This is a genomic window from Streptomyces coeruleofuscus (assembly GCF_039532725.1).
Lineage (GTDB): Bacteria > Actinomycetota > Actinomycetes > Streptomycetales > Streptomycetaceae > Streptomyces > Streptomyces coeruleofuscus.
Genome location: NZ_BAAASE010000016.1, coordinates 56,074 through 113,744 on the forward strand (window position 1 = coordinate 56,074; position 57,671 = coordinate 113,744).

Sequence of the window (57,671 nt, forward strand, 5' to 3'; positions counted from 1 at the left end):
CGTCCCTGAAGAACTTCGACACGGCGATCAGCACCCAGGGTGGCTCGCTGCTCACCAGCTTCGTCGTCGCACTCGGCGCCGTCGTCGTCTGCCTCGCGCTCGCCGCGCCCGCCGCGTACGGGCTTGCCCAGTTCGGACTCCGCGGCGGGCAGGGCATCGTCTTCGCGACGCTCATCACGCAGATGGTTCCGGGCATCGTCATCGCCAACGCCCTCTACAGCGCCTACGCGCAGCTCGACCTCGTCAACTCCTACCTGGGGCTGATCCTGGCGGACGCCTCGCTCGGACTGCCGTTCGCGGTCGTGCTGCTGCGGGCGTTCATGGTGTCGATCCCGAGCGAGGTCGTCGAGGCCGCGATGGTGGACGGCGCGAACCGCTTCACCGCGTTCGTGCGGATCGTGCTGCCCATGAGCCGCAACGCCCTGATCACCGCCGGGCTGTTCACCTTCCTCTTCGCCTGGTCGGACTTCATGTTCGCGCTCACCCTCAACACCACGGACGACGTCAAGCCGATCACGCTCGGCATTTACCAGTTCGTCGGCGCACATGTCAGCGACTGGGGCGCGGTCATGGCAACCGCGGTGCTCTCCGCCGTACCGGCCGCCATCCTGCTCGTCGTCGCCCAGAAGTACATCGCCGCCGGGATCACCGGCGGGTCGGTCAAGTAGGCAGGTGCCTTTTCCGTGAGTTCCTCAGAGTTCCCCGAGTTCCCCGCCGGCTTCTTCTTCGGTGCCGCCACGGCCAGTTACCAGATCGAGGGCGCGTACGACGAGGACGGCAGGGGCCCGTCCATCTGGGACACGTTCTGCCGTGAGCCCGGGCGCGTCGCGGACGGCGCCACCGGTGACGTCGCCTGCGACCACTACCACCGCTACCGCGAGGACGTCGCGCTGCTGCGCGAGCTGGGCGTGGACAGCTACCGCTTCTCCATCGCCTGGCCGCGCATCCAGCCGGCCGGCTCCGACCCCGTCAACGCTGCCGGGCTCGACTTCTACGACCGGCTAGTCGACGAGCTGCTGGCCTCCGGCATCTCCCCCGCCGCCACCCTCTACCACTGGGACCTCCCCCAGGCTCTGGAGGAACGGGGCGGCTGGCGGGTACGCGAGACGGCGGAGCGGTTCGCCGAGTACGCCGGGGTGGTCGCCGCCCGGCTCGGCGACCGGGTGGACCGCTGGATCACGCTCAACGAGCCCTTCTGCAGCGCCTTCGTCGGCTACGCGGCGGGCGCCCACGCGCCGGGCGCCAGGGAGGGCCGCGGCGCGCTCGCCGCCGCACACCATCTGCTCGTCGGCCACGGGCTGGCCGTGCGCGCGCTGCGCGCTGCGGGGGCACGGGAGGTCGGGATCACGCTCAACCCCGACCGGCTGCTGCCGGCCACGGACTCTCCCGCCGACCTGGCCGCCGTACGCCGGGTCGGGACGCTCCACAACGACGTGTGGTTCGAGCCGCTGTTCGCCGGGCGCTACCCGGAGCACGAAGCCGAGACCTGGGGCGAGCTGCTGCCCAGTGGCGACGGCTCGTACCGCCTCGACGGCGACCTCGATCTCATCGGCGCGCCCCTCGACTTCGTCGGCATCAACTACTACCGGCCGATCACCGTCGCCGACGCCCCGTACCGCGACGCCGACCCGGCCACCCGCACCGCGGTCGACGTCCGGGCCCAAGAGACCTGGCGCGACGACGTCCGCCACACCACCATGGGCTGGCCCGTCGTCCCGCACACCTTCACGGATCTGCTGGTGGACCTGGCCGAGCGCTACCCCGCGCTGCCACCGCTCCTGATCACTGAGAACGGCTCGGCGGAGGCGGACACCGTCGACTCCGACGGCCGGGTCCGCGACGTGGAGCGGGTCGACTACCTCCACAGCCATCTGGACGCGCTCGCCGCCGCCCTGCGCGCGGGCGTCGACGTGCGCGGCTACTACGTGTGGTCGCTGCTGGACAACTTCGAGTGGGCCCGCGGCTACGGTCAGCGCTTCGGCATCGTCCGGGTCGACTACGACACGCAAGTACGCACACCCAAGGACAGCTACCGCTGGTACCAGCGGCTGATCGCCGCCCACCGCGCCCGCACCACCCCTGGCGAGGCCCCCCGATGAAGTTCACCGACGGCTACTGGATGATGCGCGAAGGCGTCCAGGCGTCGTACGCCGCCGAGGTCGCCGACGTCCGCGTCGACGAGGACCGTTTCACGCTCCACGCGCCCGTGCGGCACGTCACGCGCCGCGGTCACACCCTCAACAGCCCGCTGCTGACCGTCGAGTGCTGGTCCCCCGCCGAGGGCGTGATCGGTATCCGCTCCACCCACCACGCGGGCGCTGCCGAGCGCGGTCCGGAGTTCGCGCTGCACACCGAGCCCGGCTACGCGGCAAGGGTCACCCGGGAGGGCTCGCTGCTGGAACTCAGGGCCGGGAAGCTGTCCTTGCGCGTGGACACCGCGGCCCCGTGGCGGCTGGACTTCACCGAGAACGGTCGCGTCCTCACCTCGGCGAAGGCGCGCGGCACCGGCTTCGCGGTCACGGACGGCGGCCGCCACTACTCACTGGCGCAACTGGCACTCGACGTCGGAGAGTTGGTGTACGGGCTCGGTGAACGGTTCACGCCGTTCGTGAAGAACGGCCAGAGCGTCGACATCTGGCAGGCCGACGGCGGCACCGCGAGCGAGCAGGCGTACAAGAACGTCCCCTTCCACCTCACCAACCGCGGCTACGGCGTCTTCGTCAACCACCCCGGCAAGGTGAGCTACGAGGTCGACTCGGAGGCCGTCGGGCAGGTGCAGTTCAGCGTCGAGGACCAGTCGCTGGAGTACTTCGTGGTGTACGGTCCGACGCCCAAGGACGTCCTGGACCGCTACACGGCGCTGACCGGCCGCCCGGCGCTGCCGCCGGCCTGGTCGTTCGGGCTGTGGCTGTCGACGTCGTTCACGACCTCGTACGACGAGGAGACGGTGAACCGGTTCGTGCGCGGGATGGCCGACCGCGACATCCCGCTGGGCGTCTTCCACTTCGACTGCTTCTGGATGCGCGAGTACCAGTGGTGCGACTTCACCTGGGACCCGGAGGTCTTCCCGGACCCGGAGGGCATGCTGCGGCGGCTGAAGGAGGAGCACGACCTGCGCGTGTCGGTGTGGATCAACCCGTACATCGCACAGAAGTCCGCGCTGTTCGCGGAGGCCAAGCGGCACGGCTATCTGGTCCGCAAGGCCAACGGCGACGTGTGGCAGTGGGACCTGTGGCAGGCCGGCATGGCCCTGGTCGACTTCACCGACCCGGACGCGCGCCGGTGGTACGCCAGCAAGCTGCGGGCTCTCACCGCGCAGGGCGTCGACTGCTTCAAGACCGACTTCGGCGAGCGGATCCCGACCGATGTGGTCTGGCACGACGGCTCCGACCCGGAGCGCATGCACAACTACTACACGCAGCTCTACAACGAGACGGTCTTCGAGGTGCTGAGCGAGGCCAGGGGCGCCGGTGAGGCCGTGCTCTTCGCCCGCTCGGCGACGGCGGGCGGACAGCGGTTCCCGGTGCACTGGGGAGGCGACTGCGAGTCGCACTTCGGCGCGATGGCCGAGTCGCTGCGCGGCGGGCTGTCCCTCGGCCTGTCCGGGTTCGGCTTCTGGAGCCATGACATCGGCGGCTTCGAGGGCACGCCGACGCCCGAGGTGTTCAAGCGGTGGGTGCAGTTCGGGCTGCTGTCGTCGCACAGCCGGCTGCACGGCAGCAAGTCGTACCGGGTGCCGTGGGACTACGACGAGGAGGCGGTCGAGGTCAGCCGCGACTTCACCCGCCTCAAGCACCGGCTCATGCCCTACCTGTTCCGAGCTGCACAACAGGCCGCCGAGCGCGGCACGCCGATGATGCGGGCGATGGTCCTGGAGTTCCCCGACGACCCGGCCTGCCACACCCTCGACCGGCAGTACATGCTCGGCGACGACCTGCTCGTCGCCCCCGTGTTCTCGGCCGACGGCGTCGTCGACTACTACGTCCCGGACGGCATCTGGACGCATCTGCTGTCGGGCGAACAGATCCATGGACCGGGCTGGCGGCGCGAACGGTACGGCTACGACAGCCTTCCCCTGCTCGCCCGGCCCGGCTCGGTCATCCCGTACGGCGCGAGCGACGACGCGGCGGAGTACGACTGGGCGCACGGGGTGACACTGCGGGTGCACGCACCCGTCGACGGTGCGACGGTCGTGACGCGGATCCCGGCCCCGGGCGCCCGGGGCGGCTCGTCGGCCGTCTTCCGGACGACTCGCGACGGCGACACGGTCACGGTCGAGGCGGAGGGGGCACCGGGGCCGTGGCAGGTGCTGCTGGTCGGAGCGCTGGCGGAACCCGGCGGCATGGGATCGTCGGCGTCGGCGTCGGCCGAGCGGACCGCGCTGGGCACTCTTCTCGCCGTATCCGCGGGCACGGCCCGCCTCACGGCGCTCCTCACCGGGAGCTGATACAGCTCTCGCAGAGAACGCAGTCAGGATGCCCCGCCTCGCCCTGTGTGGGCGAGGCTGGGCATTCCACCGGACCGCACACCGTCACCGCCGTATGCCGCGGGCGGGGCCGCTGTGTGGTGGCGGGCTCGGTCGGCATGGGCGCCAGGGTCCGCTTGCGCGCTGGTCCGCGCGCCTGCCGCTCTGGAGTCCATCGTCGCCAACGGCGCTGCGCTGCGGGCGGTTGCGGTGTTTGCACGGCCTGTCTGCCGATCGGGGAAGGAAGCTGCTCCGGGACGGTCCGGTCGGCGACCGGCCGCATCATGCCGCGGTGCGCGCGGCGTGAAGTGCGCTGTCCAGTTGCTCGAAGAGCTCGTTGCCGGAGGCCGTGAACGTACTGATGCCCTCGTCCTCCAGCACACGCACCACGTCCTCATAGGACACTCCGACAGCCTCCAGGTCATCGAGTACCTGCTGGGCTTCCCCGTAAGCGCCATGGATCGTGTCGCCCTGGATGCGGCCGTGATCCGCTACTGCGCGCAGGGTCCGTTCCGGCATGGTGTTGACCACGCCGGGAGCCACCAGTTCGTCGACGTAGCGGGTGTCGTGGTAGGCGGGGTCCTTCACCCCGGTGGATGCCCACAGCGGGCGTTGCGGGCGCATCCCGGCCGCCGCCAGGGCCCTCCATCGGTCCCCTGCGCACGCCTGCTCGAAGTGCCGGTAGGCCAGGCGTGCGTTGACGATGGCTGCCCGACCGCGCAGGTCCCGTGCCTCCGGCGTGCCGATCTTGTCCAGTCGGCTGTCGACCTCGGTGTCCACCCGGCTGACGAAGAAAGAGGCCACCGACGCGATGGACGTCAGGTCGTGGCCCGCCGCATGCGCCCTGCCCATGCCGTCCAGGAAGGCGCGGAGCACCTGGTCGTAGCGGTCCAGAGAGAAGATCAGGGTCACGTTGATGCTGATGCCCTCGCCGAGCGCCGTGCTGATCGCCTCCAGGCCCTCCTGCGTGGCGGGGATCTTCACGAACATGTTCGGTCGGTCCACCAACCACCACAGAGCCCGTGCCTCGGCGACCGTCGCCGCAGTGTCGTGGGCGACGCGCGGATCCACCTCGAGCGACACTCGCCCGTCGACACCGCCGCTTGCCTCGTACACCGGGCGCAGTACGTCGCAGGCCCAGCGCACGTCGAACGCCGTCAGCAGCCTGACGGCCTCCTCGACCCGAACCCCGCGCCGGGCGAGACCCTTTACCTGCTCGTCGTAGCGGGCACCCGAGCGGATCGCCTTGGCGAAGATCGTCGGGTTGCTGGTGATGCCGACCACCCGCTGTTCCTCCACCAGGTCGGTCAGCCGGCCCCCCGCGAGCCGCTCCCGGCTCAGATCGTCCAGCCAGACCGCTACGCCTTCGGCGCCCAGCCGGTCCAGGTTCTCACTCATGATCTTCCTCTGCCGTCAGGGAGACTCCGGCATGCTGTGGCAGCGCTGCGGACGGCATGACACCCATCCCTCTATAGACAATCCTCACTAACAATAGAATCGCGGAAACCTTCTTTAGTCAATCAGTATTGGTTTTACACTGGTGTCCGTGGACCACCGGAAGGAAGCACCCCGCACCAGCCTCTCGCCCGTCGCCGCCTTGGACGAGCGGTCCCGCAGGAGGCTCCACGAGCACGTCGTGCCCGGCCGGGACCGGTCAGCCGCGACGAAGCCGCCGAGGCTCCAGCATGCCGGCCACCGTCAGCCTGCCCGAGCAGCACTACGAGCCGGCCGGGCGGCTCCTCGCCCAGGCGCTGGAGGAATCCGAGCCACCGGCGAACCGGTCCGCTCGATACAGCACCGAATGGCCCACGAGCCAGGCACACAGCTACCCGCCCCCGCAGTTCCACATCTCACGAGGAGTACGTCATGGACACCACGGCGCCGATCACGGCCTCATCACCGGAAAGGGCTGGTGTGCCCACCCGTTTCGCCGACATCCCCGGACCCCAGACGGCGATGCCGTCCATCACCCCGCTGCGCGTCGTCCACGACACCGGCGGCATAGACCTGCCCGGCGCCGAACGCGCCGCCGCCCAGTTCCTCGAAGCGCTCGGCATCCAGACCGACACCGAGAGCCTGAACGGCACCCCCGGCCGCATGGCCCGCGCCTATGCCGAACTGTTCAGCCCGCGCCCCTTCGACCTGACGACCTTCCCCAACGACGAGGGCTACGACGAGCTGGTGCTGGCGCGCAGAATCCCCGTCCGGTCTATCTGCGAGCACCACATGCTGCCCGTCATCGGCACCGCACACGTCGGCTACCTGCCCGGCAGCCGCATCCTCGGCCTGTCGAAACTGGCCCGGGTCGTCGAACACTTCGCCTTCCGCCCTCAGGTTCAGGAACGCCTGACCAAGCAGGTCGCCGACTGGCTGCATACCCACCTGGAGCCCAAGGGCGTCGGGGTCGTGATCGAAGCCGAACACACCTGCATGACCTTGCGCGGAGTCCAGGCCACCGGCTCCAGCACCCTCACCTCCACCCTCCTCGGCACACTCCGCCACGACGCCCGGTCACGCGCCGAATTCCTCTCCCTCACCGGCATGCCCACCTGAACTCCACCGGGTTCCGGCCTTGCACGCGCCCTGACATCCCCGAGGGGGCATGGCGTCGACACCGAGGCCGATATGACGGCTCGTGCTCTGAGGGACAGATCCTGCATGAGGACATCGGCACGCCCCCTCTAGCAACCGGCCTGAGGGGACGTCAGGCCGGGCGGACCGCGCCCTTGATCGCGGACTGGCCGGCGAAGAACACCGACTCCTCACGGATGAGCGCTCCCGGCCCCGGGGCGTGAATGACCATGCCGTCGCCGCTCCAGATGCCGACGTGGCCGAGGTCGTCATGGAAGAAGACCAGGTCTCCGACCTGAACGTCACCGAGGGAGACCTGAACTCCCGCTCCCCACTGGGCCTGGGTGGTCCTGGGAAGCGTGACGCCGACAGCCTTCCACGCGGCCTGGGTGAGACCGGGGGCGTCGTACGATCCCGGCCCGACCGCACCCCATACGCAGGGCCGACCGATCTGCGCCCGGGCGAAGGCGACCACCCGCTCGACCTGGGTGCTGTGGCCGGCGTCCGGCGACGGCCAGGGTCTACCGTCAACACCGGGTGTGAAGGTGGTGAAGGGAGTTTCGCGTGCCGTGAAGGTCATCGATTCCGTCGGACCGGCAGCCCCTGTCAGTTCAGCGGAGGCGGGTGCGGTGATCGGCTCCGCGGGCACTGCCGCAACAGGGGCCGCCAGGGCAGAAGCGGGGATGCTTGGCAGACCGGCGCCATAGCTCGTGGTGGTCACGTCGGCCGGTGGACCGGAGGTGTAGTACGCGGTGGGATCGGCTGACAGAGCCGTGGCATACGGTGCTGTCGCGGCGGTCGCGCCGATCGCCGGACCGGCACCGTACGTTTCCGTCCCGCCTGTTGGAAGATCCGCATCGTGAGTACCCGCGGTGGGGTGCGGGATGGTGGGCAGCGCCGTGGCGGTCTGCGGGCTGGGCAATGGGCTGAACTCCGGAGCGGGCAGCGGACTGAACTCCGGGGCGGACGCTGGTGCGGGCTCGTGTAGCGGCCGCGCCTTCACGTCGCCGAGGACCGGCTGTGCACCGGTGCGCCAGGCGCTCTCGTCCCATCGGGACTCGCCTGCCACAGCCGGTGCGACACGCTGGTCGGAGAGCTCCGGGAGGAATCCAGTGGTCGATGCCTGAGCTGATCCGCCTGTCAGCTCCCGAAAAAAACCGGTGGGTGCTTGGGGCGCTTCGAGAGCGCGGGGTTCCGCGGGACGTTCCGCCGGGCGCTCGGGTCGTGCTGCCTGAGGCGCGCGGTCGGGACGGACCGGCAACCTCCTGTCCGGCTGCGACGCCGGCACGATCGGCCCCAGCTTGGCACGGGCGACGTCGAACCACTGCCGGGCAAGGTTTCCGACCGTGGGCTCCGCGTCCCCCCGGGACCGGCTGCCGGCTGCCTCGCCCCGCTGGCGCGGGATCGCGGCGGCACGGGTCGCGTTGAAGGTACCCGTGTCGCTCTCGGCCCGGTCGTAGAGGCTGTCGATCCACCGCCGGACCTCGTCAGGGCTCGGGCTCTCGCTCTCATTCACCAACGCGGGAACCACCAAACCGCGAAAGCCGGGCCTCGACAGTGAAGCCCTTCGGGACAAGGGAGTTGGCCAGGCCCGCGACGTCGCTCACTTCAGGGCGCGAGGTTCGATCCGACTCCATGAAAAGGGGCCCTCCTTCTGTCCGAGAGCGCACGAAACCACCTGCCTATCGGTGGAAGTCGTGCATGCAGTGGTCAACTTAGCCAACTTGTGAGCCTTCCGTGAAGATCGAAGTCCGAAAAGCCCGAAATGCACCTGTGATCTTCCCCGCTCCATTCGCGGCGGGGGGCGACGCCCGGTTCCGCAATTCACGTTGCGTGCAACGCGATTCGCCCACAGCGATCACCCGTCGCCCGACAGGCCCGTCGTCGCACCCCGCACCAACACCCGCCAAGCGCGGCCGGCGCACGCCTGGATTGCACCGGTCGGTGATCGGCGGCCCCGGGGAGGTCATGGCCGGTCCGCCGCTCGTCCACGGAGGGCGGGACAGTCCGGCTACAGCTGAGGTCACCGAACTCCCGGACCTGGTCCCGGTCAAGGCCGCGCTCGGCTTTCTGCTGTCGGTGGGTGCCGCCTTCGGTGTCCTCGTGGCCGTCTTCCAGTGGGGTGGGCGGCGGACCTGGTCGGCATCGAGCAGGCCGGACCGGTCATGTCGTTGATGCCGATTCTCATCATCGTCATCGGAATGGTCTCGGCCTCGCCATGGATGACGAGGTCTTCCTCCTCACCCGGATGCGGGAGGCCTACGTCCATGGCGCGTCCCCCGACGAGGCGATCGTCAGCGGTTTCCGGCACAGCGGACGTGTGGTGGCCGCGGCGGCGATCATCATGATCAGCGTGTTCGCCGGATTCATCGCGATGAACAGCCCGACCATCCAGACGATGGGCGTCGGTCTGGCCGCCGCCGTCGCCTTCGACGCCTTCGTCGTCCGGATGGCGATCGCACCCGCGGTCCTGGCTCTGCTCGGCCACCGGGCACGGGCATGGAGGCTGCCTCGTATCCTGAGCCGTGTGCTGCCGAATATCGACATCGAGGGTGAGGCACTGAGCAGGCGGGTCCCGGCCTCCGCGACCGGACCGGAAGCAGCGGTGCGGCGGCTCCCCGTCGGCCGGGATTGAGTCGGCCGTGACGAAGACGGGGGGCGGTGGGCCGCGACCACGCGACGCGTGGTGGCGTGAGGCGGCGGTCACGGCGACGGCGTTCGCGTTCTGTCTGCTCGGCGGGGTGATGCAGGTCGACGACACGCTGTCAGCGCCGCGTGCCACCGCCTACGTCATCGCCGTGGTGTCCTGTGCCGTGCTGCCGGTACGGCATCGTGCACCCCTCGCCGCCCTGGCGGCCACGACCGCGGTCGGCGTGCTGGTGCCGCCCTTGGGCCTCCTGCTCACCCCGCTCATCGTGGCCCCCGCCGTGATCACCGCTTACTCGTACTCGCTCGCCGCGCGCACCGAACGGCGCGCGGCGGGCGCGGTGTTGCTCACTTCCGCGGTGCTGGTCGCCTCCATCCCTTTGTTCGGGGACTTCTCGTGGAAGGACGCGAGCAGGATGGGAGTGGTCGCGGCGTTCCCGCTGGTGGCCGGCGTCCTCGGTCACTCGGTGCGCAACCGACGGGCCTACCTGGCGGCCGTGGAGGAGCGGGCCCGGCGGGCAGAGGAGAGCCGGGACAGCGAGGCGCGCCGGAGAGTGGCCGAGGAACGGCTGCGCATAGCCCGGGAACTGCACGATCTGGTGGCCCATCAGATCACCCTGGCCAACGCGCAGGCCACGGTCGCCGCCCACCTCTTCGACGCGCGCCCGGAGCAGACCCGCAAGAGCCTCGAGGAACTCGTCGGGACCACCGCCGACGCGCTCGACGACCTGCGGGCCACGGTCGGTCTGCTGCGTCAGGCCGGAGACGCGCCCGCGTCCGCCGAACCGGCGCCCGGGTTGTCCCGGCTTCCCACGCTCCTCGATTCCTTCCGCCGCGCGGGCCTGGAGGTGTCGGTGCACCAGGAGGGCACGGCCAGGCCGCTGCCTTCGGGGGTGGACCTCACCGCCTACCGCATCGTCCAGGAGGCCCTGACCAACGTGACCAAGCACGCCGGCGCCGGTAGCGCCCGGGTGCGCCTCGCCTGGAACCGCGATCGCGTGACCATCACCGTCGCCGACGACGGAGGGGACGCTCGTACGGCGCCGACCGCGTCCCCGGGACCGAGTGCGTCCACGGGACCGAGTGCCTCCACGATGCGGGAGCGTCAGCCCGGTTACGGTCTGATCGGGATGCGTGAACGTGCCACCGCGGTCGGGGGGCACCTCTTCGCGGGCAGGCGCCCGGAGGGCGGCTTCCTCGTCTCGACCCAGCTGCCCCTCCCGCCCGCCAAGGACACGGCACGAAGCACTGACGGAGCGACACCCACCGATGGGGGACGGATGGCCGACGGAGTGACAGGCGACGGACGGACGGGCGACGGTGAGGCCGGGGAGACAGCGTGACGCTCAGGGTGCTCCTCGCCGACGATCAGGCCCTGCTGCGCGGTGCCTTCCGCATGCTTCTCGACAGCGCCGACGACATCACCGTGGTCGGCGAGGCCGGCGACGGCAGGGAGGCGGTGAGACTCACGCGGGAGCTGCGCCCGGACGTGGTGGTCATGGACATCCGTATGCCCGAGGTGGACGGTCTCACCGCCACGTCGGAGATCTGCGCGGACCCGGAACTGCGCGCCAGCCGCATCCTGATCCTCACCACGTACGAGACCGACGAGTACGTCGCTCAGGCCCTGCGCGCGGGGGCCGGCGGCTTCATCGGCAAGGGCATCGGGGCCGAGGACCTGGCGGACGCCGTCCGTACGATCGCCGACGGTGACACGCTGCTGTCCCCCGCCGCGACCCGCTCCTTGGTCGCCCGTTTCCTTGCCACACCGGACAGCGCCCCGCCGCACCACGCCGAAGAACTCGCCGTGCTCACCCCGCGCGAACGCGAGATGGTGGCCCTGGTCGCGACCGGCCTGTCCAACCAGGAGATCGCCGAGCGAATGTTCCTCAGCCCTTTCACCGTCCGCGCCCACGTACAGCGCGCCATGACGAAACTGGAGGCCCGCGACCGGGCTCAACTCGTCGTCATCGCCTACCGGACGGGCCTGGCCCACGCCGCCCCCGACGGCGGCACGGACCGCTTGTCGTAGCCCGGTACCCGGGAGCCCCTTCGGTACCCTGCGAATTCAGGTAGCTCAAGGGCTGAGTGGGCCGGTCGTGCTGTGGCAGGGGGCATGGTGACGAGTTCACGCAGCGTGGTGTTGCGTTGCTCCAGGGCCCGCGCTGTGGTGGGAAAGAGCGTGGCCGCACCGCTGTCGACCAGTGCCTGATTCATGGCTACGAATTCGCGAACGTCGCGTTCGTAGGCGGCGAACGCGGCAGTGTGGTCCCCGTTCGCGGCCAGGGCGTTGGCGAGCACGTAGGCACCGACCAGGGCAAGGCTTGAGCCTTGTCCGGTGAGGAACGAGGGTGCGTACGCGGCGTCACCGACGAGCACGACGCGGCCGCTGGACCAGTGGGGCATGCGGATCTGACCGGCCGTGTCGAAGAACAGGTCTTCCGCGTCGCGCATGGCGTTGACCATGCCAGGGACCTCCCACCCCGCTCCTGCGAAGATCGTGGCGACCAGGTCCCGCTGGGCGTCGGGGTTCCGCAGGGCATCCAACGGCGGTTCTGGTTGGTGGAAGTTCAGGAAGGCGTGCACCTCGTCGTTGTCGTGGCCCCCGACGGCGTAGAGGGCCGCGGCTTTCCCCGGGGTGTTCCACACCATGACCTCGCGGGAGAGCCCGAGGGTGTTCGGCATGGTGAAGATGGCGAAGCAGTAGCCGAGATAGCGGTGGAACCGGGCTTCGGGCCCGAACAGGTACTCCCGGGTAGGTGAGTGCATACCGTCGGCGCCTACCACGAGGTCGAACGTGCGCCGTTGGCCACTGCGGAAGGTGACGTCGACCCCTTGAACGGACTGGTCGAAGGTGTCGATGGAGTCTCCGAACAGGAATTCCACGTCATCGCGAACCATCGCGTAGAGGATCGCGGCCAGATCCCCCCGGCGCACCTCGATGTCATGCCCCTCGGCACCGCCCGCAACGGCGCTCGGGGTGAGCGAGGCGACTTCACTGCCGTCGGCGTTGAGGAAAGTGCAGCGACGCAAGTCGATATGCGCGTCCTGTAATTGCGGCAGTATCCCCATCCGCCGGACCACCTCTATCGCGGTCCCGCGGACGTCGATCGGGTAACCACCTTCGCGCAGTGCGCCTGCCTTCTCCACCACGGTGACCGCGAATCCGGACCGGTGCAGCCAGTACGCCAGCGCGGGTCCGGAGATACTGGCCCCGGAGATCAGAACTTTGCGCTTCGCCGTAGTGCTCACGTCCATCGACAGACCGGTCGGTGTCATGCCTGTGCTCCTCTTTTCGTGATGCGGACAACGAGCAGTGACAACGCGGCGACGAGGCCGGCAACCGCGAACCCTGTGACGAAGGCCGATTCAGTCGGCTGACCCGTCCTCAGGTCGGCGCCGGCGTCGAGGATCGCGCCGGCGACCTGGGCGCCCAGGGCGACGCCGATCACGCGAGTGACCACGAGCAGGCTGGTGGCGATGCCGATGTCCTTGGTCTCGATGGCGGTGGCGGTGCCGGCAAGCAACGCCGTGGTACCGACGCCCGCGGCGAACGCGGTCAGCACCTTCGCGACGACGAGCTGCCATTCCGCGGTGTGCAGCGACGCCAGGGCGATCATCGTGGACGCCGTGACGACGGTGCCCACGATGACCACGGCACGCGGACCGAAACGCCGCGCCGCGATCCCGCCCACCGAATCGCTCACCGCACCGGCGATGGCGCCGGGCAGCAGGAACAGTCCGATGTCGGTGGTGCCGGCTCCAAAGCCGTATCCGTCGGCCGATACCCCGAACAGTTGCGGAAGCAGAAAGGCCACCATCCCGAAACTGGTGGTGATGACGAAGGTGAGCACGCACGCATTCCACATCGCGGGCTTCGCCAGCATGCGCAGGTCGACCATCGGCGAGGTCGCCCGGCGCTCGACGACGACCCATCCGGTCGCGAGGGTGGCCACGACCACCGCGATGGCACCGACCGCGAGTGGCGGCACGCCGCCGTCCCTCGTCACCGTCACGAGCCCGAGCATGAACGCGAGCAACGTGCCACTCAGCAGAACCGTGCCAGGCCAGTCGATCCTGTCGTCTGACGGGATCGGCGGATCGTGCGGCATCAGCCGCGCCACGGCCAACGTCGTCGCGATGATCGCGATCGTCGGCAGCGCGAACATCCACTGCCAGGACAGTCCTTCCGCGATCGGACCGGCGAACAGCGTTCCCACCGTGCTGCCGCCCGTGAACAGCGCGACGACCAGCCCGATCGCCGCCTGTGACGCTCCTGTCGGGAGATGTTTGCGCACCAGGATGAAGGAGAGGGGCAGCGCGCCCACCATGACGCCCTGCAACACCTGGCCGAGCAACAGCACCGGCAGGTTCGGCGCCAGGCCGGCCATCAGACCACCGGCCGAGACCACGGCCATCAGCCGGACCAGCACCCGCTTCCCACCGTAGCGGTCGCCGAGTTTGCCCGCGACGGGGGTGATGACCGCGCCGGTGATGAGTAATGCGTTGCCGATCAAAGCCCCTTCGGCGGGACTGACCCCCAACTCACGTTGCAGCAGCGGGAGAGCGGGCTCCACCACTGACTGCAGGGTGCCGAGGGCAAGCGCCAAGATGCCGAGGGCGCCGATCGACAGCCACCCGTTGCGGACCGGGGAGACCACGGCTTCGGATATCGACGTCGTTTTCACTGGCGCTCGTCCAGCACCAGGGCACCCAGCCACAGAACACCCACGAACCGGCGCTGCCGGAAGGCCCACCGTCCGATCCGGTAAGGAAAAGTCGCCACCTGCTGATCACTCCAGACACCGCTGGACAACGGGGAATGCGCGAAATCTCGCGCATTCCCACACTGCCCTTCGGTGTCTTCGCGGGCATCGTCCCCCGCAGCCGTTCTGGCCTGGTGCACCCGGACCAGCCACTCACCCGTCCTGGTGCCTACGCACTACAAACCGACTTGGGCGTTTGCAGGAGTGCGTCTGACCCCGAGGGGCCTCTCAGCGCAGCCGGCGCACGCGCAGCACCAGGTCGTCGGTATGGTGCGCGCCGCCGCCACCGTCGGGTGCCACGCGTGGCCGTTGTTCGTCCACCTCTACCGCCCAGTCGTCGTCGAGTGCGTCGACGACCATCGAGGGCCAGACGTAGTCAGCCGGATCAAAGCCGCTCTCGTCCGCCTGTTGGGTGTCGATCCCCGCGTGGTGTACGACCAGCAGCACGCCGCCGGGGGCGACGGCCGCGAGCAGCGCTCGCTCGGCCGCGGCGTCGGAGGTGCGCAGCAAGGCCGGGTACTGCGCGGAGACCAGGTCGAAGGAGGCCGCCGGGAGCGCCGCCTCGGTGAGTTCGGCGTGTACCCAGTGAACGGCGACGCCGGCGTCCCGCGCGTGCCCGGCCGCCCGCTCCAGCGCCACGCCCGAGACCTCGAGCGCGGTCACGTCCCAGCCGCGGCGCGCGAGCCACACGGCGTCCGCGCCCTCGCCGCAGCCGACGTCGAGTACCCGCCCGGGTGTGAGCCCGGCGGCCTCCGCCACGAGCGCACCGTTGGGCCGGCCGCTCCACAACTGTTGTCGGTCGGCGTACCGGTTGTCCCACTCCGCCCGCACCGCGGGGTCTCCGACATATCCGTCGGCGGGCGAGGGGATATCGGACGCGGGCGATGTTGCTGCGATGTTGTCGGTCACGGGCCCACCGTCACCCACTGGGTCACGGGTCTGCCACTCCTGTTGCCGGTCCGGCAAACTGGCGTCCAAAGAACGTCGGAGTCATGCCTCCGCCGTCGGCGCATTGCGGGCGAGGACCGGTCGCCGCAGTGACCGATCCGCGCACCCGGGCGACTGCCTACTGCGGCTTGGTCGCGATCTGGATCAGGTTGCCGCAGGTGTCGTCGAAGACGGCGGTGGTGACGGGACCCATCTCCAGGGGCTCCTGGGTGAAGCGGACTCCGAGGCCGTGCAGGCGCTGGTACTCCGCCTTCACGTCGTCGACGGCGAACTGGGCGAGTGGGATGCCCTCTTGGACGAGTGCGTCACGGAAGGTCTTGACGGCCGGGTGACCCGCGGGCTCCAGAAGGAGTTCGGTGCCCTCGGGCTCCTCGGGCGAGACGACGGTCAGCCACCGGTCCTTCTCGCCCACCGGGACGTCGTGCTTCTTCACGAAGCCGAGGATCTCGGTGTAGAAGTGCTCGGCCTTGGCCTGGTCGTCGACGAAAACGCTGGTCAGATGGATCTTCATGGAGTGCTCTTCTCTGGTCCGGACGTATCGGCCACCAGCCATCGCTCGGCGATCTGCCGCAGCGGGCCTGTGTTCAGCTCGTGGAACTTGTAGCGGCCCTCCCGCCGTGTCTCGACGAGCCCGGCAGCCTCCAGCACGGCGAGGTGTTGGGAGACCGCTTGGCGCGAGATGCCGAGCTGGTGCTTCATGCTCAGTCGGGAGCAGATCTCGAACAGCGTCTGTCCGGACTTCTCCGCGAGTTCATCGAGGATGGTGCGGCGGGTGGGGTCGGCCAAAGCTTTGAAAAGGTCATCGGCCACGACTCCACAATAGGCAACTGTTCACTTGCATATCAAGTCGACGGGCACCCCCAACCGTCAGACGACGTTCACGGCGTCGAGGAAGCGGGCGGCGAGCTCGGTGTCGCCGGTGACAGCGTGGTGGCTCGCCGGCTGGCGCGCCGGTACTCGGCCATCACATCGGCACGGCTCCGGTCCCGCCGTCGACCGACGGGGCCTTCATTCACCTGTTCGAGGCTGGCGGCGAAGCTCGTGCGCAGCCCGGCGGGTATGTAGAAGCTGCGCGCCGTCGCACCGATGTGGGCGACGACGTCGGCGATGCGCATCCGGCTGCGGCGCTGGGCGCGGTTCATTGGTCGTCGGTGAGACTGCCGGTGAAGTTTCAGCATCTCGGCGCGTTCGGCGCGCAGGGCGGCGACCATGTTCGGCAGGTCCGCCGCGGGCAGGCGATTGCTCACGTCGTCTTCTTCTCTGACTGTGAGGCGGGACGACGGATCGCCTCCACGGCCGCATCGTAAAGGTCGAACTGGTCGGCCTGTCCGCCCAGGCGCATCCACTCTTCTGTTGCTGCCTGGAGGCAGGTGATCGCCGCTGCCGCGATCGCGCGCGCCTGGAGGGTGCGGCGGTCGGAGTCGGGCAGTCGCGGCTCGATCAGCGGTGCGAACAGGTCCTGCCAGCGAGCCTGCTTCTCGGCGTGGCCGGGGCGCAGGGATTCATTGCCGAACAGCAGCGTGGTCATCTCGAGCCGGCGCTCGGCCGTGAGGTCGATCTCCTCGAGCACCTGGAACGCCGCGCGCAGTGACGTCCACGGGTCCTCGTCGGCCGGGCGCTCGGCGAGCCGCGCGGCGATCAATTCCCCCTGCTCGGACAGGCCGTTGAGCGCGAGGTCTTCCTTGTTGCGGAAGTAGTTGAACAGGGTCCGCTTGGAGACACCCGCCGCGGCGGCGATCTCTTCGAGCGTCGTGTCGTCGTACCCCTTGGCGACGAACAGTTCGAGGGCGGTGCGGGCGAGTAGCGAGCGAACCACCGAGCGGGTCTGCTCCCGAAGCGGTGCCGGTTTCTGAGCCATGCACCAATGGTACATCTCTACATGCGACGCACTGACTTGCACTCAGTGCAAAGCAGTGCGTAGAGTGCACGACATGAGCAAAGTCGACTATCGCCGCCAGACCGTCATCGTCACCGGAGCCAGCTCCGGGCTCGGCGCGGAGTTCGCGCGCCAGTTGGCCCGTCGCGGCTCCGATCTCGTACTCGTCGCCCGCCGGGCGGACCGGCTCAAGGACCTGGCCGACGAACTCACACGGGCCCACGGCGTCACAGTCACCGTCATCGCCCGCGACCTCGGCCTGCCCGACGCCGGCCGCACGCTGCGCGCCGAACTCGAATCCCGTGGCATCCACGCCACCGGACTGGTCAACAACGCCGGCTTCGGCACTCACGACGCCCTCGTCGACGAGGATCCGGACCGCCTGCAGAGCATGATCGCGCTGAACGTCAGCGCGCTGGTCGACCTCAGCCGCGCCTACATCGGCCCACTGACCTCCGCCGGCACCGGCGTCCTGATCAACGTCGCCAGCCTCCTGGGCTTCCAGCCGACCCCGTACCTGAGCGTCTACGGCGCCACCAAGGCCTTCGTCCTCAGCTTCACCGAATCGCTCTGGGAAGAGAGCCGCGATACCGGCCTGCGGGTCCTCGCCGTGTGCCCCGGTGCCACGAAGACCGAGTTCTTCGACGCCGCCGGCAGCCAGTCCGCCGACTACGGCACGAAGCGGGCCGCACCCGCTGACGTCGTCAGGACGGCCCTCGACACGCTCGACCGCCGCTCCGCGCCTCCGTCGGTGATCACCAACGGCCGCCCGCTCGCCCTCGCCGGCAAGATCCTGCCGCGCCGCCTGATCGTCCGGTTCATGGGCCGGATGGCCCGCCGTTAGCCGGCCCTGCTCCTCCGTCGCTCACCCCAGCAGCAGTCGCCCTCACCAGCAGCAAAGGAACAACACCATGAGTGGAGCGTGCCGCCGGGGGCGCCGTCCGGTTCGCGGAAGTCGCTCGTCCCGATCGTCTTCTCGGCCGGGGGACTCTCCGCTCCAGCTCGGCGACGATGACGTCCTTGCCCTGTGCCTGGGGTGCGCTCGCGTCGGTGTGCTGCCAGCAGAACCACAACGCGTCGATCTGCGGCCCGGCTGGTCGCGGAACCGGCAGTGGGACGGGTTCCGGACACTGGTCTCCGTCACTGCCGGGCAACTGATGGGCCGAAGAAGGAATTGGGCCGCGCAGCCGTCGGTGCGGCAGAGCTAATCTGCGCGAATGAAGCGGATTCAGCGGGCCGCTGGCGCGGTCGTCGGCTCAGCGGTGGGTGACGCCCTGGGCGGCCCCTTCGAGTTCGGTCCCCAGGGAGCGTTCTCCGCGCGGTTTCCCGCGCCCGGTACGCCCGGTGCCGGCGGCGAAATGTGTGGAGGCGGTGGCTGGGAGCCTGGGGAGGCCACTGACGACACGCAGATGGCCGTCCTGGTCGCAGAGTCGCTGCTGGAGCGGGGCGGACTGGACCTGCCGGACATCTTCACCCGCTTCCAGCGGTGGGCAGCATCAGAACCGAAGGACATCGGCTTGCAGACCGAAGACGTCCTGACCAACGGCATGCCCTGGGACCTCGCCGCCGCGATCCATTTCCAGGTCAACCAACGGGCGGCGGGAAACGGCTCCTTGATGCGGGCGTCGACCTCCGCGGTCCACTTCGCAGCCGCCGGCCAGGAAGCCACCATGGACGCGGCCCGGCGCATCGCTGCCCTCACCCACGGCGACCGCGCGGCCTGGGAAGGCACCGCGATCTTCCACGAACTCATCCGCGTCACGTTCGAGGACACCGACCCCCTCACCGCGCTTCCGGACATCCTGGCTCTCGTCCACCCGGACCACCGCGGCCGCTACGCCACCGTCCTCGCACCCGACTGGCACCCCGATCTGGCAACCGAGTTCAACGGTGCCGTCTGGCCCTGCCTGGGATCTGCCGTCTGGGCCCTGCGCACCACCACCAGCTTCGAAGGCGCGATACGCGCGGCGATCGACCTCGGCGGTGACACGGACACCGTCGCCGCGGTGACCGGGGGCCTCGCGGGGGCGTACTACGGGCTGGATGCAATCCCGGCCCACTGGACCCAGCCGCTCCATGTCCCCCTGCCCGGATTCGACGGACGGGTACTGCACCTGGCAGATCTGCTCCTTGCACAGCGCCTCGCAACCACTCACGCCGGTGATCCGCCGACCGATAGCCGCTGTTGAGGCGGCGAAGGCCACAGTACGAACTCGGCTTCGCCCGCCGACGTCCGGCTTCGCACTACACAGCGCAGGTGCCGTTGTAGCAGGCGTCTTAAGGGGGTTTCCGTGGTCGTTCGTGTTCTGGCCGGGCTGTCGCGCTCACGCCTTCCAGCGGCCGGCGCCACTGTCTGCCCTGGAAAGGCGTGGGGCTTCACAGGTTAGGTTTCCGTGTGGGTGTGCCAGAGATGACTGGGGGGTCTCGACACGCGGGGTGCGTTCCTCGATCGGTCCGCGGGCAGCCCGTGTCAACTGCGGAAGTGGCGGCCCCCGGATTCGTCCGGTCTCGGCCCGTCGGCATCAGGTGAGCCTGACGTTTGACCTTCGCGTTCCAGCTGGTCCTCCGGTGAGGGACAACATCGGCTGTTACCTCGACAGCTCGTTGTCGTCACGGTTCGGCGGCGCACCAGCGTGTAGGCGTGCTCGCGCCAGAGGCCGTGCCCATGGCGAGAAGACCACAAGTCCAGACCGGCACCACCGGCGGTTGCTTATTCAACGGGTGCATTGTCCTGTGTGTCCTTTTGCTCGTGACCGTCGTAAGCGCCTGGATCTGGCTGACAACCCAACCAGAGCGCGATGAGGCCAAGGCCCGTGCAAATCTGCGTGCCAACGTAGAAAGAAACCAGCAGCGCCTCAGCCGAGTCGCAGCTGACGGGATCTTGCAAGACGCAGAGATCGCCCAGCTTTTCCCTCCCGCGAAGCCGGCCAAGGGATTGGTCGACATCAAAAGGCAAGCGGAATCGACCACCGTCATCGCGGAAATGCTCGGCTTGGGGGCTTCCGACTTGGTGTCGCCCTGGACGCGACGTCCTTTCATCCGCTCGGGCTCGGCCCGCCGACCTCGCTACCCATGTGCCCACGCAATATCGAACGGCCTGCCGCCAACAGGCATGTCAACAGGTGGGAGGGCTATTTATTTCGACCGTCAGACGGCCAGGGGAGGCTTCAATTACAGGACCAGGCATTCACATTGCAAGGATGTGTGCCGACTGTATTCGTCCTTCCGTCGAATACTGGTCCACGCGCTGTGCCGAGGAGCCGGCTAGCCACCTCGGCGATCCGCTCGAACGAGCGGATCAGGTTGCGCGGCGCACAAGCAAGACGACGCATATGAACGCCGACTCGACCATTCCTCGCAGATGTGCAGGTGTCACCCATGACCCTTTACGCCCGCAGCGCCAGCAGAAGCCCCTTTTATATAGGGACGGCGCAGCCTCCTCAATATTTCGGAATCCGGCCATCAAGCCCGTCAAGCACGACCACGCCACCCTTCTGACGGCGTGATGCATCAATATCCCTCATCCACGTTCTCGTCTCGTCCGCTGTCGAAGCGATTGAAAGCACGCAGCATTTCGGCCACTCGCCGTACCAACTCGATTTGTTCATCAAGTAACGTGGGCGGTTTCGAGGGGCGTTCGTAAGGAGACTCCTTCATCCGGACCTGCTCGAAAGACCTTCTGTTCATGAGATCGTATCCTTCCGGACGATTTCGACGATTCTGTCCATCACGGCGTCGAGGGCATCTCGCCTCGCCCGCCACTCCGGCTCGCCATCTTTGCTGGCTCGGACGAACTCCCGAAGCCGGTGGCGCAGGTCTTCCACGTCCGAGACAACACTCGGGCTCCCAACTAAGTCTAAATGCGCCATCGCGGAGTTGACCTCGGAAAAATCGAAGTGGAGAGCGTCGCCGCCGGGACACACTCCCCCTGTTGGGCGGGAGTATTGGACCCGCACCCGCGAGACGGCGAGTTTCAAATTGATCGCGGAACGCACGCGCTCCTCTCGCAGCCACTTTTCATGATCGCCGTGGGCGGTCATCTTAGCGACAAGGACAACGGCGATCAAAGACAGCACTGCGCTGACTCCCGAAACAACGGCCGCCACCCACTCCATCAGAGAATCCCTAAGGTGTCTTCGCCCGAATCCTGCTGAGCGTCCGCTGGCGGCTCCTCATGCACGGTCTCGTCGTCGGGCGCGTTGCTGCTGCCTACGTCGTTCTCCCTGCCACCCAGGAGCGCGCTGCCCGTGAACGTACTGGCCGACTCTTTTTGGTCTTGTAGGAACGCTTCGGCTTTCCTCAATACCTCGAAGGGATCCTGGGGAGAGGGCGTTGGCGGCTCTCCGTCGAGGTCACTCGCATTGGACTCGGCCTCCTCGACCCTCACTATCTCCGGGACGCGAACCTCTGCGGCCGCTCGCTCAAGAGCCTGGTCGGCCTGAGCCAGCGCGACTGCCTCAGCAACGGCGCCAGGACGCTCTCCGGAATTGCTCATGTGCGCTGTAAAGGGGTCAAGGCGCTCGCCGTTGACAGTAAGGGCCACCACCCCCTGGTACTTGGCGATTCGGGACAGCTCGTCGGCAGTCAGCCCCACTTCCGGGGCCAGTCGTTCGGCGTCGCGCCATCCGACACCATGGATGATGATATTGCCAACGTTTCCCAGGATGGTCTGGGCCAGGGCTTCATTCGGAAAGCCCTCATGCAGGGAGAAGGTAGAGAGCTGACCCAGTGTCTGGTGAGCCAGTGTGATACCGAGGTTGAACTTCCGTGCCTCGGGGATCAGGGTGGCGAACGACGTGCCCACGAAGTTCTGGAACTCGTCAACGATCAACATCGCGGGAGTCTCGCTGCCGCGGAAGGCGCCATTCATCGTGGCGCGCATAACGCGCTTCACTATGAACGAACCCAGAAACTTGCTCGACGCGGCACCCAGCGCGATCTGCGGAACCTTGACCAGCACGGCCGCCGCACGGCGCAACATGCTGTCCAGGTTGACACTTGGCTTCCCACTGGTCGAGGAGGACAGCACTCCGGGGCGGCGGAAGTCTCCGAACTTTGAGATGAACCACTGCTCCAGCTCAGCCCGTTCGGACTCTCCCATTCTATCGTGCAGACTCCATTGTCGTACGAGGTCGGTGCGCCCGAGGCGTTTGAGCCGACCTACGACCCGGTCACGGTAATCCAAGTCCTCGACAAGCGTTGGCACGTCACCGATCCTCGCCCACTCGCCGTTGTCCTCATCCGCAGCCGCCACCAGCGAATGCAGGCACATACGCATGAGGTCGTCGAACCGCGGGCCCGACCACTGGTAGTACTGGGCGGCGACCATCATTTCGATAAGATCTTCGATATTAGCGAGGACTTCCTCCTCGTCGATCGCGTCGAGGTAAATCGGGTTGAGGCTCGGCACGCGATCTTTAGTGAAGTCGAGGGTGATCAGCGGATCACGGAGGGTGGCGTGGCGCACCGCGTAGTCGAAGAGGTCGCCGTGCGGATCCACGATGATGACGGGCCCGCCACCACCGAGATCATGTCGGACGATGTTCTTGAGCGTGTTGGTCTTCCCCACGCCGGTGCGGCCGACGAGGTAGGTGTGCAGCAGCCGGCTCCCGTCAGGAACGCACACCTCCTGCTGGTCGTCCACAAAGGGGCGGGCTGCACTGGCGGTCCCGATCTTGGCGCCTTCACCCAGAACGGCGAAGTCGTTCATGGCGAGGAAGAGAGGGCGCCGTCGGCCCAGACCGCGACCTTGGATGCGGCCGTGTGGCGGGTGCAGGATGCGGTGCGCAACCTCGACCGAATAATTGACGCCAGCCGTCATGTTCGTGTCATCTGCGTCGGTGACCTTGTAGTCCCCGCCAAACAGAGCTGCCCCCACCAGATTGGCCAGCGGTGCGTTTGGCTCGGGCGTGGTCAGCACCACTTGGACACCCAGCTTGACGTCTCCGGAGGGTTGGGCGGCGAACCAGCGCACGCCTTCGCCGCTGCCCAACTCGACGGTCGCCTCCGTCTGTTTCTCCACGGTCGGCCCGATGTCCTGTTCGCTTTCTTCCGCCCACAGGCCGCTGATTTCCAGAGCGCAGCCGCCGCCGATGGCCCGCATCACGTCGACCAGGAAGCCGTTGTCCTCACGGATCTTTGGCAGCACGGACTGCTCAGGCGTGATTACCACGCGATGCCCTGCGATGGTGGTGTACTTGGAGGTGTAGGCCTCCCAGCCGCCGAGGAACACCGATCGGGTGATCCGTTGCAGGGATTCGAAGTAGGCCCTGCTGCCCTCGTCGGAGGGGCCAAAGAAATTGACCGAGTAGCGTCCTGCGACGTTGCCGGTGGTTGGGTCCTCCTCGGTCTCCAGACGATAGGTGATCCGTGAACCGGGCGGCGCCGACCGAGCGAACGTGAGGAGCAGGTCTTGCTGGTCGGAGAGGGTCGAGACTGCGTTGTCCGAGTCGTACATGCCGAGTCCGATGGAGAAATGCCAGCGGAGCTCACCATCCGCGTCATCGCCGTCGGCCAGTACGGACCGCGGGCTTGCGTTCCCGGACTCGACGTAGTACTTCCCCGCCGCCTTGACCAGCAGTTGATACGTCTCCGGAGCGCGGTCGGTGTCTGGCGACAGCAACCTCTGGACTTGCTGCGAGATTGTTGACAGTGCACGATGCCGGTATTCGGAAACGGAGTGTGTCTCCGGTGAGAGCAAGTGCCGTGCAAGTTGCTTCGCCATGTCGGGTGTCAACAGGTCGTCGTCATTCGCTTGCTGATAGAGCTCCAGCGCGTCAGCGATCAGCGTAAGCCGCGGCTTTCCCCTGAGGTAGTCCAACCATCGCTGCTCCTCCTCGCCGCCGTCCGCGGCGGAGGCGGTGCCCTGCGCCAGCTCCTGGAACGCGCGGACGACGTCGGCGGCGCGTCCGTCGGTGCGCGACACCATGGCGCTGCGCAAGGACACACGATTCGGCTTCTTCAGCAGCGGCGTCGGCCTCTCGGACGGACCGTGCCATTCGACGGCGAGGATTCCCTCTGCTGCCGCAGGAATCGGTGTGGGTATACCATCTCTCACGAAGAGGTCCTGGCACCCCGAGGCGTGGACGGTGGAGCCCCCGAATCTGCTGTGGTTGGCGAGAATGCGTGGGAAGTCACGGGGAGCATCGGGTTTAAACGCTTGCAGGTTGCCGGTGAAGGCGGGAATGGCCAGTACGTCGGGCTTCTGCCCGTGACCTCCCAAGCTGGGCCCGGCAACTAAGTAGTCCTTGCATATTGCAACGCCCAACTGGATGACCTCGCCGCCTTTCGTGATCTCTATCACTCGCGGGCCGGAGCCCTGCTCAAGGTCCTCGTCCTCGGCTGCGTGCCGCTTGGCCACCAAGTGGCAGTTGGTGCCGTCGAATACCGCTGCCACGTTGGCGCTTTGCGGGACGTTGTCATCGGTGTAATTTGCGAGGGCTGCGAGACCGGTACTCCGGGGCACACCCAGTCCGGCGACGATGGTGAGGCGTGGCGCAAATCCCGCGAAGATGCGCAAAGTTGTGGGGTCGGTGATGAATGCGTATTCGGGGAAGACGCATAGGTCGACCGACTGCGCTTCCAGGAAAGAGAGAATCTGTTCGAGGCGGCGGTTCTGGAAGTCGATCAGACCGGACTCCATCTTCGTTCGCGTTGACTTGAACGCGCCGATGGACTTTCCGAGGTTGGCGAGGGACACCTCGGGGTCCATGAGCTCCAGGCCCCAGGCCAGCGGCTCCGCGGGGGTCCATAATTTGTGGCCGGGAATCACGGCACTCGGAACAAAGTCCATCTGGACAGCAGCCATGCTGAGCACTGGCTCTCCCCCCTCGCATGAGCACTCTCAGCAACCATAGCGGACTTACTGTGACGGCGAGAAGCCTTCCGGCTGGGTTGTGGGCCTTCCGTACCGCCCCTCCGAGAGGAGCAGCGGCGCTCCTCTGGACCAGGTCTCATCATTGATCTTGTCCTGCGCGCGGTGAGCTGACCGACGCGGCGTATGCGCGGATGGCGCTGTGCTGGCAAGTGCTGGCGGGCCATGGCGCGACCACCGGCAGGGAGCAGCGGGGGCCACGGTGAAAGCGGCCACACCCGAGACCATAGAGCAGCAGTTCGCCCAGGTTGGCGACTCAAAGGGCTCAGAATGTGCCGACTTCGCAAGCTAAGGGCTCTGAGGCGGTCGCAATGGGGCAGCCATCATGGTGCTGAACGGTGGAAAGATCTGCCGTGGCGAGCTCCCATAGGTCCGGTCGCGTCTGAGGGCGCAATTCCGCAACGACCGCAGGAGATATCGCGTTGGTGGGGGGTAGCGGGCATCGTGGCGTCAATCGTTGGCGCCGGAGAGGGGGCAGAGGTAGCCGCTCGCTTGACCGGCCGGTACGAGTCAAGAAGCCAGCATGCCCACTGGCGACGCCAAGTGCGCCGGGACGCCTACGCGGCCTTTCTGCTCTATTTCCCGGTCACGAGCTGAGACGTTGATTCTCACCAGATGGAAACTGAAGGCAGAGACCTAGTCTTGGCCTACAACAGTGCCATCAGGGACGCAACAGCAGTTGATCGTCAACTACTCCTTTATCGAAGGTGTTCCACCATAGGTTGACCTTGTCTCGGAGGCCGCCACGCACGTCCATCTTCGTGTACGAGACCACGGTGGAGGTCTGTTATGCCTTCCATATTCCCCCACCTGAACGCGGAGCCCCGCGCGTTTCCGTGCGGCAACTCCCCGACGAGACATGCACAGCCAGCACAGTCAGCACCCCTCCGAGCGCACTCAGCCGGTGACGCGCCTCGGTGCGGTGCCTCTCTCTGGTGATGGGAGAGCCGACTGTATGCCTCCCCGGTGGCGACGCGGCCCACGTCTTGGCGGATCGCCGTGCGACGATTCTTCGGTCCCGCTGGCCGTCGGTTGATTTCTTGAGAGCAGAGGGCGCGTATGGACATTCGGCAGCTGGAGTACTTCCTTGCGATTGTTGATCGCGGGGGGTTCAACCGTGCGGCCTCGGCTCTGTACGTGTCGCAGCCGTCGCTGTCGCAGGCCGTGCGGGCACTGGAGCGTGATCTCGGCTCCGAGCTGTTCCATCGGATCGGGCGTAGGGCAGTCCTGACGGAGGCCGGAAGGGCCCTGATCGAGCCTGCCCGGGAGGCCGTGCGGAGTCTGGAGACGGCGCGGGCGAGTGTCGCGGCGGTGCATGAGCTGCGTGAGGGACGCCTGGATGTGGCGTCGATGCCGTCGCAGGCGGTGGAGCCGCTGCCTTGGTGAGTGCCTTCAGCCACCGGTATCCCGGCGTCTCTGTGGCCATCAATGCGGCGTTCACCTCGCGTGATGTGATCGACATGGTGCGTACGGGTGCCGTGGAGTTGGGGCTCCTGGCGTCCGCCGGTCCGGTCTCCGACAAGGAGGTCATCTCACATGCGCTGGGGCGGCAGCGTTTTGTGCTGGTGGTGCCGGCCGACGGCCCGTTCGTTGATCGGACGGCGGTGGAGTGCCGGGAGCTTGCGTGACAGCGGCTGATCGTCGGGCAGCCGGGTACCGGGATGCGCGCCTACGTCGACGCGGTGCGGGAGCAGGGCATCGAGTTCACCGTCGCCGCCGAGACCGAGCACCGCGTGTCGCTCATGCCCCTGGTGCTGGCCGGAGTCGGGCTCGCGGTGGTCACGGATTCCTGGCGCGACGTCGCCCGGCGACTGGGCTCCCGCGTCCTGGACATCGAGCCGGAGACCACCTTGGACATCGCCCTCGTCAGCCGCCGCGGCAGCCTGTCGCCCGCAGCCGCCGCGTTCGTCTCGAGCGCGATCTCGGCCGCCGACGGCTGATAGGCACCGCTTATAAGGGAGATCCGCTTTGGGTCTTGGACGTCCCACGGACCACCTTGCTGCAATGGGCGGCATGACGACGAACCACCGCGCCCTGATCCCCGGTGACGGCATCGGCGCCGAGGTACTGCCCCCAGCACGCAGGTGCTCGATGTTCACGCGCGCCGCCACGGCTTCAGCCTGTCCTACACGTCGTACGACGACTGGTCGTGCGAGCGGTACCTGCGGGAGGGCGCCATGATGCCCGCCGACGGGATCGACCAGCTGCGTGACAAGGACGCGATCCTCCTGGGCGCGGTGGGATACCCGGGAGTGCCCGACCATGTCTCGCTGTGGGGGCTGCTGATCCCGATCCGGCGCAGCTTCCGCCAGTACGTCAACCTCCGGCCCATCCGTGTCTTCGACGGCATCGACAGTCCGGTGCGCGGCGCGCGGCCGGGCGAGGTCGATTTCGTCGTCGTGCGCGAGAACATGGAAGGCGAGTACAGCGAGGTCGGCGGCCGACTCAACAGAGGCTTCCCGGACGAGATCGCCGTGCAGGAGGGCGTGTTCACCCGGGCCGGTGTCTCACGCGTGCTGGACTACGCCTTCACGCTCGCCTCCCAGCGCGGCGGCCGTCTGACCTCCGCGACCAAGTCGAACGGCATCGTGCACACCATGCCGTTCTGGGACCAGCTCGTCACCGAGCGGGCCGCCTCGTTCCCGCAGGTCGCCTGGGACCAGGAGCACATCGACGCGCTCGCGGCCAAGTTCGTCTTCGAACCGGCCCGCTTCGACGTCGTCGTCGCCTCCAACCTCTTCGGCGACATCCTCAGCGACCTCGCGGCCGCGGTCGCCGGATCCATCGGCATCGCCCCGGCGGCCAACCTCAACCCCGAGCGGGACTTCCCCTCCATGTTCGAGCCGGTGCACGGCTCCGCGCCCGACATCGCGGGCCAGGGCACCGGCCAGCAGGTGCCAGTCCACTCGGGTCGCAATGCGGCTCCTGGATCACGTCGTGCGCTCTCAGCCGCTTGACTACCAGCTCGCTCTGATCGGCATGTTGGACAGGACATGGCTCAACGAGATCGCATCTGACCGCATACTCCCCAGGAGTCCCTCACCACCACCGATTCCCGGATGTCCTGCTCTGGCAGGCTCTATGGTGAGCCCGTGGAGATGGAGATGAGGGCCAAGAAGGCTGTCGCCCGCATATGTGAGACCTCCGATGGCTTCCGTCAACTACTGGGCGATTCCGCGCCGCTTGACGCCGTCCTTGATGTTCTGCGTTCCGGCGCCGGTGAAACCGCCGTGTTGACCGGCCTGCTCGACGGCCTGGACAGCGCCTTGCTGCAAGCCGGTGATGAGCTCGGCCTGTACGGCGAAGGCGGCAGGGGCCCGCTCACGGTGCCCTCCAACGGATTCGGGCCTGCACGTCGTACGGAGATCGTCTTCCACTGCCCTGAAGGACGCTGCGCCCGGATGGTGCGGCCTGAGGCAACCGTGGCGGCGCGTCCGCGCTGCGCGGTTTTCGATGAGGATCTTGCCTGGACAGCATCTTGACCGGCCTGCTCGCCGAGGTCGGCAAGAAGTTCGCCGAGCGCTGGCTGACACTGCTGGTGCTGCCCGGTGTGCTGTACGTGTGCGCTGTGGTTGCTGCCCATTACCTCGACGGTTTCGCTTTCGGGTCGCTGACCGGACGAGTTGAGGCGCTTGCACCACGAAACAACGCCTCCGCGCTCATGTACATGCTTGTGCTCGGGGTGGTTGCGGCCGCCGTTGGGCTCGCCGCTTCGGCTGTTGGCTCGCTGGTCGAGCGGCTGTGGCTCGCGGAGAGCTGGCAGTCCTGGCCGCGGCCCCTGCGGGGTCTGGCCCTGCGGAGGGTGTCGGCCCGGCAGCGCCGCTGGGATGCCTCCCATGAGGTCGAGTCCGCACTCAGGGAGCGGTACCTCAGCGGTCGGATCCCCGGCAGCCCGGCTTCTGGTGTCAGTGATCTGGACCTGGACCTGGCGTTGAGCAGAGTCCTGGCGACCGCTCAGGAACGTCCCCTCCGTCCGACGTGGATGGGGGACCGGATGCAGGCCGTCGTGATCCGCTACCGGCGGGAGTGCGATCTGGACCTGCCCAGTGTCTGGCCCTGTCTGTGGCTCATGCTGCCGGACCAGGCACGCGTGGAGATCAAGGAGGCCCGGGAGCGGATCACCAAGGCGACGACGCTGGCCGGCTGGGCCGTGCTCTATGTGGCGGTCGCCGTCCTCTGGTGGCCCGCCTCTGTTGTGGTCGTCGGCCTGTTCATGACGGCACGGCAGCGAGGTCGCCGGGCGGTGGAGACGTATGCCGTGCTCGTGGAGGCGGCGACCCGGTTGCACGCCCCCGAACTGGCCCGTGGCCTGGGCTTGGACCACGATGGTCCACTCGATGCCCGGACCGGCCAGGCGATGACGCTCCTCGTGCAGGGCCAGGGCCGTTTGATCCCCTTGACGGTCGGATGGCCGCAGCCCAGGCCGCCGGACTGACCGCGCGATGGCGCTCAACTCCTCGCGATAAATGGTGCTTCAGGGTTTCACAATCGGGGGTGGACACCGGTGGGACTAGACGTGCTGGCATCCATGGAAGCGCGGCTGCGGTCGTTCCACGCGGACGGCGATCCAGGGCATCTACTCGGCGAGAAGGCACAGGCCGAAGCGAGAGCGCTGGCCGCTGTGCTCGATTCCGACAGCGATCTCAGGTGCCATGTCACGCTTGGCTTGTTTCACTGGTACCGCAGTCGCGTTCTCTCCGGGCACGACACTTCGGAGGAGGGCGAGAAGGCTCAGGATCTCCTGCTGCCGTGCTATGTCGCCGGGTCGGCCCTACCTGCTCCCCTGGTGCCGATCCTGGCCGAGCGCTCTTTGCGGTTGTTCACCGAGCGGCTGGACGAGACGTTCGCCGGTTCGGCAGGCCCCCCGCCCAGCGTGTTGGTGTCCGCCTGGGCGCGCAGTCTGCGGGAAGCACCCAGCGGTCCTCGTGACGAGATCGTCGCCAGGGTGCTTCCCACCGGTGGCACCTATACGCCGGAGCAGGTCGACCTCCTGGTCGACGTGGGCCGGGCCATCGTCGCCGCGACCCCTCCCGACCACGGTGACCGAGCCCGCCGCCTGGACGCGTTGGCCAATGCCCTGTTCGGACGCTTCCTTTCCGAGGACGCCGAGGCCGACCTCAAAGCAGCCTATGAAGCGGGCCGCATCGCCCAGGAGATCACTGCGTCCGACGTTCCGCCCGCTCCTGAGCTGACGAGCCGACGGCGTATGGTGGAGCGCCTCCATCTCAGGCGTACGGCGCGGTTGCAGGAACTCGACACGGCCATCGAGGACGCCCGCCGCGCCCTGGCGGCCGCTGAGGAAGCCGGTCGGCGGGCCTGTCTCTACGCCCTGGCAACGGCCTTGGACAGCAGGTACAGAAGGACCGGGTCAGCAGCGGATCTTCAGGAGGCCGTCGACGCATACGACGAGCTGGTGCGGAGCACACCTGCCGGCTATCCCCGGGTCCTGCGGGTAGGAGAGATCAGCGACCTCGCTGAGGCAGTGTCCGAGCTCTACCAACTACACCGCCGGCGGACCGACCTCGACAAGAGCATCGACATCCTGACATTGCTGCTCCACACCACCGACGAGGCGGGCCCTCTGTACAGCGAGGTCGTCGGTGGCCTGGCCGGCATGCTGACAACCCGCCACGAAATCACCGGGATTCGGGGAGACATCGATGCCGCGGTAACGCTCCTGGAGACGAGCGCGCGTCGTCTGTCCGCCAGTGCTCCGCAGGTCGCACAGGTACTGCTGCTGCACGGCCGCGTCCTGGAGTTACGGGAGGAGCGCCTGTCGCAGCCCGCGGACCTCGACTCCGCGATCGTCCTGTATCGGCGGGCCTCGCTGGTTCCCGGGCCCGATCAGACGGTACGTCTCAACGCGCTGGCACATCTGGGCTCGGCATTGCGCAAGCGGTCACAGCGATCCGGGAGCGCGAGTGACATCGACGCGTCTGTTTCCGCGTGTCGCCAGTCCGTCGAAGAAGCGCCGCCCGGGCACCCGTTGCTCGCTTCCCTGCGAACCAACCTCGCCGCCTCACACAACGCCCGTTACCATCTGACGGGCGGCGTCACGGATCTCGATACGGAAATCGAAATCAACCGCATGCTGAAAGACTCCGCCCGCCCGGAAGACCCCGCATACCCCCTGTATTTCGCCCGCCTCGGCAATGCCCTGGCCTTCCGGTTCCATGCGACAGATGAATCCTCGGATCTGAACGAGGCGATCGACGTACTCCGCACGGGTCTGGAGCGTGCAGATGACGACAGCCCGCATGTCGCGATGCTCGAGCATGCCCTTCGGGACACCTATCGCCTGCGTGGCAACGTCACCAAGGACTGGCGAGACCTGGAAGCCGCCGCCGCGGCCACGAAGTCTCAACCGTATGTCCCCACCTCTGCCGACGTTCCTCAACGAGAGCATCTTGGCTACTACATCGACGAACACGGCGTAGTGCGCCTTGAGAACAACCGCTGGAACGGCGGACTGCTGCCGATCCTGATGAAAGTACGTGAGACGTTGGCCGACATCCCGACAACGTCTCCGGAGTGGCCCTACGCGCAGCAGCTGAAGAAGGTCCTGAGCGAACCACCGGAAACTCTCGGAGGCGTACCGGGGGTGATGAAGGCCGTCGACGACTACGGCGCCGCCCTTGTGCCGATCACCGTGAAGCAGACGACTGAGGGACATCTCGACTTCGATGCCTTTGTCGGAGAACTCAGAGCCCAGTTCGCGCACCCCGTCACGCGGCCGTACGCGGAGCTACGCATTCATACGGCGATCGACATGCACGAAGAGATGCTCCAAAATCTGGAGTCCGGCGGCCACAGATACTCCTACCTGGCACTGGCGTGTGCCAGGCTCGCCCTGTACGAGCAGTCGGGCCACCTGTCCGAACTGGACACAGCCTTGAATGCCGTGCGCTCTGCCATCGCCGCGACGCCCCCGGGGCATCACGAACAGGCTGCGCACCACTGGTTCCTGGCCGATGCCCTGCGAGAACGCTATGAGCGGACAGGGGAACCGGAAGATCTCAGGGGCCTGATCACCTCGCTGCGTCACCTGGCACGGATGCTGCCGACCGCCGGTCCAGTGCCAGGTCGGCTGTACTTCAATCTCGCGTGCGCCCATCAGCTGGCCTTCGAACGGTGGGGGGCCGAGCGGGACCGTACAGAGGCTCTACGATCACTGGAGCACGCACAGGCCTGTCTGACCGCCGAAGACCTTGATCACGAGCTGTACCGCGCGCTGCGGGTCTGGCGGTCGCACGAGGGACTGGATTCCACCAGTTCTCTCGGCTTGCTCGACGACGTGATCGTGGCGTGCCGCGCTGTACTCGGCTCTCTGCCCGATCACGATGCGGACCGGGTGGCATGCCAGTCGAGTCTCGGTGAGCTCTTGCGTCTGCGTCACGCTCGCACTGGGGACCGCCGGTCCCTCGACGAAGCCGTGGAGGTGTCCCGGTGTGCCGTCGATCCGACGGTGGTGCCGCGGGCGGCTCGTGCCGCCGATCTGGCAAGACTGGCCGTACTGCTGCACCACCGTTACCGCACGGACGAAGACGACTCCGACCGCACCGCGGCGATCGACGCCTACGTGCGCGCATCCGCGCACCTCACCGCGGCGCCGACGGTCCGGATTCACGCCGCCCGGGATGCCGCCGATCTCCTGGCGCCGGACAACCCCCGGGAAGCCGCCCGGGTTCTCAGCACAGCGGTGCGGCTGCTGCCCGACACCGCCCCGCGTCAGCAGGCGCGTGAACTGCGGCAGAGCGCCTTGTCGGCGTTCCCGGGTCTCGTCGCCGATGCGGTTGCGCTCACGCTCGCCACCGGGGAGGCGGATGGGCAGGCCCCGCTGCGGGCTCTCACCCTGCTGGAGTCGGGCCGCGCGGTACTGATCGGTCAGGCGTTGGAGGTGCGCGGTGACGTCGCACTCCTCCAACAGCATCATCCCGCTCTCGCGCGGCGCCTCGTCGACATTCGATCCGCCCTGCATCTCGCTGACAGCGACTGGGAGAGGGAGGAGGAGACTGCCGGTGGCTCGCCGGCTCCAGCCTCCCGTCACGGCCGTCACCTGGTCGAGGAACTCGCCGACGTGCTCCGGGAGATCCGTGGGCAACCGGGTTTCGCCTCCTTCGCCATGCCCCCGACCCTCAAGTCACTGACCGCCCAGGCAGCGCAGGGTCCCATCGTCGCCTTCAACATCAGCACGTACCGCAGTGATGCCCTGATCATCACGGAAGGCGGGGTGACGAACGTGGAGTTGCCCGCGCTCGATCACCAGGCCGTACGGCATCAAGTGCGGGCCTTCCATCGGGCACTGCGGCAGACCGCGGATGCGCAGTTGCAGCCCGTGCAGCGCAGAGACGCCCAGGACCGCTTGTGGGAGGGGCTCGCCTGGCTCTGGGACAACGCCGCCGGTCCCGTACTGCATCACCTCCGTATCCGCACAACGCACCGTGCGTCGACGCCGTGGCCGCGCGTGTGGTGGGTACCGGGGGGTCTGTTGGGGCAACTCCCGCTGCACGCGGCTGGTCACCACGACGACGGTCCCGATGCCGCGGACCGCCGTACGGTGATGGACCGGGTGGTCTCCTCCTATTCACCGAGTCTCCGCGCGCTGGACTTCTCCCGGGCGCGCAGCAGGAACCATCACCGGCGGCCGGACAAGGCACTCGTGGTGTCCATGCCGACAACTCCCGGGATGGACGCGCCACTTGCGGGCGCCGGCCTCGAAGCCGACCTGCTGAAGGCGTTGCTTCCCGCATCGCTTCACCTTTCGGCTCCGACCAGCGCACAGGTCATGACGCACGTGGCCGACTACCCCATCGTGCACTTCGCCTGCCATGCCCTGTGCCATCCGACGGACCCGTCGCACAGCATGCTGTTGCTCGCGGACCACGAGGGCGCGCCTATGACGGTCCGACGCCTCAATACCCTTCTCCTACAGCAGGGCCGGCTCGCCTATCTGTCCGCCTGCAGCACTGCCGCCACCGCCGCCGACTTCCTGCTCGACGAAGCCATTCATCTCACATCGGCGTTCCAGCTCGCCGGCTTCCCGCATGTCATCGGCACCCTGTGGCAGGTGAACGACGCTGCCGCCCTCCGGGTCGCCACGGCCTTCTACGGTCATCTTGCCCAAGCCGGCACCGGCCCGGACGACGTGGCACTGGCGCTGCACAAGACCGTCCGGGACCTGCGGGACCGTTACCCCAAACTGGTCAGCACTTGGGCTGCTCATCTGCACACCGGTGCCTGACCCCTGCCGGAGGCGGGGTGCCCCACCCCGCCTCCGGTCAGCGGGTGGCGAGGAACTCGAGCGTGTCGATCACGCGGTTCGAGAAGCCCCACTCGTTGTCGTACCACGCGACCACCTTGACGTGGCGGCCGTCGACGCGGGTGAGGGCCGAGTCGAAGATCGACGAGGCGGGGTTGCCCACGATGTCGGACGACACGAGCGGGTCCTCCGAGTACTCGAGGACGCCGGCGAGCGGCCCCTCCGCCGCGGCGCGGTACGCCGCCAGCACGTCGTCGCGCGTCACATCGCGCGCGACGGTCGTGTTGAGTTCGACGATCGAGCCCACCGGCACCGGTACCCGGATCGAGTCGCCCGACAGCTTGCCGTCGAGGTTCGGCAGCACCAGGCCGATCGCCTTGGCGGCGCCTGTCGTGGTCGGCACGATGTTGACGCCGGCGGCCCGGGCGCGACGGGCGTCGCGGTGCGGACCGTCCTGCAGGTTCTGCTCCTGCGTGTAGGCGTGCACCGTCGTCATGAACCCGTGCTCGATGCCTGCGAGGTCGTCGAGCACCTTGGCCAGCGGCGCGAGCGCGTTGGTGGTGCAGGAGGCGTTCGAGACGATCGTGTGCATCGCCGGGTCGTAGGCGTCGGTGTTGACCCCGAACGCGAGCGTGACGTCGGCGCCGTCCGACGGCGCGCTGACGAGCACCTTCTTCGCGCCCGCGTCGAGATGCGCCCGGGCCGCCTTGGCCGAGGTGAAGCGGCCGGTGGCTTCCAGGACGATGTCGACGCCGAGTTCGGCCCAGGGCAGCTGCGCCGGTTCGCGCTCGGCCAGCACCGTGATCCGACGGCCGTCGACGACGAGGGCGTCCCCGTCGGCGGTCACCGGGCGCCCGAGCCGGCCGGCCGTGCTGTCGTAGGCGAGGAGCCGGGCGAGAGTGGCGGGCTCGGTGAGGTCGTTGACGGCGACGATCTCCAAAGTGCTGTCGCGTTCCAGCAGGGCGCGCAGCACATTGCGTCCGATGCGGCCGAATCCGTTGATGGCGATGCGAGTCATGAGTGATGTCCCTTCCCTTCCCCACCAGGCTCGCCCGCGGTACGCACCGCTGACAGTGGCGGTATCGCCACGGTTCAAAAGGATCTCGCCACGCGGTGCCGGGCGGGTTACTCACCTCGGGTGAAGGTGCTCCGGTACTCGCTCGGTGTGGTGCCGAGGATGCGCTGGAAGTGCAGGCGCAGGTTCGCGCCGGTGCCGAGCCCGACGTCGGCGGCGATCTGTTCGACGCCGCGCTCCGAGCGTTCAAGGAGTTCGCGGGCCAGGTCGATGCGGGCGCGCATCACCCACTGCATCGGCGTGTAGCCGGTCTCCTCGACGAAGCGCCGGGAGAACGTGCGCGGCGAGACTCCCGCCTGCCGCGCCAGTATGTCGAGGGTGAGGGGCTCTCCGAGCCGGTGCAGCGCCCATTCGCGGGTGGCGGCGAACCGCTCGCCGAGCGGCTCGGGAACGCTGCGGGGCACGTACTGGGCCTGGCCGCCGCTGCGGTAGGGGGCGGCGACCAGGCGCCGGGCCGCGTGGTTGGACGCGGCCACTCCGAGGTCGCCGCGCAGGATGTGCAGGCACAGGTCGATGCCGGAGGCGGCGCCGGCCGAGGTCAGCACACTGCCCTCGTCGACGAACAGCACGTTCTCGTCCACCTGGACGAGCGGGTGCCTGGCCATGAGTGCCCGTGTGTAGTGCCAGTGCGTCGTGGCGCGCCTGCCGTCGAGCAGGCCCGTGGCGGCGAGCGCGAAGGCGCCCGTCGAGATGGCGGCGAGCCGGGCGCCCCGGTCGTGGGCGGCGATCAGTGCCTCGACGACGGCCTGCGGCGGGTCGTCGCGGTCCGGGAACCGGTAGCCGGGGACGAAGACGATGTCGGCCCACGCCAGCGCGTCGAGACCGTGGGCGACGTGGTACGCGAGGCCATCGCCGCCGGTCACGAGACCGGGTGTCGCCCCGCACACCCGCACCTCGTACGGCATGCTCGCGCGGGTCGTGAAGACCTGCGCGGGAATTCCGACATCGAGCGGCTTCGCACCCTCGAGCACAAGGACGGCGACGCGATGCAGGTGGGAGGCTGGCACAGGAAGAGGTTACGCGGGGCGTGACTTCGGTACGCCCACTGCGCGGGGACCGGCAAGCGAGCACACCGGCACGCGAGCACAGGGCGCGCCTCCTTGAATTGATGCGCCAATCGCATGGACAGATCCCGGTTTGATGCTGGACAGGGATCCGGTGGTGCTCCGAAACTCTCGCGTAACACCTCGGTCTGTCCCCGCCCAGCTTCCGCCCCCACCGCCGCCGAGGGCCGTCCCCGAGAAAGCGAGCGCCGCATGCCGGCAGCCCAGGGATCCGCCACGATCACCGTCTCAGCGGGAAGTCACCACGATGATCTTCGCGGCCGGCGCCCTCGCCGGGATCCTCAGCGGCACCAAGATGAACGGGCCGGCCGGCCGAGACGCTCGTCTCCGCCGGCCGCCGACTCCCGGCATTCGTCACCGCACATGCCGCGACACGGCCCAACGTGCGGCCCGCGCACGTGAGCTCGGAGCAAGACGACGGGATCCATACACCACGGCACCCGGTCCGGGTGCCCCACCGAGCGAGACGAGGACCGATGAGATCGATCTCCAGACGTACGGTGCTCGCCGCCACCGCAGGTGCGGTCGCGGCGCCGACGGTGAGCACGGCGACCGCGGCGGCCGCCGACGCCACGACAGCCTCGTCCGCAGGACGGCCGGCGGCCTCCGGCCCCAATCCGGTCCTGCGGACGGACCTCATCACGCAGGTGACGCCGAGGAACAACTGGCTGGTGACAGCGGTCGCCATCCAGTACGCGCATCGCATCGACCTGCGCGGCGCGACGGTCCCGCCCACTGCCTTCCAGGTGCGGGCCACCGTGGGCGGACAGACAGCGTCGCGCACGGTGACCCGGGTCTACTCCAACGCCTCCGCCGAAGTGGACGACCGCTCTCACCCCGGACGACCGGGGGACCGTCTGATCGTCGAGCTCGATCCGAACGACTCCAACGCGCGGGCGTCCGGCACCGATCCCCTTCCGCTGGACCGTGCCTACTCCGTCAGGCAGGTGGCGGACGTGCGCACCCCGGAAGGTGAACCGGTACTCAAGGCCGGTCCGTTCGCGCACCGGAACGACGACGTCATCACTCCCGTGGTCGACGACTTCGCCGCCCGCTCCTTCACCGACTCCGCAGGCTTCGAACTGGACTTCCGGCTGTACCAGCCTGCGGGATTCATACGGAACCCGCAGACCCGCAGTCGGTACCCGCTCGTCATCACCCTGCACGGCGGTGGCGAAGTCGCGGACAACAACATGACCCAGCTCACGTCCAACCGGATCGCGGTCACGTTCGCCAAACCGGAACGACAGCGCCGCAACCCCGCGTTCGTCCTCTCTCCGCAGATCCCCCTCCCCCGTCCCATGGACGGACCCGACGGCACGGACTGGACCGACGCGAAGGTCCAGGCCGCGCTCATCGAACTCATCGACACCTTCGTGCGCGAGCACGCGCGCAACGTCGACATCGACCGGCTCTATCTGGTCGGCCTGTCCTCAGGCGGCCGCGGTATCTACAGTCTGCTGGCCAAGCGACCGGAAGTGTTCGCGGCCGCCCTGCCCACGGCCGGCTGGGGCGACGCGGCCACCATGGACAGGATCACGCACATCCCGATCTGGGCCGACCACTCGGTCGACGACCCTGTCGTCCCCTACCGGGAGGGCCGGTTCGGCAATCCCGGCACCTGGACCCTGATGAACGCGCTGGAGACCGCCGGTGCACGGGTCAGTCGTGGGGAGTGGGCCAACGACCTTCCGAAGGCAGAGTTCGAGGCCCGGTCACGGGCTCTCCTACGGCAGGCCCGGGCCACGCGCAGCCACGTACTGTTCACCAGCTACACGGCCGGAACGACACCGGTGAACCCACACCTCTCATGGGCCCAGACCTACGAGAACGACGTGGTCATCGACTGGCTCTTCACACAGTCCCGGTAGCCGGCCGCTCGCAACCACCTTTTCCCTCGGCCGAGTGCGGGCCCACATCGCTGTCCGGTTGCCGCGCTCTCATCGCTCCCCGGAGGTAAAGCAATGCGTCCATGCAGTCGTTCCACCCACACCACCGCGCCGTTACGGACCCGATCCCGTCCCATGACGGCGCTGATCGCACTGGCAACCACCATCGGCCTGGCGCTGACCCTGCTGACAGCCACCGCCGCGCCGGCAGCCGCCGCCGACCTGCTGTCCCAGGGCAAACCCGTGACCTCCTCGTCCAGCGAGAACGCGTCCACCCCCGCGTCGGCGGCGGTGGACGGCAACACCGCGACGCGCTGGTCGAGCAGGTTCAGTGATCCGCAGTGGCTGACGGTGGATCTGGGCGCCACCGCCACCATCAGTCAGGTGGTGCTTCGCTGGGAAGCCGCATACGCCCGCTCCTTCCGGATCCAGACCTCCGACGACGGCACCGCCTGGACCACCATCTACTCGACCGCCACAGGCGCCGGCGGCACGCAGACCCTCGACGTGGACGGAAGCGGCCGGTACGTCCGCCTCTACGGCACCCAGCGCGGCACCGTATACGGCTACTCGCTCTGGGAGTTCCAGGTGTACGGCTCCGGTGAGGGCACACCTCCGGACAACGGCATCCCGGACCCCACGACCGCTTCACTGGAGGCCGCCAACGGGCCGCTGACCACCGCCACCTACACCGTTCCCAACCCGAGCGGGTACGGCTCGGGCACGGTCACGTATCCGACGGCCGGCGGCTCGTACCCGGGCATCGTGCTGATGCCGGGTTATCAGGGCACACAGCAGAACCTCCAGTGGCTCGCACCCCGCCTCGCTTCCTGGGGCTTCGTGGTCATCAACGTCGGAACGAACACGCTCACCGACGATCCCGAGTCGCGCGGCCGCCAGATCACCGCCGCCGGCACCCAGTTGCTCGCGCTCGGCAACGCCTCCGGAAACCCGCTGTCGGGGAAGCTCAACGGCACTCTGGGCGCGACCGGTCACTCCATGGGCGGCGGTGGCGTCATGGCGGCCCTCCGGGACGACCCGCGGTTCCGGGCGGGCGCGCCGACCGCCCCGTACCACCCCAACGGGAACTTCTCCGGAGTCACCGAGCCCACCTTCTTCATGACCTGCCAAAGCGACTCCGTCGCCCACGGCAACACTTACGCGGTGCCCTGGTACAACTCCATGTCCCAGGCCGAGAAGCTCTACATCGAAGTTCCGGGCGACCACCTGTGTCCGATGACGGGGTACGGCAACAAAGCCAAGCAGGGCAAGTGGATGGTGTCGTTCTTCAGCCTCTGGCTGCGTGCCGACACCCGCTTCAGCCCGTTCCTGTGCGGTCCTGCTCGTGACGCCGACAAGAACAACACCTCCCTGGTCACCCGCTGGATGGACACCTGCCAGTTCTGACCGTCGGAGGTGCCGTCCGGTCCCAGGGAATCCCGCGAGCCGCGACGAGGCCTGCGGCGTCGGAGTCGTACTGTCGAACGGTCACCGAGGAGGACATCTGATGCGCAGAGTGACCTATTCGATGAGCGTCTCGCTGGACGGCTACATCGTCGGGCCGGACGGAGGCTTCGACTGGGGGGTGCCCGACAAGGACGTCTTTCGCTTCTGGATCGACGAGATCCAAGAGGTCGGCGTTCACCTGCTGGGACGACGGCTGTACGAGACGATGCTGTACTGGGAGACCGCCGACCAGAATCCGTCGCTCGACGACTCCGAGCTCGAGTGGGCCGCGCTCTGGAATCCGCTCCCCAAGGTGGTGTTCTCCACCACGCTGTCGGAGGTGCAGGGCAATGCGCGCCTGGCCTCCGGCGGCCTGGCGGAAGAGATCGAGCGGTTGCGAGCCGAGCCGGGGAAGGCGACATCGCGATCGGCGGCGCGACTCTCGCCTCCGAGGCGGCCGCGTCAGGTCTGATCGACGAGTACCGGACCATGGTCTACCCGGTGCTGGTCGGCGGTGGCATTTCGTTCTTTCCCCAGCACGAGCGCCGGGTGGATCTCGAACTCGTCGAGACCCGCACCTTCAGCTCGAGAATCGTCTACCTCCGCTACCGCGTGGCGCGCTGAGGCCGGTCTGCCGGTGGCGCGGTCGCCGGGCTCGAGGACGTGCGGGTACGGGTCGTGGCGAACGCGGTCGTGTCGACCGACCCGCGCCGTGTCGAGCGCATCCTGGCCAACCTGGCCGCCAACGCCCTACGGCACGGCGCCCCGCCCGTGGAGGTGGAGGTCGACGGCCCCGTGGTGCGGGTCCGCGACCGCGGCCCCGATCGTCACCCGCCGCGAGGCTGAAGCCCGGACGCCGCGCCGGTGATCCGGGACGGCGTCCGGGCGGTGTGGCTAACGCACCCTGCGGGGTCACTGCGCCGTCTCTGCCACGTCGCAGGTGTGGCACACCACCCTGCGTGCCGGGACACGGCCGTGCGAAGAGCCCATACCGATCTGGCGGGTGACGTGTACCTGACGTACGCGGGCGTGGTTCTCGCAGGTGGCCAAGCCGCAGCGCGAGCAGACGCCGATGCCGGCGGTGTCGCTGCGCGCCTCCTGGAGGCAGTCGTAGCACCTCATGTCCAACTCCGATTCAGTAGGGGTCAGGCATGGCGGCCAACCAACACGAACAAACCCACCCAGGCCCCACACACCTGCTCAAGGAGCCTGAAACGTAGACCTCTAGATTAGACTTTGTCAATTCTAGGATCTGATCAATATTACGGGCGGTGGACGACGCTGTGAGGCAGCCGAACCAGACCGCCCCGGCGGCCAAGCAGCACGAACCCCGCCGGGTGAGTTGCCCGGCGGGGTGCGTGGGTGCCCAGTTGCCACTGCTGGTTGGCCCCGCCCCAGTCTGTGCGCCGCCGACGAGGTTGCGCTCTCCCTGCGCGACTCCAAGTGACCCACCTTTCGGACGCAAGTGCCGGATCGACACGTGTACTGGTCGACGGCCATGCGCTGGACACGCTCACGCCCTTGTCGCATTCCGTGAGCACGGGAATCTCTCAGGTACTCCCACTGGACCCGGACCGTCATGCCGGGACCGTCGATATCGGTTCGAAGCGGTTGGCTCCGCAACCACCGTCCGGCTGCGCGAAGTACGCCTGGTGCGCTGACGCGACCGTCGTCAACTCTCGCGCGTCGAGCCCGCGGTGTCGGCGGCGCCGGGCGAGCGGCGTTGCAGGGCACCGTGGCGCACAGCGTCCGTCAGTCAGTTCCGTGCTGTCGTCCCGAAGGGGTGGGTGTCGCCCGCGCGCAGGTGTTCCCTCAGCCACTGCTCGGTGTTGCTCACGTGGAGCAGCGCGGCGGCCTGGCTGAGGGCGGCGTCACGGGTGCACAGCGCGTTGAAGATCGCCTCGTGCTCGGCGAGCGTGCGGCCCGCGGCCTTGTCGTCGACCAGACCGCGCCAGATGCGGGCGCGCAGGGTGCGGCCGGAGATCCCTTCCAGGAGGCTGAGGAGGCTCTCGTTGCCCGTGGCCGAGACGACGGCGCGGTGGAATGCGGCGTCGTGGGCGTTGAGCTGTTCGACGTCGTCGCGGGCCTCGCGCATCGCGTCCAGGTGCCGCTTCACTTCGGCCAGTTGGGCGTCGGAGATCCGGGTGGCGGCCAGCGCCGTGGCCATCGGTTCGAGGAGCCGCCGTACCTCCATGAGGTCTTGCAGGGCGACCGAGTCGCCCTGAAGCAGTTCCACCGCGCCGCCCAGACCCTCCAGCAGCAGGCTCGGCTGGAGGCTGGTCACGTACGTACCGTCGCCCCGCCGGACCTCCAGAACCCGTGCGACAGCCAGCGCCTTGACCGCTTCCCGGGCGAGGTTGCGGGACAGGCCCAGCTGAACGGCCAGGTCCGGCTCCGGTGGGAGCTTCGAGCCCGGCGGCAGGGCACCGGTCCGGATCAGCTCACGGATCTGCTCGATCGCCTTGTCCGTCAGAGACACCGCTCGCCCCTCCCCCCACCGTGCCCCGTGAGCACGTCCGGCCGGACCAGTCCCTGAGTGCGGAGATCGTCCCAGAGGCCGTCCGGGACGTGCTGATCATGGAGTTCCACGTTTTGTCCGACCTGTTCCGGGGTCCGCATGCCGAGGGTGACGTTGATGATACTGGGGTGCTCGTAGAGGACACTCCGGCTCAGCTCCCCCCAGCCGCCTGCCCCCAGCCGCCTGTTCAGATGGAGCAGTGCAAGACATTCTATGTTTGCCTGGTCGAAATACATGCCCAATGGAGATGAAACAGGCAATTTGAGCAGCCTGGTTGACATATTCATCCCTGCACACTGTTGACAGCCCAGGGCGACATGACGGACCTTCATGCGTGGCCCTGCATTCCCCCTGCCCCTTCCGCATCAGGGATGTGTCATGTCGAGCTCGATCAACAGACGCCAGTTCGTGGCCTCCGCAACGTGCGTGGCCGCCGCGGCCGTTGCCGGAGATGTGTTCAGCGAGGGTGTCGCCGAAGCGGCGCCCCGCAGGTACACGCCCGACTGGGACTCGGTCGACCAGCACCCGCCGGCTCCGGAGTGGTTCCAGGACGCGAAGTTCGGGATCTACTTCCACTGGGGCGTCTTCAGCGTCCCCGCCTTCGACAACGAGTGGTACCCACGCGGCATGTACCAGGCCGGGAGCTCGCCCAACAAGCACCACATCGCGACCTACGGCCAGCCCTCGGCGTGGCCGTACCACAACTTCATCAACGGAGCGAAGGACTTGGCGGGCAACGCCGTGAAGTTCGCCCCGAAGCTGAAGTCGGCCGGCGGGAAGTTCGACCCCGACGAGTGGGTGCAGCTCTTCGTCGACGCCGGCGCCAGGTTCGCCGGCCCGGTCGCCGAGCACCATGACGGCTTCTCCATGTGGGACAGCCGGGTCAACGAGTGGAACTCGGTGGACAAGGGCCCTGGTCTCGACCTGCTGCGGCTGTTCTCCACGGCCATCCGCGCCAAGGGCCTGAAGCTGCTGGTGGCCATGCACCACGCGTACAACTTCACCGGCTTCTACGAGTTCGCCCCCGCGCAGACGGACAGCAGCCTCAAGAAGCTCTACGGGCAACTGGACTCGACCGCGGCGAACCAGCTCTGGTTCGACAAGCTGAAAGAGGTCGTCGACCGCGCCCAGCCCGACATCCTGTGGCAGGACTTCAACCTGGACGCCGTCGACGAGCGACAGCGTCTGAACTTCCTGGCGTACTACTACAACCAGGCCATCGGCTGGGGCCGTGAAGTCGTCGCCACCTACAAGGACGGCATGAACGGCAAGGGCGAGGTCTTCGACTACGAACGCGGCGGCCCGGCCGATCTCACCACCCCGTACTGGCTGACCGACGACAGCATCTCCAGCAGCAGCTGGTGCTACACCCAGGGCATCGGCTACTACACCACCCAGCAGATGCTGCACTCGTTCATCGACCGGGTCAGCAAGAACGGCAACGTGCTGCTGAACATCGCGCCGATGGCCGACGGCACCATCCCCCAAGCGCAGAAGGACATCCTGCTCGGTATCGGAGACCACCTGAAGCGCTTCGGCGAGTCGGTGTACGCGACCCGCGCCTGGACGGCCTACGGCGAAGGCCCGACGAAGATGGGCGGCGGCTCGTTCACCACCCCGCACGCCGGTACGCCCCAGGACATCCGCTTCACCCGCAACAAGGCCAACAACGTCCTGTACGCCACCGTCCTCGGCTGGCCCGGCAGCTCGCTCACGATCAAGACCCTCGGCTCGGACCGGATCAACCTCTCCCAGCTGACCTCGGTGAAGCTCCTCGGCACCACCGCCGGCACCTACATCGACCTGCCCACGCCGGCCCAGAACGCCTCCGGCCTCACGATCACCCTGCCGTCCTCCGCGCCGTACCGCGCCAACGCCTACGTCCTGAGGCTCGACTTCTCCGGCACGATCCCCGGCCTGCGGCCGCTCGCCGGCGCCGTCGCCTTCACTGACGTCAACTACACCGGCGCCTCGGCTGTCCTCGCCGTCGGCGACTACACCGCGGCTGACCTGTCCGCGGCCGGACCGGGCCCGCGCACTCTCTCCTCCCTCCGCCCGGCGCCCGGCTACCAAGTCGTCGGCTACTCCGGAGACGACTTCACCGGCACCTCCTGGACCTTCACCGCCGACAACCCCGACCTCAGGGCCACCGGCAACAACGACCGGATCACCTCACTGAAGGTCCAGTTCAACCCGGCGACGTACTTCCGGATCACCAACGCCACCAACGGCCTCGCGCTGGACAGCGGGGGGAACGTCGCCTCCGGCTCAGAGCTCAAGCAGTGGACCTGGAACGGCAGTCCGAACCTGCAGTGGCATGCGGAAGCTGTCGGCGGCGGCTACTACAGGCTGGTCAACCGCACGAACGGCATGGTCGCCGACGGCTGGGGCGCCACCGCCGACGGCTCCACGGCCAGGCAGGCCGCCTGGAACGGCGGTCCCAATCAGCAGTGGACCATCACCCACCGTGGCGGCGACCGCTATTCGATCGCCAACCGCACCACCGGCCTGGTTCTGGACGGCGGCGGCAACGTCGCCTCGGGCTCCCTCACCAAGCAGTGGACCTACGGCCAGAGCACCAACCTGCTGTGGACCTTCACCGCGCTGTAGCCGACGAAGCCCGCCCGAGAAGGACACGGATGGGGTGCTGGTCGCGGTGACCGCTTTGCTGGCGGGGCTCCTGACGGGGTTCGGTTCCGTTGGGAGGGCGCAAGCGGCCACGGTGGATACGGTGGATACGAACGCGTGGTACATGCTGGTCAACCGGGGCAGTGGCAAGGCGCTCGACGTGTCGGGTGCGAGCACGGCCGACGGTGCGGCCCTGTCGCAGTGGACCCGCCATGACGGGGCCAACCAGCGGTTCCAGCTGGCCGATCTTCTCGACCGCCGTCAACCCCGGTGAGCCGTGGACGCCCGACAGCCTCGCGGCCGCCTACCGCGGTGCCTACGGCGACTTCCTCCAGAAACCGCGGGCCCGCTACGGCGTCGCCACGACCATCGTGGCCGTCGGTACGGGTCAGTTCGCCGGCCAGGGCCAGCAGGTGGTCAGGACGCGCAACGACGCGGGCGACGGCGGGATCCGCTACTGGTTCCTCGACAGCTCGAACCTGGACTTCGTCGGCTGCCACTGGCACTACTCGGCCCACGACGACCCAGTCATCTCCGAGCGGCTCACCTCGGTCGTCGCCGGTCTGCCGATGAGCTGGTGACGGCACCGACCGCCCGGGGACTCTCAGAAGGCGCTACGGCCGGACTGCCGGCTGGACGGCGTCCAGCTCCGTTGATCGAGCAACCACTCGTAGAAGAGGACGCCTCCATGAGAAAGCCTTGGCTTCTCTCCCTGATCATGCTTGTCGCTGCCGCGCTCGGGGTGACGGCGGCCGGGGTGGCCCCTGCCTCCGCCGCCTCGAACACCCCCTTGCGGGTCATGCCGTTGGGCGACTCGATCACCTGGGGTGTGGGAAGCAGTACGGGCAACGGCTACCGGGGGCCGTTGTGGGAGAAGCTCGCGGCGGACGGTCATCCGCTGGACTTCGTCGGCACGTTGCGGGGCGGTTGGATGTCCGACCCCGACAACGAAGGACACTCCGGATACAAGATCCACCAGATCGCCGCACTCGCCGACGCCTCACTGACCCGGTACCGGCCCAACGTCGTGACGCTGATGATCGGCACCAACGACCTCAACGAGAGCTACCAGGTCGCCACCGCCACCGCCCGGCTGAGGTCACTGGTCGCCCAGATCACCGGCGCCGCCCCCGACGCCACCGTCCTCGTGGCCTCCCTGGTCGTGTCCACCAGCGGCTCGGAGGAGCAGTACCGTGCCGCGTACAACCAGGCCGTTCCTCAGATCGTGAGGGACGCACAGGCCGCGGGCAAACGCGTCGCGTACGTGGACATGAGCAGCCTGACCACGGCCGACCTGGCCGACACCCTGCATCCCAACGACGCGGGATACCAGAAGATGGCCGACGCCTTCCACCGCGGCATCCAGGCCGCGGACGGTGCCGGGTGGCTGAGGAACCCCGCCCCCGCCGCCGCACGCGTGCAGTCCGGCATCGCCGGCAAGTGCCTGGACGTCAACGGCGCCGGCACCGGCACCGGGACCGCCGTCCAAATCTGGAGCTGCGGCGACGGTGCCAACCAGCTCTGGGCCGCCTACACCGACGGCACCCTGCGCTCCATGGGCAAGTGCCTCGACGCCGCCGGCTGGGGCACCGCCAACGGCACCAAGGTGCAGACCTGGACCTGCAACGGCGGCTCCAACCAGGTGTGGCAGCCCTACAACGGCGGCTACCGCAACCCCGCCTCCGGCCGCTGCCTCGACGTTCCGGGGGCCTCCACGGCCGACGGTACACAGCTCCAGTTGTGGGACTGCAACGGCGGCTCCCACCAGAGGTGGACCACTCTGGCCGCCGGCTGACCCACGCCTGCCTCCAAAACCTGCGGTTGACGCGTCGGCCAACGCGTCAACCGCTTACAGGTCGTTCATCCCGCTCTCGGTCTCGTCGACCATGGCCGCCGACAGCGAACACAGCGTGCCCCGGGGCAGACTGTGCGTCGAAGCGCTTCAACGAAGCCAGACCCTTGTTTGCCAGGAAAATTGTCCGTTAGCTTTGCGCCTGGCAGTGAAGCGCTTCGACAGTCATCCCAGGAAGGCCGCCGCCATGACTCGTGCGTCGAACCGCCCACGATCTGGAAAGGGCCGACATGACCGAGGAACAAGGGACCTTCCACTGGGGGCATGAGGCCCTTCACCTCGAGATCGTCGTCGCTGACGACGGCAGCCCCCGCCTCACGCACCTTGGACTGCCCGGCGAAACGCAGCGAATCCCCGGTGCCTCCCTGCCTCTGGTGGAGGTGACGGCCGCGGGCCACGGCCGTGGCTGGTCGGGCAACCGCCTCGTGGGCACCGACCTCGGCGGGCGTCTGCGCCACCGGTCCCACCGGGCTTCCCACGACGGCGACTGGCACACCCTGACCGTGCACCTCCACGATCCGGAAACCGGGCTGGCCGCGGAGGTGACCTACCGATCACCGGACGGCATCCCCGTGCTCCGCAGCGAGGTGACCCTGCGCAACGAGGGGCAGGGCACGCTGCACCTGGAGTCGGTCAGCTCGCTCGCGGTGGGCTGCCTCACTCCGCAGGACCCGGCGGCCATCGACGCCGCGGACCTGCTGTGGGCGGAGAACGACTGGCTCACCGAATGCCGCTGGCAGCGGCAGCCGATGCGCCTGACCACACCGGCCCACGGCGGACGGGTGACCAACGGGCACGGCAGAGGCGGCTTCGCCCCCAATGGACAGGGCACCTGGTCCAGTTGCGGACGCCTCCCCATGGGCGGCCTGACGGACCGGATCACCGGCCGCACCTGGGTGTGGCAGATCGAGCACAACGGCGGGGGCTGGTGCTGGGCCCCGACCCTGCGCACACCCGCCACCACCTACCTCACCGCTTGGCGCCGCTCCGGAACCGACGCCACGGCGGCGCTTCACCTGCCCCACCTGCGGGACACCGCCGCCCGTGTCGACCTGCTCTACCCCTCGGCCAGCCGGGCCGTTCCCGCCTGGACGCCCGACACGACCGAGCTGAGCCTGACCCTGCCCACCGCGCCGTCCGCCGTCCTGCTCCGCATCACCCCCACGGCCCCAAGCGCTCCCTGAACCACCCACGCCCCATCACGAATCGACGAGAGGACCAATCGGGTGCCCCCTCTGCGCCAGCCGGACGGACGCTTCGCCAACCCCGTGATCCCCGGCTTCCACCCCGATCCCAGCGTCTGCCGCGTCGGCGACGACTACTACCTGGCGTGCTCCAGCTTCGAGTACTTCCCCGGAGTGCCCCTCTTCCACAGCCGTGACCTGGTGCACTGGACGCAGATCGGCAACGCTCTGGACCGGCCTGAGCAACTGCGTCTGCCCGCCTCCATGTCGTCCTCCGGCGGGATCTACGCCCCCACCCTGCGCCACCACGACGGCCGCTTCTGGCTGATCGTCACCAACTGCAGCGAAGGCGGCGGCAACCTGATCGTCACGGCCACCGACCCCGCGGGACCGTGGTCGGACCCCATCTGGGCGCCGGGTGTCCCCGGCATCGATCCCGACCTGGTCTGGGACGAGGACGGCACCTGCTGGTGCACGGTCGCCGGGGTCTCGCAGGTCCGCCTCGACCCGTCCACCGGGCGGACCTACGGAACCCCGCACAAGCTCTGGTCCGGCGGGCCCGGCGCCAAGGCCCCGGAGGCGCCGCACCTGTACCGGATCGGCGACTACTGGTACCTGCTCATCGCCGAGGGCGGCACCGAGCGCGGCCACGGTGTCTCGATCGCCCGCGGCCGTACGCCCGCCGGTCCGTTCGAGCCGTGTCCGGCCAACCCGATCCTGACCCATCGCGGCACCGACCACCCCGTCCAGAACACCGGGCACGCCGATCTCGTGCAGGCCCCCGACGGCTCGTGGTGGATGGTGCTGCTCGGCGTACGGCCGGGCGGCGGCACCCCGGGCTGGCACGTGCTCGGCCGGGAGACCTTTCTGGCTCCCGTGACCTGGGTGGACGACTGGCCGGTCGTCGGCGAGGTCGCCCTGGACCTGCCCGAGCTCCCGTGGCCGCTCTCCCCCAGCCCTGTCGAGGAGCACCGGGACGACTTCCAGCTCGCCGAACTGCGACCGCACTGGATCTCGCTGCGCGACCGGCCCGCCGAACACTGCACCACCAAGGAGCGCCCCGGATGGCTGACGCTCCGCGCGCGGGGCGGCTCCCTTGACGAGCCCGACGTGGTGTTCACCGGCCGGCGTCAGCAGCACCTGTCGTGCCGGGCGCGCACTCTGGTCGATGCCGCGGAGGGCAGCGGCGGCCTCGCCGTCCGGCTCGACGAGCGGCACCACTACGCGATCGAGGTGTCCGACACGCGGGTGCGGGTGGTCGCGCGCGTCGGCGACCTGCGCACGGTCGTGGCCGCACAGTCCGTGCCCGCCGGGCCGGTTGTCCTCGCCGTCACGATGACGGAACCGCCGTCTCCGCACGGACCGTGCACCGGACCCGACGTCGTCTCCCTCGGCGTCGAGCAGCACGACGGCACGTTCAACGAGCTCGCGACCCTCGACGGCCGCTACCTGTCGACCGAGGTCGCCGGCGGCTTCACGGGCCGGGTCGTCGGCATGTACGCCGCGGGGGGCACCGTCCACTTCGACTGGTTCGACTACGAGCCCCTCGCCGGCTGAACCAAGGCACCCCGCTGCCCCCCCGGTACCACTGACCGAGAGGCATGCGGCGTGAAGGACATACGGAGACCGTCACACCACCGCAGCCGCGGCCCCGGACGCATGCCCGGCCTGCTGGTGGCGCTGCTCGTCGTCCTGGGACTGTCCGGCGGCACCGCGATCGCCGCGCCCGACGGCACGGCCCCCCTCTCCGGCTCACTCACACCCGAGCCCCGGTAGAGGAGCTCGACGGATGGGCCCGCCGCACGAGGCGCTGGCAACGCTCCACGCCGCCCGGCAGGCCCATCTGTCAGTTCGTTGCACTCTCCGTGACGGCACAAGGGGTGCCGTTGAGCGTGTAGGAGCTCGGCGGAGCGGCGTTGCCTGTATGGCCGGCCTGGAAGCCTATGTCCACGGTCGCGCCGGGTGCGATGGTGGCGTTGTGGGAGTCGTTCCTCGCCGTCACCCGGCCGGAGGCGGGCGAGTACTCCGCGTTCCAGCCGGAGGTGATGGTCTGCCCGCCGGGCAGAGTGAACATCAAGGACCAGCCGTCGATCGCGGTGGCGCCGGTGTTGGTGACGGAGATGTTCGAGGTCAGGCCGGTGTTCCACGCACTGACGGTGCCGGTGACCCGGCAGCCGGCGGGTCCCGGTGACGGGTTGGAGGTCTGGAACTGTGTGAAGAACTTCCACACCTCTCCCGGCACCCAGGTGCGGGAGCCACTGTCACCGCCGGCCCCGTCCTGCGGAGCGGGGATGTGCCCTTCGTCGAACGCGGCCCAGGCGACCGGATACCCGGTCCTGCACCCGGAGTAGGTGGTGACCCGGTGCGTCAGACTGCCCTGCGCCGGCTCGGGCGGGTTCTGCGGGGTACAGCCGTTGTTCCTGACGAACCTGTCCCGCAGCGCCCGTCCGCCGGAGATGCCGAGCACGCTGTCCCTGAGGCCGTGCACTCCCAGGTACGCGATGGGCTGAGTGCCGCCGCTGCATCCGCTGAGCTGTCCGCCGCCCAGGACCGCGACCGCGCGGAAGACCGTCGCCCGGGAGCACGCGAGCGAGTAGGACATGGCGCCGCCGTAGCTGAATCCCAGGGCGAAGCGCTGTGCCGTGTCGACGCACAGGTCCGCCTCGATCCGCCTGATCATGTCGTCGACGAAGGTGACGTCTTCGCCGCCGGCGTTGGCCCAGCCGTTGTTGAGGCCCTGGGGTGCGACGAAAATGGTGCTGTTGTTCGCCAGTCGCTGGAGCCCGTAGTAGGCCCAGGTGCCCGTTTCCACGGTGCGGCCCGTGGCGACGTCGGTGGAGGTGCCGCCCAGCCAGTGGAACCCGAAGACCAGCCGGTGGGCACGGTTGCGGTCGTAGCCGTCCGGGACGCGCAGGATGAAGCTCCGGTTCTTTCCGCCGCTCCGGAGCGTGTGCGTACCGCTCGTCAGCGTGGGCGCCTTGCCGCATCCGGGGGTCACGGCAGCGGTGCCGACGGTTGCGGAAGCCGTGCCGGAGGCCGCGGGCGACGTGTCCGCGCGGTGGTCACCGGCCAGCGCCGTGCCTCCCAGGGTCAGGACGAGCAACACCGCGAACACGGAGGGCCATAAGTGGAATGCCGAGCCTTTCGTCATACGACTCCCCTTTCCGTTGGAGCATCGCCTTGGCCGGTCGGAGCGGGGTGTCACGCGCGGGTCCACTTCTGGTTGGCCTGGCCGTTGCAGGTCCACAGGACCAGCGGGGTTCCGTTGGCGGTGCCGGCCCGGTCGACGTCGAGGCACAGTCCGGCGTGGACGTTGCGGATCGACCCGTCGGAACCGACGGTCCACTTCTGGTTGTTCTGGCCGTTGCAGGGCCACGTGACGACACGCGTGCCGTTGGTGGTGCCCCGGTTGGAGGCGTCCAGGCACTTGTCGCCGAAGACACGGATCTCGCCGCCGGCCCACGCGGTCCACAGCTGATTGGCGGCCGTATGGCAGTCCCAGATCAAGACCGTCGCCCCGGCAGCGGTGGAGGAGTTGTCCACGTCCAGACAGCGGCCGGACGCGTTGCCGCGCAGCCGCGAGGTGGTGGCGGCCAGCGGGCTGCCCCCGCTCACCCGGAACACGGCCACGCCGTGCGCGGGGACGCTCGCCGAGATCTGCCCGGACGTGCTCGACGTGCCGCCGGTCCACAGGTCCGTGAGGGTGAACGAACCGCCGGACAGGCCGACTTGCGCCGCCGTGGTGGTGACTGTCGCCGTACCGCCTCCCCGGTTGAACAGGCCCACAGCGACCGAGCCGTCGGACAGGGGCTTGGCGAACACCTCGGTACTGCCGTCGTCGCGCACCCTGCGCCCGCCCGCTCCCAGCGGGTCCTGGTTCACCGCCAGCAGACGCGGGTTGCGCAGGATCGCGCTCACGTCGGCGGACATGGTGCGGATGTCATTGCCCGCCATGAGCGGGGCACCCAGCAGCGCCCACAGCGCGAAGTGCGAGCGGGACTCGGTCAGTGAAAGTCCGGGACGGCCGACGACCAGCATGTCGGGGTCGTTCCAGTGCCCCGGGCCCGACTGCGCCGCCAGCGGCGCGGTGACGTCCAGGACGTTGCCGACGCCCATCGGATAGCTGTTGGTGTTGCCGTTCTGCCAGATGTCGAGCAGGTCCTCGGTCGTCCGCCACAGGTCGGCGACCTCGCCCCAGTTGTATGTGGCGCCGGTGGGGGCGTGGAAGCTGTTGGGGTTGATGCTGTAGACGATCGGCCGCCCGGTGGCGCGCAGGGCGTCACGCATCAGCGTGAACCGCGCGACCTGCTCGTCACGGGTGCCGCTCGAGGAACACCAGTCGTACTTGAGGTAGTCGACGCCCCACGAGGCGAACGTGGCGGCGTCCTGGACCTCGTGCCCCTTGCTGCCCGTGGAACCCGGGTAGGTCCCCACGGTCTGCGCGCAGGTGCGCTCGCCCGGCACCTGGTAGATGCCGAACTTCAGGCCCTTGCTGTGGATGTAGTCCCCGAGTGCCTTCATCCCGCTGGGGAACTTGGCCGGATTGGCCCGCAGGTTGCCTGCCGCGTCGCGCTGCGGGTCGAACCAGCAGTCGTCGACCACCACGTACCGGTAGCCGGCGTCCCGCATGCCCGAGGACACCATCGCGTCGGCGGCCTGGCGTACCTGGGCCTCGGTGATCCCGCATCCGAAGCTGTTCCAGCTGTTCCACCCCAACGGTGGGGTGAGCGCCGGGCTGCCGGGCGCGGCCGAGGCGGTGGAGTGAGCGGAGGCCGTCACGGACGCGGTGAACGTCAGCGCGGCGGCCGCGATGAGACGGAGCAGTCGTCTGACTGATCGTCTGGGCACTGTGGGGTCCTTTCAGACAGGGGATGACTGCCGCACCGTCGCCGGTCTATGGCATGGTCATGACATGGCCGGATCGCTGGGAATTTCGAACTAGTTTCGGATCGCTGACGGCACGGATACTAGGGAGCTTCCCACGCTTGTCAACTCCATCGGCCGTTCAAGATTTCCGCCATCGGCACCTGCACGGGACAGAACAGCGAAACATTTCGGCACTCTCAACGAATCATGCGAGACATATTGACGGGAGCTCTCAACCACCTACCATCCAGAATGCTCACCAGTTGATTACTGTTCGTAATGCCGAACACCCATGGGACCCACCCTCCGAAGCGCATCACCCGCAGAGGGAGCGACACGTGGACATGTCATGCTCGCGTCAACCTGTGGGCCGTCGCCGGGCTCTGGCCGCCGGCACCGGCCTGGTCACCGGTGCCTTCCTGCCTCTTGCCGGAGCCTCGCGGACCGCCGCGGCCGCTCCCGCCCGGGAGTCGCCCCTCGCGGCCGCCCCGGCGTACACGAACCCGGTCATCTGGCAGGACTTCGCGGACATCGACGTCATCCGCGTCGGCGCCACCTACTACGCCTCCGCCTCGACGATGCACTACTCGCCGGGCGCACCCGTCCTGCGCTCGTACGACCTCGTGAACTGGGAGATCGCCGGTCACTCGGTGCCGACCCTCGACTTCGGCGCCAAGTACGACCTGAACGGCGGCCGGGGCTATGTCCGGGGCATCTGGGCGTCGTCGCTGGCCTACCGTCCGAGCAACAGGACCTTCTACTGGCTCGGCCAGATCGACTTCGCCAGGACGTACGTCTACACCGCCACCGCCGTCGAAGGACCCTGGAGCAGGCTGACGACGATCAGCACGCCGTACTACGACGCGGGGCTGCTCGTGGACAGCGACGACACCCTGTACGTGGCCTACGGCAACACCACCATCAGCGTGGCCCAGCTCTCGCGTGACGGCCGCAGCCAGGTCCGCACGCAGCAGGTGTTCACCACGCCGTCGAGTGTCGGAACGCTGGAAGGGGCACGCTTCTACAAGATAAACGGGCAGTACTACATCTTCCTCACTCGTCCGGCCAACGGCCAGTACATCCTGAAGTCGTCGAGCGGCCCCTTCGGTCCGTACACGATGCGGCAGGTGCTCCTCGACCTGCGCGGGCCGATCCCCGGCGGTGGCGTCCCCCACCAGGGTGGGCTGGTGCAGACGCAGAGCGGTGCCTGGTACTACCTGGCTTTCGTCGACGCGTACCCCGGCGGCCGGATGCCCGCCCTGGCACCCGTCACCTGGACCCCGGACGGCTGGCCCGTCGTGCAACTCGTCAACGGCGCGTGGGGCACCTCGTACCCCAGCCCGGCCGTGCCCACTCCACCCCGCCAGGTCACCCCCATGATCGGCGTAGACACCTTCGACGGCACGACCCTCAAACCGAGGTGGGAGTGGAACCACAACCCGGACAACACCAAGTGGTCGGTCGACAACGGACTGACCCTGCGGACCGCGACCGTCACCAACGACCTGTACTGGGCCCGCAACACGCTCACCCACCGCATCCAGGGTCCCGCTTCCACGGCCACGGTCGAGCTCGACTTCTCGGCGATGCGGGACGGCGACCGGGCCGGGCTCGCCCTGCTCCGTGACTCCTCGGCCTGGATCGGGGTCAAACGCGACGGCGGCGCGACGCGGGTCGTGATGGTCAACGGGCTGACCATGGACAGCAACTGGAACACCACCGGCACCGGCACCGAGGTCGCGAGCGCCCCGGTCTCCGGCGGCCGCATCCGGCTGCGCGCGAGCGCGGACATCCGTCCCGGCGCGCCCCGGCCCGGCACCTTTTCCTACAGCACCGGCGGCACCGCCTTCACCCGCCTCGGGCCCGCCTTCTCCATGGGCAACGACTGGCGGTTCTTCATGGGCTACCGATTCGCCCTCTTCAACCACGCCACACAGGCGCTCGGCGGCGCGGTCCGCATCACGCGGTTCGAACTGTCCACGCCCTGAACGACGGCATGGAGCGCACCACCCAACCCCCCACCCCAAGGAGAACCATGAACCCGCTCAAACGGCTCGGCCGTCGCCGAGCCTCCGTCTTAGGCCTGCTGGCCACGGCCGCGCTGATCACACCCGGCACCGCGACCGGCGCACCCGACACGGCCCAGGCCGGCACCCCGGGGACCCAGGCCAGCACTCTGGGCGCCCAAGCGGCCCAGTCCGGACGGTACTTCGGGACCGCCGTTGCCACCGGACGGCTCGGCGACGGAACGTACACCCGCATCCTGGACCGCGAGTTCAACTCGGTCACAGCCGAGAACGAGATGAAGTGGGACGCGACCGAGCGGTCCCGCGGACAGTTCACCTTCGGCGCCGCCGACCAGATCGTGAACCGCGCGGCGGCACGAGGCCAGCGCGTGCGGGGCCACACCCTGGTCTGGCACTCCCAGCTGCCCGACTGGGTCAAGGCCATCAGGGACGCCAACACGCTGCGGAGCGTGATGAACAACCACATCACCACCGTGGCGAACCGCTACAAGGGCCGGATCCACTCCTGGGACGTGGTCAACGAGGCCTTCGCCGACGGCGGCAGCGGCCAGCTGCGCGGCTCGGTGTTCCGGGACGTGCTGGGCAACGGCTTCATCGAGCAGGCGTTCCGCACGGCCAGGTCGGCCGACCCGGCGGCCAAGCTCTGCTACAACGACTACAACATCGAGGACTGGAACGCCGCGAAGACCCAGGGTGTCTACCGCATGGTGCGCGACTTCAAGGCGCGCGGCGTGCCCATCGACTGCGTCGGCCTCCAGGCCCACTTCGGGGCCGGCGGCCCGCCCGCCAGTTTCCAGACGACGCTGTCGAGCTTCGCGGCCCTCGGTGTGGACGTCCAGATCACCGAACTCGACATCGCGCAGGCGCCGCCGAATGCCTACGCCAACACGATGCGGGCCTGTATGAACGTGGCGCGCTGCACCGGCATCACCGTGTGGGGCATCCGCGACAGCGACTCCTGGCGCAGTGGGGAGAACCCCCTGCTGTTCGACCGCAACGGCAACAAGAAGCCGGCCTACGCGTCAACGCTCACCGCAATGGGCGGCACTCCCGCGGCGCGGAAGGCCGACAGCGGCACTCCCGCAGCTCAGAAGACCGGCACCCGTTCGGCCCGGTCCGCCGCCGCGCTGCCGTCCCGGTTCTCCTGGAACTCCAGCGGCCCGCTGATCTCACCGAAGTCGGACGCCACCCACAACATCGCCGGGATCAAGGATCCGACGGTCGTCCGCCACAACGGCAAGTACCACGTGTTCGCCAGTACCGCGAGCTCCTCCGGATACAACCTGGTGTACCTGAACTTCAGTGACTGGTCGCAGGCCGGCTCGGCCACGCACCACTACCTGGACCGCAGCGCCATCGGGAAGGGGTACCGGGCCGCACCGCAGGTGTTCTACTACGCGCCGCAACGCCTGTGGTACCTCGTCTACCAGACGGGCAACGCGTCCTACTCCACCAACCCCGACATCAGCAATCCGAACGGGTGGAGTGCACCGCGCAACTTCTACTCGTCGATGCCGGACATCATCAAGCAGAACATCGGCAACGGTCACTGGGTCGACATGTGGGTGATCTGCGACAGCGCCAACTGCTACCTGTTCTCCTCCGACGACAACGGGCACCTGTACCGCTCCCGGACGACCGTCGGCCAGTTCCCGAACGGCTTCACCAACACCGTCATCGCGGCGCAGGACTCCAAGTTCGCCCTGTTCGAAGCGAGCAACGTGTACAAGGTGCAGGGCTCCAACCAGTATCTGCTCCTGGTCGAGGCCATCGGATCGGACGGCCGGCGCTACTTCCGCTCCTGGACGACGAGCAACCTCGCCGGCTCCTGGACGCAACTGGCCGCATCCGAGAGCAACCCCTTCGCCAAGTCGAACAACGTCGCCTTCCCCTCGGGAGCCTGGACCAGGGACATCAGTCACGGTGAGATGATCCGTGCCGGTTACGACCAGACACTGACCATCCCCGCCTGCCGGCTCCAGTACCTCTACCAAGGCATGAACCCCAGCGCGGGCGGTGACTACAACCTCCTCCCCTGGCGGCTGGGCCTGCTCACCCAGACCAACTCCACCTGCTGACCCAGTGAGCCCCGCCGCTCGTGCGGGGCCCACTCCCACAGGGCCCGTGCCGGTCACTTGGTGCTCCGCGCCTGAGTGCCTGGATCCCCAGTGGGAGCGCTCCCACCATCGGGCCGTGACACCGCTATTGCTCAGGTCGCACGCTCGGGACCAGAGCGTGCGACGCACTGCTCCCCTGCCAGGAAATCGAGGTACAGTCATGCGCCGCAGACTCCGCGCCTTGGCCGCAGCGTTCTTCGCTCTGCCGCTGGCGTTCGCCGCCGCACCGTCCGCCCACGCCGCTGACCCGACCACCATGACCAGTGGTTTCTACGTGGACCCCGAATCCAGCGCGAAGAGGTGGGTGGCCGCCAACCCCGGCGACGGCCGGGCCGCCGCCATCAACGCCTCCATCGCCAATACCCCGATGGCCCGCTGGTTCGGCTCCTGGAGCGGCACCATCGGCACCGCCACGGGTGCCTACGCGGGAGCAGCGGACCGCGCCGACAAGCTGCCCCTCCTCGTCGCCTACAACATCTACAACCGCGACTACTGCGGCGGGCACTCCGCGGGCGGAGCCGCCTCGCCGTCCGCCTACGCCGACTGGATCGCCCAGTTCGCCGGCGGGATCGCCAACCGTCCCGCCGTCGTCATCCTCGAA

40 protein-coding genes and 5 pseudogenes (2 of these 45 only partly in view) are annotated in these 57,671 nt (G+C 68.3%); 27 read left to right on the forward strand and 18 right to left on the reverse strand.

Translation table 11 applies throughout. From position 1 onward, the window contains the following. The 3 genes in view from ABFX81_RS39430 to yicI are tightly spaced (at most 15 nt apart) and all read left to right on the forward strand, a layout consistent with a single transcriptional unit that may run on beyond the window. A protein-coding gene (locus tag ABFX81_RS39430) for an ABC transporter permease subunit (RefSeq protein WP_086851457.1) crosses the window boundary here: on the forward strand, nt 1–668 show its 3' portion. Its footprint begins 160 nt before the window's first position; 668 of the gene's 828 nt are visible here — the last part of the coding sequence; its start codon lies beyond the left edge, outside the window; the stop codon is at nt 666–668. 15 nt (nt 669–683) lie between these two features. Beyond that, entirely contained in the window at nt 684–2,099 is a 1,416-nt protein-coding gene (locus ABFX81_RS39435; protein ID WP_086851459.1) for a GH1 family beta-glucosidase, read from the forward strand. Next, complete coding sequence (yicI, locus tag ABFX81_RS39440) at nt 2,096–4,447, forward strand: alpha-xylosidase (RefSeq protein ID WP_086851460.1); 2,352 nt, start codon at nt 2,096–2,098, stop codon at nt 4,445–4,447. Before ABFX81_RS39435 ends, yicI begins: the two co-directional genes overlap by 4 nt. Nucleotides 4,448–4,747: 300 nt before the next feature. Here yicI and tal read toward each other — a convergent pair whose 3' ends face one another. Continuing rightward, complete coding sequence (tal, locus tag ABFX81_RS39445; RefSeq protein WP_086851462.1) at nt 4,748–5,863, reverse strand: transaldolase; 1,116 nt, start codon at nt 5,861–5,863, stop codon at nt 4,748–4,750. Between the two features lie 468 nt (nt 5,864–6,331). Between tal and folE the strand changes: the two genes are divergently transcribed. Beyond that, nucleotides 6,332–7,018: a GTP cyclohydrolase I FolE gene (gene folE, locus ABFX81_RS39450; RefSeq protein WP_428837261.1), complete on the forward strand. Its 687-nt coding sequence runs from the start codon at nt 6,332–6,334 to the stop codon at nt 7,016–7,018. Nucleotides 7,019–7,169: 151 nt separating this feature from the next. Here the strand turns inward: folE and ABFX81_RS39455 are convergent, their stop codons facing one another. Further along, nucleotides 7,170–8,552 (reverse strand): C40 family peptidase, encoded by a 1,383-nt coding sequence (locus ABFX81_RS39455; RefSeq protein ID WP_346139436.1) that lies wholly within the window; start codon nt 8,550–8,552, stop codon nt 7,170–7,172. A 524-nt stretch (nt 8,553–9,076) separates the two neighbouring features. Here ABFX81_RS39455 and ABFX81_RS39460 point away from each other — a divergent pair. The 3 genes and pseudogenes from ABFX81_RS39460 to ABFX81_RS39470 all read left to right on the forward strand — a co-directional run. Beyond that, a pseudogene (locus ABFX81_RS39460) lies at nt 9,077–9,671 on the forward strand (MMPL family transporter); the annotation flags it as partial. A gap of 7 nt (nt 9,672–9,678) precedes the next feature. Next, nucleotides 9,679–11,025 (forward strand): histidine kinase, encoded by a 1,347-nt coding sequence (locus tag ABFX81_RS39465; RefSeq protein WP_086851468.1) that lies wholly within the window; start codon nt 9,679–9,681, stop codon nt 11,023–11,025. Then, nucleotides 11,022–11,714: a response regulator transcription factor gene (locus ABFX81_RS39470; RefSeq protein WP_346139437.1), complete on the forward strand. Its 693-nt coding sequence runs from the start codon at nt 11,022–11,024 to the stop codon at nt 11,712–11,714. The genes ABFX81_RS39465 and ABFX81_RS39470 overlap by 4 nt, the downstream gene beginning before the upstream one ends. Here ABFX81_RS39470 and ABFX81_RS39475 read toward each other — a convergent pair. The 7 genes from ABFX81_RS39475 to ABFX81_RS39505 all read right to left on the reverse strand — a co-directional run bounded on the left by ABFX81_RS39475 (nt 11,657) and on the right by ABFX81_RS39505 (nt 17,254). After that, complete coding sequence (locus ABFX81_RS39475) at nt 11,657–12,961, reverse strand: FAD-dependent monooxygenase (RefSeq protein WP_086854147.1); 1,305 nt, start codon at nt 12,959–12,961, stop codon at nt 11,657–11,659. The genes ABFX81_RS39470 and ABFX81_RS39475 overlap by 58 nt on opposite strands. Further along, entirely contained in the window at nt 12,958–14,355 is a 1,398-nt protein-coding gene (locus ABFX81_RS39480) for an MFS transporter (protein WP_086854151.1), read from the reverse strand. Before ABFX81_RS39480 ends, ABFX81_RS39475 begins: the two co-directional genes overlap by 4 nt. Before the next feature lie 321 nt (nt 14,356–14,676). After that, on the reverse strand, nt 14,677–15,357 hold the full coding sequence (locus ABFX81_RS39485; protein WP_086854150.1) for a methyltransferase domain-containing protein: 681 nt from the start codon (nt 15,355–15,357) through the stop codon (nt 14,677–14,679). A gap of 157 nt (nt 15,358–15,514) precedes the next feature. Continuing rightward, nucleotides 15,515–15,907, reverse strand: coding sequence for a VOC family protein (locus ABFX81_RS39490; RefSeq protein WP_086854146.1), 393 nt, complete (start codon nt 15,905–15,907; stop codon nt 15,515–15,517). After that, nucleotides 15,904–16,206, reverse strand: a complete 303-nt coding sequence (locus ABFX81_RS39495; protein WP_086854145.1) for a metalloregulator ArsR/SmtB family transcription factor — start codon at nt 16,204–16,206, stop codon at nt 15,904–15,906. The genes ABFX81_RS39490 and ABFX81_RS39495 overlap by 4 nt, the downstream gene beginning before the upstream one ends. A 68-nt stretch (nt 16,207–16,274) precedes the next feature. Continuing rightward, nucleotides 16,275–16,643 carry a hypothetical protein gene (locus ABFX81_RS39500; protein WP_086854144.1) on the reverse strand — a complete coding sequence of 123 codons (369 nt, stop codon included), beginning with the start codon at nt 16,641–16,643 and terminating at the stop codon, nt 16,275–16,277. Then, nucleotides 16,640–17,254, reverse strand: a complete 615-nt coding sequence (locus ABFX81_RS39505; RefSeq protein WP_346139439.1) for a TetR/AcrR family transcriptional regulator — start codon at nt 17,252–17,254, stop codon at nt 16,640–16,642. The genes ABFX81_RS39500 and ABFX81_RS39505 overlap by 4 nt, the downstream gene beginning before the upstream one ends. Nucleotides 17,255–17,327: 73 nt before the next feature. Here ABFX81_RS39505 and ABFX81_RS39510 point away from each other — a divergent pair, with 73 nt between their 5' ends. Together ABFX81_RS39510 and ABFX81_RS39515 are read left to right on the forward strand one after the other, a co-directional pair. Then, nucleotides 17,328–18,116 carry an SDR family NAD(P)-dependent oxidoreductase gene (locus ABFX81_RS39510; protein WP_086854149.1) on the forward strand — a complete coding sequence of 263 codons (789 nt, stop codon included), beginning with the start codon at nt 17,328–17,330 and terminating at the stop codon, nt 18,114–18,116. 373 nt (nt 18,117–18,489) lie between these two features. Continuing rightward, nucleotides 18,490–19,461, forward strand: a complete 972-nt coding sequence (locus ABFX81_RS39515; RefSeq protein WP_086854142.1) for an ADP-ribosylglycohydrolase family protein — start codon at nt 18,490–18,492, stop codon at nt 19,459–19,461. Nucleotides 19,462–20,955: 1,494 nt separating this feature from the next. Here the strand turns inward: ABFX81_RS39515 and ABFX81_RS39520 are convergent. Then, a complete protein-coding gene (locus ABFX81_RS39520) occupies nt 20,956–21,387 on the reverse strand; it encodes a hypothetical protein (RefSeq protein ID WP_086854141.1) in 432 nt (143 codons plus the stop codon). Continuing rightward, nucleotides 21,387–25,079 (reverse strand): helicase HerA domain-containing protein, encoded by a 3,693-nt coding sequence (locus ABFX81_RS39525; protein WP_346139440.1) that lies wholly within the window; start codon nt 25,077–25,079, stop codon nt 21,387–21,389. The genes ABFX81_RS39520 and ABFX81_RS39525 overlap by 1 nt, the downstream gene beginning before the upstream one ends. A gap of 1,125 nt (nt 25,080–26,204) precedes the next feature. Here ABFX81_RS39525 and ABFX81_RS39530 point away from each other — a divergent pair. The 5 genes and pseudogenes from ABFX81_RS39530 (at nt 26,205) to ABFX81_RS39550 (ending at nt 34,386) form a co-directional block, all read left to right on the forward strand. Beyond that, a pseudogene (locus ABFX81_RS39530) lies at nt 26,205–27,085 on the forward strand (LysR family transcriptional regulator). Between the two features lie 73 nt (nt 27,086–27,158). Next, nucleotides 27,159–28,027: pseudogene (locus tag ABFX81_RS39535) on the forward strand (isocitrate/isopropylmalate family dehydrogenase); the annotation flags it as partial. A 210-nt stretch (nt 28,028–28,237) separates the two neighbouring features. Continuing rightward, entirely contained in the window at nt 28,238–28,627 is a 390-nt protein-coding gene (locus ABFX81_RS39540; protein WP_346139441.1) for a hypothetical protein, read from the forward strand. Further along, nucleotides 28,624–29,580, forward strand: coding sequence for a hypothetical protein (locus ABFX81_RS39545; RefSeq protein ID WP_086854138.1), 957 nt, complete (start codon nt 28,624–28,626; stop codon nt 29,578–29,580). The genes ABFX81_RS39540 and ABFX81_RS39545 overlap by 4 nt, the downstream gene beginning before the upstream one ends. 81 nt (nt 29,581–29,661) lie before the next feature. Further along, a complete protein-coding gene (locus ABFX81_RS39550) occupies nt 29,662–34,386 on the forward strand; it encodes a CHAT domain-containing protein (RefSeq protein WP_346139442.1) in 4,725 nt (1,574 codons plus the stop codon). Between the two features lie 37 nt (nt 34,387–34,423). Here the strand turns inward: ABFX81_RS39550 and gap are convergent, their stop codons facing one another. Then, nucleotides 34,424–35,422, reverse strand: coding sequence for a type I glyceraldehyde-3-phosphate dehydrogenase (gap, locus tag ABFX81_RS39555; protein WP_086854136.1), 999 nt, complete (start codon nt 35,420–35,422; stop codon nt 34,424–34,426). A gap of 107 nt (nt 35,423–35,529) precedes the next feature. Then, complete coding sequence (locus tag ABFX81_RS39560) at nt 35,530–36,486, reverse strand: GlxA family transcriptional regulator (RefSeq protein WP_346139443.1); 957 nt, start codon at nt 36,484–36,486, stop codon at nt 35,530–35,532. 533 nt (nt 36,487–37,019) lie between these two features. On the opposite strand from ABFX81_RS39560, the gene ABFX81_RS39565 reads away from it, so the two are divergent. The 4 genes and pseudogenes from ABFX81_RS39565 (at nt 37,020) to ABFX81_RS39580 (ending at nt 40,724) form a co-directional block, all read left to right on the forward strand. Beyond that, nucleotides 37,020–38,414 (forward strand): prolyl oligopeptidase family serine peptidase, encoded by a 1,395-nt coding sequence (locus ABFX81_RS39565; RefSeq protein ID WP_086854098.1) that lies wholly within the window; start codon nt 37,020–37,022, stop codon nt 38,412–38,414. 153 nt (nt 38,415–38,567) lie between these two features. Beyond that, a complete protein-coding gene (locus ABFX81_RS39570) occupies nt 38,568–39,839 on the forward strand; it encodes a poly(ethylene terephthalate) hydrolase family protein (protein ID WP_086854099.1) in 1,272 nt (423 codons plus the stop codon). 100 nt (nt 39,840–39,939) lie between these two features. Then, a pseudogene (locus ABFX81_RS39575) lies at nt 39,940–40,502 on the forward strand (dihydrofolate reductase family protein). A 54-nt stretch (nt 40,503–40,556) separates the two neighbouring features. Beyond that, a complete protein-coding gene (locus ABFX81_RS39580; protein ID WP_428837262.1) occupies nt 40,557–40,724 on the forward strand; it encodes an ATP-binding protein in 168 nt (55 codons plus the stop codon). 66 nt (nt 40,725–40,790) lie between these two features. Here the strand turns inward: ABFX81_RS39580 and ABFX81_RS42320 are convergent, their stop codons facing one another. The 3 genes and pseudogenes from ABFX81_RS42320 to ABFX81_RS39590 all read right to left on the reverse strand — a co-directional run. Then, nucleotides 40,791–41,000: a DUF2180 family protein gene (locus tag ABFX81_RS42320; RefSeq protein WP_086854107.1), complete on the reverse strand. Its 210-nt coding sequence runs from the start codon at nt 40,998–41,000 to the stop codon at nt 40,791–40,793. Nucleotides 41,001–41,634: 634 nt separating this feature from the next. Next, nucleotides 41,635–42,357, reverse strand: a complete 723-nt coding sequence (locus ABFX81_RS39585; RefSeq protein WP_086854101.1) for an FCD domain-containing protein — start codon at nt 42,355–42,357, stop codon at nt 41,635–41,637. Then, nucleotides 42,348–42,527: pseudogene (locus ABFX81_RS39590) on the reverse strand (aldo/keto reductase); the annotation flags it as partial. The gene ABFX81_RS39585 and the pseudogene ABFX81_RS39590, both read right to left, overlap by 10 nt. A 247-nt stretch (nt 42,528–42,774) precedes the next feature. On the opposite strand from ABFX81_RS39590, the gene ABFX81_RS39595 reads away from it, so the two are divergent. From ABFX81_RS39595 to ABFX81_RS39620, 6 genes are all read left to right on the forward strand, one after another. After that, complete coding sequence (locus ABFX81_RS39595; protein WP_086854102.1) at nt 42,775–45,006, forward strand: alpha-L-fucosidase; 2,232 nt, start codon at nt 42,775–42,777, stop codon at nt 45,004–45,006. A gap of 34 nt (nt 45,007–45,040) precedes the next feature. After that, nucleotides 45,041–45,298, forward strand: coding sequence for an RICIN domain-containing protein (locus tag ABFX81_RS39600; protein ID WP_428837263.1), 258 nt, complete (start codon nt 45,041–45,043; stop codon nt 45,296–45,298). Next, nucleotides 45,237–45,605 (forward strand): hypothetical protein, encoded by a 369-nt coding sequence (locus tag ABFX81_RS39605; protein WP_086854103.1) that lies wholly within the window; start codon nt 45,237–45,239, stop codon nt 45,603–45,605. Before ABFX81_RS39600 ends, ABFX81_RS39605 begins: the two co-directional genes overlap by 62 nt. 107 nt (nt 45,606–45,712) lie before the next feature. Further along, entirely contained in the window at nt 45,713–46,819 is a 1,107-nt protein-coding gene (locus ABFX81_RS39610) for a ricin-type beta-trefoil lectin domain protein (RefSeq protein ID WP_086854104.1), read from the forward strand. Between the two features lie 287 nt (nt 46,820–47,106). Then, on the forward strand, nt 47,107–48,060 hold the full coding sequence (locus ABFX81_RS39615; RefSeq protein WP_346139445.1) for a glycoside hydrolase family 36 N-terminal domain-containing protein: 954 nt from the start codon (nt 47,107–47,109) through the stop codon (nt 48,058–48,060). Between the two features lie 42 nt (nt 48,061–48,102). Beyond that, nucleotides 48,103–49,617 carry a family 43 glycosylhydrolase gene (locus ABFX81_RS39620; protein ID WP_086854105.1) on the forward strand — a complete coding sequence of 505 codons (1,515 nt, stop codon included), beginning with the start codon at nt 48,103–48,105 and terminating at the stop codon, nt 49,615–49,617. Between the two features lie 289 nt (nt 49,618–49,906). On the opposite strand, the gene ABFX81_RS39625 is transcribed toward ABFX81_RS39620, so the two are convergent. Together ABFX81_RS39625 and ABFX81_RS39630 are read right to left on the reverse strand one after the other, a co-directional pair. Continuing rightward, nucleotides 49,907–51,211: a CE1 family esterase gene (locus ABFX81_RS39625; RefSeq protein ID WP_346139446.1), complete on the reverse strand. Its 1,305-nt coding sequence runs from the start codon at nt 51,209–51,211 to the stop codon at nt 49,907–49,909. 50 nt (nt 51,212–51,261) lie between these two features. Then, nucleotides 51,262–52,908 (reverse strand): RICIN domain-containing protein, encoded by a 1,647-nt coding sequence (locus ABFX81_RS39630; protein ID WP_086853351.1) that lies wholly within the window; start codon nt 52,906–52,908, stop codon nt 51,262–51,264. 362 nt (nt 52,909–53,270) lie between these two features. Between ABFX81_RS39630 and ABFX81_RS39635 the strand changes: the two genes are divergently transcribed. From ABFX81_RS39635 to ABFX81_RS39645, 3 genes are all read left to right on the forward strand, one after another. Next, nucleotides 53,271–54,914 carry a family 43 glycosylhydrolase gene (locus ABFX81_RS39635; protein WP_086853355.1) on the forward strand — a complete coding sequence of 548 codons (1,644 nt, stop codon included), beginning with the start codon at nt 53,271–53,273 and terminating at the stop codon, nt 54,912–54,914. Nucleotides 54,915–54,961: 47 nt separating this feature from the next. Further along, nucleotides 54,962–57,031, forward strand: a complete 2,070-nt coding sequence (locus ABFX81_RS39640; protein WP_086853350.1) for a non-reducing end alpha-L-arabinofuranosidase family hydrolase — start codon at nt 54,962–54,964, stop codon at nt 57,029–57,031. Nucleotides 57,032–57,230: 199 nt separating this feature from the next. Further along, nucleotides 57,231–57,671 carry the beginning of a glycoside hydrolase family 6 protein gene (locus ABFX81_RS39645; RefSeq protein WP_086853348.1) on the forward strand. 525 nt of this gene lie beyond the right edge of the window, so 441 of the gene's 966 nt are visible here — the first part of the coding sequence; its start codon is at nt 57,231–57,233; its stop codon lies beyond the right edge, outside the window.

Coding starts and splice junctions, on each gene's coding strand:
- yicI (WP_086851460.1), top strand. CDS start 2,096: ATGAAGTTCACCGACGGCTACTGGATGATGCGCGAAGGCGTCCAGGCG.
- tal (WP_086851462.1), bottom strand. CDS start 5,863: ATGAGTGAGAACCTGGACCGGCTGGGCGCCGAAGGCGTAGCGGTCTGG.
- folE (WP_428837261.1), top strand. CDS start 6,332: ATGGACACCACGGCGCCGATCACGGCCTCATCACCGGAAAGGGCTGGT.
- ABFX81_RS39475 (WP_086854147.1), bottom strand. CDS start 12,961: ATGACACCGACCGGTCTGTCGATGGACGTGAGCACTACGGCGAAGCGC.
- ABFX81_RS39490 (WP_086854146.1), bottom strand. CDS start 15,907: ATGAAGATCCATCTGACCAGCGTTTTCGTCGACGACCAGGCCAAGGCC.
- ABFX81_RS39505 (WP_346139439.1), bottom strand. CDS start 17,254: ATGGCTCAGAAACCGGCACCGCTTCGGGAGCAGACCCGCTCGGTGGTT.
- ABFX81_RS39510 (WP_086854149.1), top strand. CDS start 17,328: ATGAGCAAAGTCGACTATCGCCGCCAGACCGTCATCGTCACCGGAGCC.
- ABFX81_RS39515 (WP_086854142.1), top strand. CDS start 18,490: ATGAAGCGGATTCAGCGGGCCGCTGGCGCGGTCGTCGGCTCAGCGGTG.
- ABFX81_RS39520 (WP_086854141.1), bottom strand. CDS start 21,387: ATGGAGTGGGTGGCGGCCGTTGTTTCGGGAGTCAGCGCAGTGCTGTCT.
- ABFX81_RS39525 (WP_346139440.1), bottom strand. CDS start 25,079: ATGGCTGCTGTCCAGATGGACTTTGTTCCGAGTGCCGTGATTCCCGGC.
- gap (WP_086854136.1), bottom strand. CDS start 35,422: ATGACTCGCATCGCCATCAACGGATTCGGCCGCATCGGACGCAATGTG.
- ABFX81_RS39565 (WP_086854098.1), top strand. CDS start 37,020: ATGAGATCGATCTCCAGACGTACGGTGCTCGCCGCCACCGCAGGTGCG.
- ABFX81_RS39570 (WP_086854099.1), top strand. CDS start 38,568: ATGACGGCGCTGATCGCACTGGCAACCACCATCGGCCTGGCGCTGACC.
- ABFX81_RS42320 (WP_086854107.1), bottom strand. CDS start 41,000: ATGAGGTGCTACGACTGCCTCCAGGAGGCGCGCAGCGACACCGCCGGC.
- ABFX81_RS39595 (WP_086854102.1), top strand. CDS start 42,775: ATGTCGAGCTCGATCAACAGACGCCAGTTCGTGGCCTCCGCAACGTGC.
- ABFX81_RS39605 (WP_086854103.1), top strand. CDS start 45,237: ATGACGGGGCCAACCAGCGGTTCCAGCTGGCCGATCTTCTCGACCGCC.
- ABFX81_RS39610 (WP_086854104.1), top strand. CDS start 45,713: ATGAGAAAGCCTTGGCTTCTCTCCCTGATCATGCTTGTCGCTGCCGCG.
- ABFX81_RS39615 (WP_346139445.1), top strand. CDS start 47,107: ATGACCGAGGAACAAGGGACCTTCCACTGGGGGCATGAGGCCCTTCAC.
- ABFX81_RS39625 (WP_346139446.1), bottom strand. CDS start 51,211: ATGACGAAAGGCTCGGCATTCCACTTATGGCCCTCCGTGTTCGCGGTG.
- ABFX81_RS39635 (WP_086853355.1), top strand. CDS start 53,271: ATGTCATGCTCGCGTCAACCTGTGGGCCGTCGCCGGGCTCTGGCCGCC.
- ABFX81_RS39640 (WP_086853350.1), top strand. CDS start 54,962: ATGAACCCGCTCAAACGGCTCGGCCGTCGCCGAGCCTCCGTCTTAGGC.